We start from the raw sequence: 56,238 nt of genomic DNA, 5'->3' as shown, positions 1-56,238 counted from the left end.
CAGCGCCGCGGATGTCGACCAGCCGCGCGCCGCCATCGAGGGCGACGCGCGCGTCGCGCGGGGACAGGGTGGGGAGCATCAATCAACGTCCTTGCAGTAAAGTTGGTAGAGGGTGGCGAGAAGCGTTTCGACGCGGGGATCCGCGATCGCGTACCAGAGCGTCTGGCTCTCGCGCCGGAAGGCGACGAGGCCTTCGTCCCGCATCTTCGCGAGATGCTGCGAACAGGCGGACTGCGACAGGCCGACCTCGCGGGCGAGGTTGGTGACCGTCACCTCGCCATGCTCGACCAGCTTACACAGCAGCATCAGCCGCCGGGGATTGCCGATCGCCTTCAGCGTGTCGGCAACCTGGCCGGCCTTTTCCTCGAACGTCGCCAGATCCATCGGCGGCTTCAGCATCTGCTTCTCCATTAGACGTTGCTAATTTCGTGACCGCTCATATATATGCAAGGCATGATGGAGCCGAATATGACCCAGCCTTTCATCAAGGCCTTCTTCGATGAGCCGACCAACACGATCAGCTATCTCGTCGGCCACCCTGCCACCCGCATCGCGGCGGTGATCGACCCGGTGCTCGATTTCGACCTGGCGAGCGGCGAGGTGGATAGCCGGTCCGCAGAGCGGATCCTCGCCTTTGCCGATGAGGACGGATGGCAGATCGCGATCGTGCTCGAGACCCATGCGCATGCCGATCACCTGTCGGCGGCGCCCTTCATCAAGGCGCATACGGGCGCATGGATCGGCATCGGCGCGCACATCCGCGACGTGCAGCGCATCTTTCGGCCGGTATTCGCGATGACGGACCTGAAAATCGACGGATCGGACTTCGACCGGCTGTTCGACGACGGCGAGCGGTTCCAGATCGGCGATCTTGCCGTCGAGGTGCTGCACGTGCCCGGCCATACGCCAGCCGATGTCGCCTATCTGATCGGTGATGCCGCGTTCGTCGGCGATACCCTGTTCATGCCCGATTATGGCACCGCGCGTGCCGACTTCCCGGGTGGCGACGCCCGCACTTTATATCGCTCGATCCGCCGGCTGCTGTCGCTGCCTGGCGAGACGCGCCTGTTCCTGTGCCATGACTATAAGGCGCCCGGTCGCGACGAATATCGCTGGGAAACGACCGTGGACGAGCAGCGTCGATCGAGCGTGCATGTTCATGACGCGGTCAGCGAGGACGCGTTCGTCGCCATGCGCGAGCAGCGCGACGCCGGCCTCGCCGTGCCGCGGCTGTTGTTGCCGTCGATCCAGGTCAACATCCGCGCCGGCCGCTTCCACGAGGCGGCGGACAATGGCGTCACCTATCTGCGCATTCCCGTGAAGCCCCGGGAACGCGCAGAGTAAGGAGGGAAGGGCGCCGATGGTCAGCCGGCGACGAGCAGGCCGTGGTGCTTCTTGCCGGCGGAGATGCGGACCGGCTCGCCGCCCGCGGTGACAGTGGCGGCTTCGTCGGAGACCTTCTCGCCGGCGACGCGTGCGCCGCCCTGCTTGATCAGGCGGCGGGCCTCGCCCTTCGACGCGCAGAAGCCGAGGCCGACGAGGACGTCGACCAGCGCCACCTCACCGCTGGCGGCGAAGGTGGGGAGGGCGTCCCCGCTGGCGCCTTCCTCGAAGGTCTTGCGCGCGGTCTCGGCGGCCTTTTCCGCTGCGTCGCGGCCGCGGCACATGGCGGTGGCCTCGTTGGCGAGGATCTTCTTTGCCTCGTTGATCTCCGCGCCCTCGAGCTTTTCGAGGCGGGCGATCTCGTCCTCCGGCAGATCGGTGAACAGGCGCAGGAAGCGGCCGACGTCGCGATCATCGGTGTTGCGCCAGAACTGCCAGTAATCGAAGTGGGGCAGCTGATCCTCGTGCAGCCAGACAGCGCCCGAGACGGTCTTGCCCATCTTCTGCCCGTCGGCGGTGGTGAGGAGGGGGGTGGTGACGCCGAACACTTCGGTCCCGTCCATGCGGCGGGCGAGTTCGATGCCGTTGACGATATTGCCCCATTGATCGCTGCCGCCCATCTGCAGCCGCACGCCGTGGCGCTGCGACAGCTCGCGGAAGTCGTATGCCTGCAGGATCATGTAGTTGAATTCGAGGAAGCTGAGCGACTGCTCGCGATCGAGCCGCAGCTTCACCGAATCGAACGACAGCATCCGGTTGACCGAGAAATGCTGGCCGACCTCGCGCAGGAAGGGGATGTATTCGAGCTTGTCGAGCCAGTCGGCATTGTCGACCATCACTGCATCGGTGGGCCCGTCACCGAACGTCAGGAAGCGTTCGAAGATGCGGCGGATCGAGGCGACGTTTTCCGCCACTCGCTCGTCGTTGAGCAGCTGGCGCGATTCTTCCTTGAACGACGGATCGCCGATCTTGCCGGTGCCGCCGCCCATCAGGACGATCGGCTTGTGTCCGGTCTGCTGCAGCCGGCGCAGCAGCATGATCTGGACGAGGCTGCCGACGTGGAGCGACGGCGCGGTCGGATCGAAGCCGATATAGCCCGGCACCACCTGCTTCGTCGCGAGCGCATCGAGCGCGGCCGCGTCGGTCATCTGGTGGATGTAGCCGCGGTCGGTGAGGACGCGGAGCAGATCGGACTGATGGTCGGTCATAGTGAAGCGGCACATGCCCTCACCCGGCCCCGCCCGCAAGCGGGAGGCGTGTGCCGGCTATTTCCGGGGGAGCTGAGTCGCCGGATCGACCGGGCTGCGGCCCTTGCGCAGCTCGAAATGGAGCTCGGGCTGATCGGCAAAGCCCGTGTCGCCGGACAGCGCGATCGTCTGGCCCTTCTTCACTGCCTGGCCACGCTGGACGAGCAGCTTGGAGGCGTGGCCGTAGACGCTGGTCCAATTCTCGCCGTGGCGGATGATCACCAGCCCGCCGAGCGCGGCGATGCCGTCGCCGACATAAGCGACGGTTCCGTCGGCGGCGGCGCGGACCGGCGTTTCGGTCGGCACCGCGATCTTGATGCCGTTGTTGCGCTGGCCGCTGGCGCCGGCGCCGAAGCGGCCGACGATGCGACCGTCGACCGGCCACATGAAGCGGCCCGGGCTGCTGGTGGGCGGCGCGACCGCCGCGGTGGCGGGCAGGACACGGCGCGGCGTCGCGACCGGCTTGGCCGGTGCCTGGTTCTCGGCGATCGCCGGCTCACCACCGGTGATGATGTCATCGATGTCGAGGCGGAAGGCGGCGGCACGCTCGGCGGCGCTGCGCGGGCGTGCGTCACCCGGGATCAGGATACGCTGCCCGGTGCGCAGGATATAGGGTTCGCTAAGGTCGTTGGCGGCGACGATGTGCGACCATTCGACGCCATAGGCGCGCGCGATGGCGATGCCGGTCTGGCCGGAGCGCACCAAGTGATAGCGGCCGCCGGGAATGCGCAGCCGCTGGCCGGCGTAGATGACGAACGGCGCGGACAGGCCGTTGGCGCGGGCGATCGCTTCCGATCCGGCGCCGGTCCGCTCGGCGATGGCGCGCAGCGAATCGCCGGAGCGCACGACATAGCTCTGCTCGGCGACCTGCCGCGCGTCACCGGCCACGCCGCGCTGCTCCCAGGCCGGGGGCGGGGCGGGGAGCTGCTCCACCTCATCCTGCGGACGCGCCGCGCCGCCCCGGTGCGGCGTGGGGCTGCTGCCGGGCTCAGCGGGCGCTGGCCGGATCGGGCGGTCGACCGAAGGGATGCATCCCGCCAACGCGATCGCGAGCGGCAGCGCAAGCGGGATACGGTTCGTCATTACCGCTGCATTAACCCTGTGCGTGCCGCGGCTCCAGCCGGTTCAGCCCGCCAAGGTACGGCTGAAGCACGGCGGGCACCGCGACCGAGCCGTCGGCCTGCTGGTAGTTCTCCAGGATTGCCACGATCGTCCGGCCGATCACCAGGCCTGAGCCATTGAGCGTGTGGACGAAGCGCGTGTTCTTCTCGCCATCCGGGCGGAAGCGCGCGTTCATGCGGCGTGCCTGGAAATCGGTGCAGGTGGAGCAGGACGAAATTTCGCGATAGCGATCCTGCCCCGGCAGCCAGACCTCGATGTCATAGGTGCGGGCGGCCGAGAAGCCCATGTCGCCGGTGCACAGCTTCATGCGGCGGAACGGCAGCTCCAGCCGGGTCAGCACGTCCTCCGCGGCGCCGGTCATCCGCTCGTGCTCGGCCTCCGACTGATCGGGCTCGACGATCGAGACCATCTCGGCCTTGTCGAACTGATGCTGGCGGATGAAGCCGCGCGTGTCGCGCCCCGCCGCGCCGGCCTCGGAGCGGAAGCACGGGGTGAGCGCGGCGAAGCGCAACGGCAGATCGGTGGCGGCGAGGATTTTCTCGCGCACGATGTTGGTGAGGCTGACCTCACTGGTCGGGATCAGCCAGCGACCGTCGGTGGTGCGGAACAGATCCTCGGCGAACTTGGGCAACTGGCCGGTGCCGAACATCGCCTCATCACGCACGAGGAGCGGCGGGATCACTTCCTCATAGCCATAGTCGCGCGTCAGCACGTCAAGGCCGAACTGACCGAGCGCGCGGGCGAGCTTCGCGACATGGCCGCGCACCAGCGTGAAGCGCGCGCCGGACAGCAAAGCGCCGGTCTCGAAATCGAGGCCGAGTGCGGGGCCGATCGCGTCATGCTCGCTGATCGTAAAATCGAACGCCGGGCGCTGACCGCGTTCGTGGATCAGCTGATTGTCGTTCTCGTCTGCGCCCTCGGGCACGTCGGCGAGCGGCAGATTGGGCAGGCTCGCGAGCAGGCCGTCGAGCGCGCCGCCGAGCCGCGCTTCCTCTGCCTCCAGCTCGGGCAGCCGCTGCTTGAGCGTCGCGACTTCCGCCATCAGAGCGGTGGCGGTTTCCTCGTCCTTCTTCGCCTTGGCCGCGCCGATCGCCTTTGACGCCTCGTTGCGGCGCGCCTGACCGACCTGAAGCTCCGTCACCACCTCGCGGCGGCGGCGATCGAGATCGAGGATGGTGGCGGCATCCGCCGGCTTGCCACGGCGCGCCATGGCGGCGTCGAAGGCGGCGGGATCGTCACGGATCAGGCGAATGTCGAGCATGGCGCGGGGCTATGCCGGGCAGCGATCAGTGAGGCAACCCGGCCCGGCGGCGGCGCGTTGTTTCTCATGACAAGCAAAACAGGAGACCTTGCTCATGCACGTGCCGTACAATTCCGTCGTTCTGGTCGCGGATGGCCGCAAGCTGCTCTTCCTGCGCAACGAAGGCGATGAAGTGCACCCCAATCTGACCGTCGAACATGCCGAGGAGCGGCCCAACCCGTCGGATCTCGATCAGAAGACCGACAAGGCAGGCCGGGCGTCCTCCACGCAGTCGGGCCCCGGTGCGCCCTCCATCGCGCGCAACGGTTCCAACCACGCGCAAGGTGCGGGCGCACAATTCGCCCCCTCGCGCGGCTCGCTGGGTGAAACCGACTACCATCAGCTCGAGGAGGATCGCTTTGCCGCGGACGCGGCTGAACTGCTGAAGAAGCGGGCGTTCTCCAATGAATATGATTCGCTGATCGTCATCGCGCCGCCCAAGACGCTCGGCGAACTGCGCAAACACTACCACAAGGAAGTGACCGATCGCCTGTCGGGCGAACTGGCCAAGGATCTGACCGGCCACCCGATCGCCGACATCGAAAAGGCATTGCTCGACGCCTGAGGCCAGGGCCCGGAAGAGAAGTAAGGAAAGGCGGCGTACCCACCACGGGGTACGCCGCCTTCATTGTGTCAGGGCAGGCGCGGCGGGATTGCCCCGTCAGTCCGCCGGCTGCGCTCTCTTCGCGAACCGTCGACGGGCGATCAGCGCTGCCGCCGCTGCGCCGAACAGGATCATCATCGGCGGAGCAGGAACCGGCGACGGGTTGCCGCTGCTGGTGCCGGGATGCCCGCCGTTCGAAGACCACCCCTTGGAGGACGAGCCCCAGCCCTTGGACGATGAGCCCCAGCCCTTGGACGACGAACCGTAGGAGGAGCTCGACGTCGAGCCCGAGGTGGAGGACGATGTCGAGGAGGAGGTGGACGACCCGGTAGAGGTCGATGACGAGGTGGACGAGCCGCCAGTCGAGGTGGACGTCGACGAGCCGCCCGTGGAGGTCGACGTCGAGGAGCCGCCGGTCGAGGTGGACGAGCCACCCGACGACGTGGAGGTCGATCCGCCGCTCGAACTGGACGTCGAGGAAATCACGATTCCGCTGGAGCCCGATCCGCCCGATCCGCCGAAGAACCCGCCGGCAAAGAAGCCGCCGCCGCCAAAGCCACCGCCCCAGCCACCACCGACGATCGGCGCGACCTCACCGCCGCCGGACACGACGGAAGGGGCCGGGGGCAGCGGCACCGGAACGGGCGCTGCCTGCGACGCGACCGTCACCACGGCCGGCGCGCAGGTCGGCGGCGTGGCAGCCTGAACGACTCGGCGTACGGGGGTTGTCGGCCGTGGGCGCCGGACGACCTTCTTGGGCGCCTGCTTCACGAACTTGGTATAGGAACTGCGAGCTTTCTGTGTCTGGGCGACATGCACTGCGCCTCCGCCGACGATTGCACCGCCAACGGTGCACGCGCAGAGTTTCGCCAAAGCCATCCGCACCGACATGATGTCACTTTCTCATTCTGCTGGAGGCCAGGGGCCACCTGTTCTTCAAAAGCGTTGCTGCCCTTGTGGGCTCAAGGTGCCGAACAAAGCCTTAAACACAACAGCAATGGTTCGTCCCTGTATCCAATAACCGCGAAAAACATGAGGTGCAGCGCACAATTTGGAGCCGACGTGTCACTCCGGGACATCCAGCGATCGGTTAATTCGTTCATGTCCTCGCAACCGAATATCAAATAAGCACTTTTATACGCTTGCGAGTGCTTGTCGGTTGTCTCCTCCGCGTCTATAGGCCCCTTCCGGGGCGCGGTGGTGCTACGACACCCTGACGCGGGCGGGGAGATAGGTCGATGGCGACGGCGTACAATCGCGTGGATCAGATAGACCCAGCAGACCTAGGGGCTGCAAACGACGACGGTTACCGTCCAAGCCCGGACGAACCGTTCATGAACCCTCGACAGCAGGAATATTTCCGGGCCAAGCTTCTGGCCTGGAAGGACGCGATCCTCCGGGAATCGCAGGGCACGCTGTCACAGCTTCAGGTCGACTCGCTGCGGGAGGCGGATCTCAACGATCGCGCGTCGAGCGAGACCGACTGGTCGATCGAGCTGCGTACGCGCGATCGCCAGCGCAAACTGATCGGCAAGATCGAGGCGGCGCTGCGCCGGATCGATGATGGCGAATATGGCTATTGCGAGGTGACCGGCGAGCCGATCAGCCTGGGCCGGCTTGAGGCGCGGCCGATTGCGACCATGACGGTCGAGGCGCAGGAACGGCACGAGCGCAACGAAAAGGTTTCTCGCGAGGATTGAGCCGCTGCGGTCCCGGCGGGATCATCCACCCCGCCGGTCGTGGGCTAAAGACGATGGATTGGTCCTAAATGGGACAGTCTGACGGCTGTTTGTTTGCAATTCGTAAACACATGCTGGAATAATCCTCGCCCATGGACTCCCCTTCCGCGAGCATCTTCCTCGACGATTCCCAAACGCCTGCCACTGGCGATCGTGGTCGGGACAGCCTGTTGCTGCTGGCGCGTCTGAAGGTGGAAGGAATGCCGAACGACCTGTCGGTCCGGGTTCGCAATCTTTCTGCCGGCGGCCTGATGGCGGAATTGCCCGAACCTGTGTCGCCTGAGTCTGCGGTGCAGATCGAATTGCGCGGGATTGGCCTCGTCTCCGGCCGCGTGGCGTGGCAGACCGAGGGGCGGGCAGGGATCGCCTTCGACCGGCCGATCGATCCGCAGCGCGCGCGAAAGCCGCTTGGCGCCCGCGCGTCGGACCAGGCCGAGCCGCGGACCATGCGCTTCCCGGGCTGATAGCCCCGTTCATTCCCGCGGCGACCACCGTTGCGTAGCGCCAGTGGCCAAGCCTGACGATAAAGTGGGAACGAGCCTGATCGCGGGCTGGACGGGCACGCCCAGTTCATGCCAAAGGCGCCCTCCGGACACGCGGGTGTGGCGGAATTGGTAGACGCAGCGGACTCAAAATCCGCCTCTGGCAACAGATTGTCGGTTCGAGTCCGACCACCCGTACCATAGACTGGCTCGACGCCGGCCTCCCGATCAGGCATCGCGCCGGCAATGTCTGCCATTTCCCTGCTTCGTACCGCCACCGCCGCCGCGCATGACTCGGTCGATTCGGCCTTTGCGGGCTACGACTTTGCCGATCCGTCCGAATATCGCGCGATGCTGCTGGCGCATGCCCGCGCGCTGCCGACGGCAGAGGCGCGCGCGGCGCAGATATGGCGCGCGCTTCGTCGTCGCACGCCGTTGCTCGCCGCTGACCTTGCGGCGCTGGGCGCCAGCGTCGATCTGCCGATTGAGACCGCGTCCGGCGGCGAGGCGGCGGCATGGGGCGCCCTATATGTGGTGGAGGGATCGCGGCTCGGCGGCGGTATCCTGGCGAAGCGTGTCGGCGCCGGCCTCCCGCACGCCTATCTGTCGGCGGTGCATCAGCCAGGCGAGTGGCGCACGATCCGCACCGCGATTGATACGGCCGCCGCGCGGCAGGACGAGGCGTGGCACGCCGCCATGATCGCCGGCGCGCTCGATACCTTTGCCTTGTACGAGGCGGCCGCCCGCGTCCCCGTCATCTGACACGATCGCACCACCCGGCGCGGCGCGATCGTTCGCCGTCAGTCCGTGTCGTCCTCGATCGGCGCGGTCAGGATCGCGCGCAGGCCCGGGCTGTTGTCGGCATGATCGAGCGTCCCGTTCAGCCGCCCGATCACCGCCTGCATCATCCGGCTGCCGAAGCCGACGCGGTCGCCCGTCACCCCGACGCCATGATCCGCGACGATCAGGCGGAAGCGGTTGCGATATTGCTCCAATGAGATGTCGATTGGCCCGGTGCCGCCCTCATAGGCGTATTTGGTCGCGTTGATGACCAGTTCCGACGCTACCAGCCCGACGCTGATCGCGCGATCGGTGGGGATCAGCAATGGCGTCAGGTCGATCGTCATCTGCGAGGCCCATTCCTGGCCCAGTGAACCGCGCAGATCCTGCACCAGTTCATCGAGATAGCGGGCAAGATCGACGGTCTCGATCTGGTCGTCACGGTAAAGCCGCCGGTGCACAAGCGCCACCGCCGACAGGCGCGACCGCGCCTCGATCAACTGGTCGGCGACCTGGCCTGGCCCCGCGTCGCGCGCCTGGAGCGAGAGAAAGGCGGAGACGAGCTGAAGGCTGTTCTGGACGCGGTGGTCCACCTCCTTCATCAGCACGTCCTTCTGCGCCAGCGCGTTGTCCTTGTCGGCGACGGCACGCTCCAATTCCTGGAACAACCGCTGCCGCTCGCGCGAATCGCGCGCGTCACGGAAAGCACGCCGCAGGCGATGCGTCGCCTCCACCTGCTCCAGCGTCCAGCGGCGCGAGCGTCCGCGCACCGTCTCACGCCACGATTCGAACGACGCGCGCGGCGTCAGCGTCGCCTGTGGATCATGGCCTATGCCCTTGTGCGGGTTGCCGGCCCATTCGATCTCCTCGACCTGCTCGGCGCGGAACCACAGGATGGTCGCATTCTCTTCCGGCACCGACACCGCGAGCAGTCCGCTGGCCTTGTCCGCATAGTCCTGGGCCGGCGGATACTGGCTCGGCAGCACGTGGGTGACATAGGCCTCGGTCGTGTTGCGCTCGCCGAGCCATTCGGCAATCGCCTCGATCTCGCTCTTCGACGGGCACCGGCCGTAGCAATCGACACCCTTGGGATGGACCAGCGCCACGCCGTCGGCGTCCAGCATCCGTTGCAGATCATCGTGCCGGTCGCTCACCGCGCGCGTGAGCGGCGGCTTCAGCGCGGGCACCAGCGAATCCTCCGCCGCGCGCAGCGCCAGCCGCTCGCGATAGCTTTCGGCTTCTTCCTTGGCGCGAATCTGCCGTGCGAGGCCACCCGACAGCGTCGTCGCCGCCATCCGGATATCGATCGGCATCAGCTTGGCGGTGCGGTGATGACAGGCGATCAGGCCCCACAGCACCCCATCCTTGACGATCGAGATCGACGCGGACGCGCCCACATCCATGTTGCGCAGGTAATCGACATGGATCGGCGACACGCTGCGCACCGATACGTCGCTGAGGTCGGTGCCGCTATATTGTGCCGGACGGATCGGCGCGGGCGAATAGCCGACATCGGGGATCACGCGCGCGCGGTTGCGCACGTAGAGCGCCCGCGCCTGGCGCGGAATGTCCGCTGCCGGAAAGTGATGGTGCATGAAGGTGCCGAGCGCGGGGTCCCGATCCTCGCCGACGACACGGCCCGCTTCGTCATCAAGAAAGCGGTACACCATCACCCGGTCGAAACCGGTCAGCGCGCGAAACGCAGTGGCGGCACGTGCACACAGCATCTGGAGATTGCTCGCCCGCTCGAACCCGGCAGCGATCACGTCCATCCACGACAGGATGTCTCCGGCCAGCAGCGGCTCCGTGCCGGTCGGCTCCAGTTCGACGATCACCTGGTCGGCGCCGCGATGGATCGCCACGTCATAGGCGCGATCGTCGATGATCAGCGGTGTGCCGCGGATCGTGCCTCCCGGCCCGGCGATCGGATTGTCCAGCCGCGCGGCCACGTCCTGCGCCAGCAATTGCTGGAGCGGTGCGCCCAGCCAGTCGGTGCCGAATACCTCTTCCAGCGCACCGGCCCCCGCCAGGACGCGCAGCGTTTCGGGACCAGCGATGAGCAGCAGGCCATGCGGCTGGATGGCTCCGGGAATGTGGATCGGCTCGCGATCACATTCCGTCAATTCGGGCGCGGCCCGCTCGCTTAAGCTCGCCATGACCTTCCCTTGAACCCGTAAAGGAAGGTCAAATGCCTGTTCCGAACGAACCGCGCAACTGATCGAAATCAATAACCTTTGTTACTCCGCAGCTTCCGCATAGCGGCTGATCATCGACTGCAGCCGGCCTTCGATGATCTGCTCCGCCTCTGCCACGATACGGTCGACCAGTTCCTTCACGGTGGGCACGTCGTGGATCAGGCCCTGCACCATGCCGGCCGACCAGATGCCGTCCTGCGTGTCGCCATTTTCCATCGCCGCACGGCCACGCGCGCCCGCCACCAGATGCTGGATATCCTTGAACTCGGCGCCACCCTTGCGCTCGATCGCCACGACTTCCTGGCTGACCTTGTTCTTCATCACGCGCGCGGTGTTGTGCAGCGTGCGGAAGATGAGGTCGGTCGCGCGCTCGTCATTCTCGACCATCTGCTGCTTGAAGCTGTCGGGGATCTGCGCTTCCTGCGTGACGCAGAAACGCGTGCCCATGTTGATGCCGTCGGCACCCAGCGCCAGCGCGGCGACGAGGCCGCGTCCATCGCCGAAGCCGCCCGAGGCCAGCATCGGCACCTTGATCTTGTCGGCGGCCGCCGGGATCAGGATCAGGCCGGGAATATCGTCCTCGCCCGGGTGGCCGGCGCATTCGAAACCGTCGATCGAGATCGCATCCGCGCCCATCCGCTCGGCCGACAGTGCGTGGCGGACCGCGGTGCACTTGTGGATCACCTTGATCCCGTGCGCCTTGAAATCGTCGATATGTTCCTGCGGCTTGTAGCCGGCGGTCTCGACCACCTTGATCCCGCCTTCGATGATCGCGCGGCGATATTCGGCATAGGGCGGGGGCGTGATCGTCGGCAGGATCGTCAGGTTCACGCCGAACGGCTTGTCCGTCAGATCCTTGGTCCGCTGGATTTCCTTTGCCAAATCCTCCGGCGTGGGCTGAGTCAGCGCCGTGACGAAACCGAGCGCACCGGCATTCGCGACGGCGGCGACGAGATGCGCCTTGCCGACCCACTGCATGCCGCCCTGCGCGATCGGATAGTCGACCCCGAACGCCTCGGTGAACCGCGTCTTGAGCATTTCCCTCTCCCATGGGCGCCTCGTCGGGCGCGCTAACGTAACAGATGTTATGCCGATCGCGGCGGGGCCGCAAGTCCGCTCGGCGCGCGGTTGGCCCGCCCCGCCCGCTGCCGTGCGCACCAACGCGCGGCGGCAGTGGCTAGGGCAAGCCGGCGATCAGAAGACGCTGCCGAGCGCCTGCTTCCCCGAACGCGGGCGGATCTGGCTGTTGCGATAGTCGACGTCGCTCCAGTCGAGTTCCTTGAACTCCTGTCGGCGCGGGCCGAGGTAGCCGAACAGGAAGGCTGCGACCTTGCGCATCTGGATCTCCTCCGCGCCTTCGGTGATGCGATAGCGGCGGTGATGGCGATAGATGTGCTCGAACGCCTTGTGCCGCGAATAGCCGATGCCGCCATGCACCTGCATCGCGCGGTCCGCCGCCTCGCAGCAGAGCCGATTGCCCCAGTAATTGCACATCGACACCTTGTCGGAGAGGCGCTTCTCCACCTCGTGGTGCGGCATCTGGTCCATTTCCCAGGCGGTCTTGCGGATCAGCAGGCGAAGCATCTCGGCCTGGGTGGCGAGCTCCACCAGTGGGAACTGGATCGCCTGGTTGCGGGCGAGATCCTCGCCGAACGGCTTGCGCTGCCGGGCGTAGCGGATCGATTCCTCGATGCAGTAAGTCGCTGCGCCCAGCGATGACGCGGCCTGGCGGATGCGATTCTCGTGCACGAACGCCTGGGCGACGGGGAGGCCGTTTTCCGGATCGCCGAAGATCGTCGTCTCCGGCACCCATACGTCCTTGAAGCTGACGCGCGGGTGATCGGTCGGCATGTTGAAGGTCCAGAGATATTCCTCGATCTGGACGCCCTCGTCATCGGTCGGCACCAGGAAACAGGTGATGCCCTTCGCCGCGCCGTCATCGCCGCTGGTGCGGGCGAACAGCGCGCAATGCGTCGCGACGTGCATCCCCGTCGTCCACATCTTCTCGCCGTTGATGACATAGCCCGGCACGCCGTTGCGAGATTCCGGCACCGCGCGCGTTTCCATATGGGTCGCGTCGGAGCCGTGATACGGCTCGGTCAAACCGAAGGTCACCCGGCGGGTGCCGTTCAGCGTACCGGTGATGAATTCCTCCTTCTGCTCCTCGGTGCCGAAATCGTCGAACATCTTGGCGAACGGGTTGTTCGCCACGATGCTGTGTTCGGTCTGCAGATCGTTGTGGAGGCCGAGGCCCTTGGCAGCGAGATATTCGCGGATGACGCACATCCACAGGTTCGACCCGCCCTTGCCGCCGAACTTGGGATCCATCGCGAAGCGCAAATGCCCCGCCTTGTCGGCGCGGCGCTTCGCCTCGCGCATCAGCTCTTCCCATTCGTGCCGCGGCAGGCCGCCGGCCTCGAAATCGGTCCGCGCATATTCGCGGCGGTGGTCGAAGAAGCGGACGTTATCGTCGGCATCCTCCAGCGGCTTGATCTCCGCCTCGATGAACGCATCCAGCTCCTTGAGATAGTCGAGCAGATCCTGCGGCAATCCGAAATCCATGGCCCTCTCCCGAATTAAGTCGACTCTTTTAACTTGCGTAGCGGCCTCTCACGGATTTTAAAGCCCCTAATTCAAACAAGCCGAGGGGCGATGGCGGAGAGGCTTTCGAAAGACGAGTTGGCGCGGCGACTGTCCGCGCTTGCACCGCGCATGGCCCCCGGGGCTGAGCGGGTCGAGAATCTGGTACGGCTGACCGGCGGCGCGAGCATGGAGACATGGGCGTTCGATGCGGTGGGTGAGGGCGAGGCGAAGACGCCGCTGATCCTTCGCCGCCGCACGCGGATGGTGATGAACTCCGCCGTCTCGAAACCGCCGCTGCGTCGCGAGGCGGAGGCGATCGCGCTTGCCGTTGAGGCGGGCGTTCCCGCACCGATCGTCACCTATGTCTGCGACGAGGAGGCCGACGGGCTGGACGAGGCCTATGTCATGCACCGCGTGGCCGGCGAGACGCTGGGCAAGAAGATCACCAGCGATCCCGCCTTCGAGCCGGCGCGCGGCAAGCTTGCCCGGCAATGCGGCGCGGCGCTCGCCCGCATCCACTCGGTCGCGCCGCTTGATGGCCTCGACCAGACCGACGCGGAAACCACCCTTGCCAATTACGAGGCGACGTGGCGCGCCACCGGCGCGGTACGCCCGACGATCGAGGCCGCGTTCCGCTGGCTGGAAAAGCGCCTGCCGAAGGAGAAGGTGACGTCCCGCTTCGTCCACGGCGATTTCCGCAACGGCAACATCATGGTCGATCCCGACGAGGGCCTCGTCGCGGTGCTCGACTGGGAGCTGGTGCATGTCGGCGACCCGGCCGAGGATCTGGGATGGCTGTGCACCAACAGTTGGAAGTTCGGCCGGCCCGATCGCTACGTCGGCGGTTTCGGCGACGTGCAGGACCTGCTCGATGGCTATGCCGAGGCGGGCGGCGAGCCGATCAGCGCGGCGCGAGTCGATTTCTGGTCGATGCTCGGCAGCCTCAAATGGGGCGTCATGACGATGGGCATGTACGCAAGCTTCGCCTCGGACCCGAGCGCCGGGCCGGAGCGCGGCGTGATCGGCCGGCGCCTGTCGGAAACCGAGGCGGACATCGTGGCGATCATCGAAAGGAACGCGGCATGATCACGCACCCGACCGCGCAGGAGCTGGTGGCGGGCGTTGCGCAATGGCTGCCGGTCGATGGCAGCGCCAGCGTCTTTGGCCTGCGCGTCGCACGCAACGCGCTGGAGATCGCCGCGCGCGACATGGCGCTCAGCCCGGCGGCGGACGCCCGTGCGGTGGAGCGGATGCGTGCGCTGCTGCACCGCGACGGCACCCGCGACGAGCTCGACGCCGCCTTGGTCGCCGCGATCCGCAGCGGCACGATCGCCCCCGACGATCCCGCGCTGGTCGCGCATCTGAAGGCGACGGCGCTCGATACGATCGCGATCGATCAGCCCAAATACGCCCATACGCTTGGCTGACTCGCTCCAGCCGCTATAGCCCCTCCTGACACCGCTCACTGCGGGCTGCCGGCGCGCGCTTCTCGTCACTCCAGGATTGGGGCGAAGCGCGCGGCCGGCGACCGCGATCGGGGCGGACCAGCTTTTAGGTGGAGCAGATTATGGCCGGCATGGGCGCGTTCGATTGGGCGGATCCCTTTCTCCTCGACGAACAACTGACCGAGGATGAGCGGATGGTGCGCGATACTGCGCGTGCCTATGCCGAGGAAAAGCTCGCGCCGCGCATCATCGAGGCTTTCGCCAACGAACATACCGATCCGGAAATCTTCCGCGAAATGGGGGCGCTCGGCCTGCTCGGGCCAACCGTGCCCGAGGAATATGGCGGCGTCGGCGCATCCTATGTCGCTTACGGCCTGGTCGCGCGCGAGGTGGAGCGGATCGACTCGGGCTACCGCTCGATGATGAGCGTGCAGTCCAGCCTCGTGATGTACCCGATCCATGCCTATGGCTCGGAGGAGCAGAAGCGGAAGTATCTGCCCAAGCTTGCCAGTGGTGAGTGGATCGGCTGCTTCGGCCTGACCGAGCCGGACGCCGGCTCCGACCCCGGCGGCATGAAGACCCGCGCGGTCAAGACCGACGGCGGCTATCGTATTTCCGGCAGCAAGACCTGGATCTCCAACGCACCGATCGCCGATGTGTTCGTCATCTGGGCAAAAAGCGACGCGCATGGCGGCGCGATCCGCGGCTTCGTGCTGCAAAAGGGCATGAAGGGCCTCACCGCGCCGAAGATCGAGGGCAAGCTCTCGCTGCGCGCCTCGATCACCGGCATGGTGATGATGGACGATGTCGAGGTGGGCGAAGACGCGCTGCTCCCCGACGTTCAGGGGCTGAAGGGGCCGTTCGGCTGCCTCAACCGCGCGCGCTACGGCATCAGCTGGGGCGCGATGGGCGCGGCGGAATTCTGCATGCACGCCGCGCGGCAGTACGGCCTGGACCGTCACCAGTTCGGCCGGCCCCTTGCGGCGACTCAACTCTATCAAAAGAAGCTGGCCGACATGGAGACGGAGATCGCGCTCGGCCTGCAGGCCTCCTTGCGTGTCGGCCGCCTGATGGACGAGGGCCGCTTCGCGCCGGAAATGGTCTCCATCGTGAAGCGCAACAATGTCGGCAAGGCGCTCGATATCGCCCGCGTCTCGCGCGACATGCACGGCGGCAACGGCATTTCGGGCGAGTATCAGGTGATGCGCCACGTGATGAACCTCGAAACGGTGAACACCTATGAGGGGGCGCATGACGTGCACGCGCTGATCCTGGGTCGCGCGATCACCGGCATCGCCGCCTTCTGAGCGCCGGCCCATGAAGGAAACCCCGCTCAAGGGCATCAAGGTCGTCGAGCTTGCCCGAATCCTCGCCGGCCCTTGGGCGGGGCAGATCCTGGCCGACCTCGGGGCCGAGGTGATCAAGGTGCAAAGCCCGGCGGGGGACGACACCCGCACCTGGGGCCCGCCGTTCGTGGAGCATGAGGGCGACCGCGCGGCGGCCTATTACCACGCGTGCAACCGCGGCAAGACCAGCATCGTCGCCGACTTTACGAAGTCGGAGGACGTGGCGCGGGTGAAGGCGCTGATCGCCGACGCCGATGTGGTGATCGAGAATTTCAAGGTCGGCGGCCTAGCCAAATACGGCCTCGATTACGCCAGCCTCGCGCCCGATCATCCGCGGCTCGTCTATTGCTCGATCACCGGCTTCGGCCAGACCGGGCCCTATGCCCACCGTGCCGGCTATGATTTCATCATCCAGGGCATGGGCGGGATCATGTCGCTGACCGGGGAGCCGGACGGCGCGCCGCAGAAGATCGGCGTCGCCTTTGCCGACATCATGACCGGGCTTTATGCCACGATCGGCATCCAGGCCGCGTTGATGATGCGCGCGCGCACCGGGCGTGGCCAGCAGGTCGATTGCGCGCTTCTCGACACGATGGTCGGCGTGCTCGCCAATCAGGCGGCAAACTATTTCGCCAGCGGGGAGAATCCGGCGCGGATGGGCAATGCCCATGCCAATGTCAGTCCCTATGCCGTGTTCCCGACCAGCGATGGCTGGTTCATCCTGGCGGTGGGCAATGACGCGCAATATCACCGCTTCGCCGCGATCGTCGGGATCGGGCCGGACCCGCGATGGGACACCAACGCCGGCCGGATCGAACATCGCGCGCCCTTGTTTGCGCTGATCGAGGAACGCTGCCGCGCTTTCGAACGCGACGATCTGCTCGCGAAGCTGGAGGCGGCGGGGGTGCCCGCGGGGCCGATCAATACCGTCGAGCAGGCGCTGAACGACCCGCAGGTCCAGGCACGCGGCATGGTGCTGCCCGCAAACGAGACGCGGCCGATCGCCGGCCTGCGCACGCCGATTCAGTTCTCGGACGCCGCGCTTGCGCTCGACAAGGGGGCACCAACGCTCCGCTCCTGATGGGCGCCGCTATGCCAGCATAACTTTTGTTGTGCTCGCGTCCTCGCCGCGATACCTCTCCCTGCAAATCAGACAGGAGAGAGCATCCGTGAGCACGCCACCCCTTGCCGGTATCCGTATCGTTGAATTCGCCGGGATCGGCCCGGGCCCGTTTGCCGGCATGATGCTCGCCGATCACGGCGCGGAGGTAATTCGCATCGATCGGCCGGGCAAGACGCAGGGCAATGGCGTGGCGGAAAAGGATCCGCTGCTGCGCAGCCGCAAGTCGATCGGCATGGACCTGAAGGATCCCAAGTCGATCGCGGCCGTGCGCAAGATCGTGAAGGGAGCGGACGCCATCATCGAGGGGTACCGTCCCGGCGTGATGGAGCGGCTCGGCCTCGGCCCCGATGTGCTGCTCGCCGACAATCCCAAGCTCGTCTACGGCCGCATGACCGGCTGGGGCCAGTACGGTCCGATGGCGCCCGAACCCGGCCATGACATCAATTATATCGCCATCTCCGGTGCGCTCCACGCTTTTGGGCGCAAGGGTGAGAAGCCGACGCCCCCGATCAACCTCGCGGGCGATTTCGGCGGCGGCGGCATGTTCCTCGCTTACGGCATGCTCGCCGCGCTGCTTCATGCGGCGCGCACCGGCGAGGGGCAGGTGGTCGATGCCGCGATGACCGACGGGTCGGCGGTGCTGATGACCATGATGTGGGGCTTCCGCGGCATGGGCCGGTGGAGCGACGAGCGGGGCACCAACCTGCTCGATACCGCCGCCCATTTCTACGACACCTATGAGACGAGCGACGGCAAGTTCATCTCGCTCGGCGCGATCGAGCCGCAATTCTACGCCGAGTTCCGCAAGGTAATGGGGCTCAGCGACGACAAATGGTCGGCGCAGATGGACCAGCGGCAATGGCCGGCGCTCAAGGATGAACTGACCGCCCTGTTCAAGACGAAGACGCGCGACGAATGGGTCGCAGCGTTCAAGGGCCACGATGTCTGCTTCGCCCCCGTGCTCGGATTCGATGAGGCGTATGACGATGCGCACAACAAGGCGCGCGGCACCTTTGTCGAAGCAGGCGGCATCAAGCAGCCCGCACCTGCACCGCGTTATTCCAAAAGCAGCACCGTGGCGCCCGCGCTTGGCGACGATCGGCAGGACGCGGCCGTGCTGCGTGATCTCGGCTTCTCGGCGGACGAGATTGCGGCGCTCGGCTATTGAGGGAAAGGCGCCACGCCGCGCTCCGGCACGGGGTGGCGCTTTTCGCGCAGCGTTTTCGCGCTAAGACGCGCCCATGACGAAACTGACCGTCAACAATGAAGCCGTCGAGTATCTGCTCGATCCGGCGACCCCGCTGTTGTGGGCGCTGCGCGACGCGTCCAACCTGACCGGCGCCAAATATGGCTGCGGCACGGGCGCGTGCGGGGCATGCACGGTCGATGTCGACGGCCGCGCCGTGCGGTCGTGCCAGGTGACGATCGCTGAGGTCGAGGGCAGCTTCGTCACCACGATCGAGGGCCTGTCGCGCGATCGCGCCGATCCGGTGCAACTCGCCATGCTCGACGGCAATGTCGTGCAATGCGGCTTCTGCATCCCTGGCATGGTCATGGCAGCATCGGCGTTGATCAAGGCCAGGCGTGATCCGTCCGAGGCCGATATTCGCCGGGCCATCACCAATCTGTGCCGCTGCGGCATCTACCCGCGTCTCGTGGAGGCCATCCAAAAGGCGGCGCGCGTGGCGCGGGGCGACGAAACGATCGATGCCGGCACCCGCCCGGGGATCGACCCGGCGGAGGCCGCCCGCGCCGTCCCTGCGCTCAGTCCTCGTTGATCCGGCTGGTCACACGGGTGTCGCGCATCCTGAGGTAGATGATCAGGGAAACGCCAATCATTCCCGTCACATACCAATAGAATCCGCGCTCCCATCCGAGGTCCTTGAACTTCAACGCGACATATTCCGCCGTCCCACCGAACAGCGTATTGGCCAGCGCATAGGGCAGCGCCACGCCCAGCGCGCGGATGTTCGCGGGGAACAACTCCGCCTTCACCACCGCATTGATCGATGTATAACCGGTCACGATCACCAGCGCCGCCATCACCAGACCAGTAGCGACGAACGGGCTGCGCACGCTCTCCAGCGCGACGAAGATCGGATATGTGAACAGGCACCCCGCAATGCCGAACGCGATCATCAGCGGCTTGCGTCCGATCCGGTCGCTCAAGCCGCCGGCGACCGGCTGCAAACACATGAAGAAGAACAGGGTCGCGGCATTGATCCGGCTCGCAACTTCCCGGTCGAAGCCACTGGTATTGACCAGGAACTTCTGCATGTAGACCGAATAGGCGTAGAAGGCGAGCGTGCCCCCCGCCGTCAGCAGCATCACCGTCGCGGTCTCCCGCGGGTGGTGAGTCACCAGCGTCCAGAACCCCGACTTCGGGCCGCTGCTGTTCTTGAAGCTTTCCGTTTCGGCGAGCCCCCGACGGATGCGGAACACGACGATCGCGAGCACCCCGCCAATCGCAAAGGGGATCCGCCAGCCCCAGGAATCCAGGGTGCTTTCATCCATTGTGACCTGCAGGACCAGCAGCACCATGAGTGCCGTGAGCTGCCCGGCGATCAGTGTGACATACTGAAAACTGGAGTAAAAACCGCGCCGGTCACGCCCTGCCATCTCCGACAAATAGGTCGCGCTGGCGCCATATTCGCCGCCAACCGACAGCCCCTGCATCAACCGCGCGAGCACCAGCAGGCCGGGCGCCAAGACGCCGATCGTCTCATAGCCGGGCGTGATGGCGATCAGCAGCGATCCGGCGCACATCAAGGTGACCGACAGCGTCAGCCCCGCCTTGCGGCCGCGACGATCGGCATAGACCCCCATGATCCACGCACCGATCGGCCGCATGACAAAGCCGACCGCAAATACCGCCGCCGCACTCAGCAATTGCGCGGTCTGATCCTCCGCCGGAAAGAAATGAGGCGCAAAATAGAGCGAGAAGGCCGCATAGGCATACCAATCATACCATTCGACGAGATTGCCCGTCGATCCGCCGATGATTGATTTCAGCCTGGGGTTCATGCCTTCAACCTGTCCTGACATCGAACGCGGGGTTCGACCTTCTGCTGCCCCTTACACGTCAGGACAGCCGAGGCGAAAAGAGGTTGATGCTTCGGCATGACGACGTGAAAGAAGGCTGAAAGGGAGAGGCACGATAAAAAGCCTGTTGATCGCTAACCGCGGCGAGATCGCGATTCGTGTCGCACGCACGGCTGCTGCCATGGGAATCGAGACGGTCGCGGTTCATTCCGCCGATGACGCGAGCGCGCCGCATGTGCGCGCCGCTGACCGCGCAATCGGACTGAGCGGCGAAGGTCCGGCGGCCTATCTTTCCCTTGATGCGATGATCGCCGCGGCGCGCGAGGCAGGCTGCGATGCGGTTCATCCCGGCTACGGCTTCCTCAGCGAGAATGCGGCTTTTGCCGAGGCTTGTGCCAAGGCCGGGCTGTTGTTCGTCGGCCCGGAGGCGAGGCTGCTGGCGCTGTTCGGCGACAAGGCGGTCGCCAAGCGCCATGCGCAGGCGGTGGGCGTGCCGGTGCTGGCCGAGGGGGCCGAGGCAAGGGGACCGGTGGTGGTGAAGGCACTGGCCGGCGGCGGTGGCCGCGGCATCCGCGTCGTGCACGACCCGGCGACGCTGGCGGCGCAGATCGAGGCGGCGGGCGCGGAGGCGCTGGCGGCGTTCGGATCGGCCGAGGTGATGGTCGAACGCTATATCCCTGCGGCGCGGCATATCGAGGTGCAGCTTGCGGCCGATGCTGCCGACCGGGTGATCGCGCTCGGTACCCGGGATTGCACGGTGCAGCGGCGGCACCAGAAGCTGATCGAGATTGCGCCGGCGCAAACGCTCGACCCGGCGCTTGCCGCGCGGATCGAGCGGGCCGCGGAACGCCTGCTGGAAGACACCGGCTATGTCGGGCTGGCGACGGCGGAGTTCCTGGTCGACAAGGAGCGCGCCGCTGATGATCCGGAGGCGTTCGCTTTCCTCGAGGTGAACCCGCGTCTTCAGGTGGAGCATACGGTGACCGAGGAGGTGACCGGGCTGGACCTTGTGGCCCTCCAGCTTAGTCTCGCCGAGGGCGGCAGCGTGCCGGCGGAGCGGCCGGGAACGCGCGGGGTGGCGATCCAGCTGCGCATCAATGCCGAGACGATCGGTGCCGACGGCATGCCGCGTGCGTCGGGCGGCACCATTAGCAATGTCGAGGTGCCCGGCGGGCCGGGTATCCGCATCGACGGCGCGTTGAAGGCGGGCATGGCAGCCAACCCACGGTTCGATTCGCTGCTCGCCAAGCTGATCGTCCATGCGCCGGACTGGGAATCGGCGCTGGCGCGGGCACGGCGCGCGGTGGCGGAATTCGAGATCGGGGGTGTTGCGACGAACCTGCCGCTGCATGCGGCGCTGCTCGCGCGCGCCGAGGTGGCGGCGGGCGACGTAGACACCGGCTGGTTCGATCGCAGCGTCGGCGATTTTGCCGTGGCTGCCGCAGCACCCGCCGCGCCCGTCGACGCGCAGGCGATCGTCGCGCCGCTCGCTGGCGTGGTGGTGGCGATCGGGGTGCAGCCGGGGGACCGGGTGATGCGCGGTGCCGAAGTGGGGACGATCGAAGCGCTGAAGATGCAGCATGCCGTGATCGCGACGCACGGGGGCGTGGTACGCGCGGTCGTGGCCGAGTCCGGGCGGGTGATCGACGAGGGCGCGGTGTTCGTTTCGATCGAGCCAGCCGGCGGTGACGAGGATGTGGCGGCCGAAGCCGCGGCGCTCGACCTCGACCTGATTCGCGACGACTTGGCCGAGGTGCGCGCACGCCATGCGCTGGGGCTCGACGCCAATCGCCCGGCGGCAGTGGAGCGGCGGCGGCGCACCAACCAGCGCACGGCGCGCGAGAATATCGACGACCTGTTCGATCCGGGCAGCTTCATCGAATATGGCGCGCTGACGATCGCGGCGCAGCGACGGCGCCGGACCCTCGACGATCTGATGCGCAACACCCCCGCCGACGGCCTGATCGGCGGGATCGGCACGGTGAATGCCGCGGATCATGGCGAGGAAGCCGCCAAGTGCCTTGGCCTCGCCTATGACTATACCGTGCTGGCGGGCACGCAGGGCCATATGAACCACCGCAAGACCGATCGGCTGCTCGGTATTGCGGGCGAGCTGAAGCTGCCGATCGTCTTCTATACCGAGGGCGGCGGGGGACGGCCGGGGGACGTCGATTCGGTCGGCGCGACGGGGCTCGACGTGCCGACGTTCAGCCGCTTTGCCGCGCTGTCCGGTGTTGCGCCGAGGATCGGCATCACGTCGGGCTATTCCTTTGCGGGCAATGCCGTGCTGTTCGGCAGCTGCGACATCACGATCGCCACGCGCGACGCGCATATCGGCGTCGGTGGCCCGGCAATGATCGAGGGCGGTGGGCTCGGCGTCTATTCGCCCAAGGAAGTCGGGCCGGTCGAGGTGCATTGGAACAGCGGTGCGATCGACGTGCTGGCAGAGGATGAGGCGGAGGCGACCGATCTCGCGCGGCGGCTGCTGTCGTTTTTCCAGGGGCGGGTGGCGGGCGGAGATGCGCCGGACCAGCGGCTGTTGCGGCACGTGGTGCCAGAGAATCGGCTGCGCGTGTTCGACATCCGCCGCGCGATCGACGGGCTGTTCGACACTGGTTCCTTCATCGAGCTGCGCGGTGGCTGGGCGAAGGGGATGATCACCGGGCTGGCGCGGCTGGACGGCCGTGCCGTGGGCGTGATTGCCAATAATTGCCGCTACTTGTCGGGCGCAATTGACGCGGAAGGTGCGGACAAGGCGGCGCGCTTCTTTCAGCTGTGCGACGCGTTCGGCGTGCCGATCGTCTCGCTGTGCGACACGCCTGGCTTCATGGTCGGGCCGGAGGCGGAGAAGACCGCGCCGATCCGCCGTGCCTCGCGCATGTTCGTGGTCGGGGCGGCGCTGTCTGTCCCGATCTTCACGGTCGTGGTGCGCAAGGCATACGGGCTTGGCGCGCAGGGGATGGCGGGCGGATCGCTCCATGCCGGGCCGTTCACCGTCGCGTGGCCGACCGGTGAGTTCGGGGGCATGGGGCTCGAAGGGGCGGTTCGACTCGGCTACCGGAAGGAGCTTGAGGCAATCCAGGATGCCGAGGCACGAGAGGCGCGATATCAAGAACTTGTCGCGCATTCATACGAGCGCGGCAAAGCTGTGTCAGTGGCTCAGTTCCTTGAGATCGACGCGGTGATCGACCCGGCGGACACGCGGGCCTGGCTGCTGCGCGGGCTCGCCTCGACGCCGGCGCGCCGGTCTGGCCGCTATATCGATACCTGGTGATTTGGGGGACACGATGATCGAACTGTATCACTGCGCGGATGCGCGATCCTTTCGGGCGCTGTGGGCGCTGGAGGAACTGGGGCTCGACTATAAGCTCCACCTGCTGCCGTTCCCGCCGCGGGTGCGCGAGCCGTCTTACCTCGACGTCAATCCGCTCGGCACGATCCCGCTGCTGGTGGAAGGCGAGACGCGGATGACGGAATCGGCCGCGATCGTTCAGTATCTCGCGACGCGTGCGGGCCCGAATGATCTGGTGGTGGAGCCTGGCTCGCCCGACTATGGCGTGTGGCTGAACTGGCTGCATTTCGGCGAGGCGACGCTGACCTTCCCGCAGACGTTGGTGCTGCGATATCGCATGCTGGAGCCGCCGGAGCGGCGCCTGCCGCAGGCGGCGGATGATTATGCGCAGTGGTTCCACTCACGGCTGCGGCATGTGGAGCGGGCGCTGGGGGACCGCGAATACCTGGTCGGCGGACGCTTCACGGCGGCCGAAATTTCCGTGGGTTACGCACTGCTCCTCGCCAAGAGCCTGAAGATCGACAATGGCTTTCCGCCGCAAGTCGCCGCTTATTGGGAGCGGCTGAAGGCACGCGACGGGTTTTCGCGCGCGAAGGAGGCGCAGAAGGCCGTGGCGGCGCCATTCTGAGCCCATGCCCCTAAGCGGATCGAGCCAAGATGGCGGCTAGCGCGCGGCCAGTTTCCGCAGCGCGCGCTCGATGCGATCGGGTTCCTGGGCGCCGTTGATGACGAATTCGCGGTCGATCACCATGGTAGGGACGGAGGCGATGCCTTCGGACCGCCATTCGATCTCGTCATCGGCCACCTCGGCCGCAAAATCGCCCCGGGCGAGGATCTGGAGCGCCATTTCCCTGTCCAAACCTGCACCAGCGGCGGCATCGGCCAGCACGTGATGGTCGGAGATTGCACGCCCCTGGTCGAAATATGCACGCAGAAGCGCATGTTTGAGCGCCAATTGCCGCCCTTGGTGCCCCGCCCAATGAAGCAGGCGATGCGCGTCGAACGTGTCGTAGAGCCGATCCGGTCGGCCAGCCATCGATACGCCGGCGGCCTCCGCCGCCGCCCGCACGCCGCCGCCGCGGCGGCGCGCCTGATCGGGCGTGATGCCATATTTGCGGGCGATATTGTCGGCCGCCAGTTCGCCTTCCGGCGGGAGGCCGGGGTTTAGCTGGAGCGGGTGGAAGACGAGTTCCACCGGTACCTCGTCGCCAAGGTTGGCGAGCGCGCGTTCGAGGTTGGCGAGGCCGATCAGGCACCAGGGACAGACGACGTCGGAGACGAAATCGATGCGGAGCGTGCGGCCGCTCACCGCGCGACGCTTTCGATCGCGTCGACGATCTCGGGGATGACCTCAACGGGCACGTTGTGGCCCATGCCGCGAACCTCCACCAGCCGCGCGCCCGGGATGCTGGCGGCGGTATCGCGGCCGCCGTCGATCGGCACCAGCGTGTCGTCGGTGCCGTGGATGACGACCGCGGGCGCCTTGATCGTCTTCAGCCGCTCGCGCCGATCGCCGTCGGCGACGATCGCGGCCACTTGCCGCGCGAAGCCATCGGGATAGTTCGAACGCTGGATCGTTTCGCGTACGCGCGCTTCCAGCACCTCGGGCTCCACCGGAAAGGCGGGGCCGGCAAGCACCTTGGACGCGCGGACGCCATGGGCGACGAGCGCCTCGAAGTCGTCCGTTTTGGGGCGGTTGACGAGGACATCCATCGCTTCGCGCGAGGCGCGCGACAGCCGGGGATTGCCGGTGGTGGACATGATCGAGGTGAGCGACAGCGTGCGATCGGGATAGGTGGCAGCGAAGACCTGCGCGATCATCCCGCCCATCGAGGCGCCGACAATATGCGCCTTTTCGATCCCCAGCGCGTCCAGCAGGCCGGCGGCGTCGGCTGCCATGTCGCCGATCGTATACGGTACACGCGGGCGCAGGCGTAGCAGGCGCTGGAGTACCAACATGCCGATGCGGGGCGGGCGGGCGTGATCGAGCTTGGTCGACAGGCCGACGTCGCGATTGTCATAGCGGACGACGTGAAAGCCGCGTTCGACCAGCGCCTCGACGAACGGGAGCGACCAGAGCGTCAGCTGTGCGCCCAGGCCCATGATGAGGAGGATAGTGGGATCGGCGGGGTTGCCGAACGATTCATATTCCAGCTCCATGCCGTTCGCGCGCGCCTTCATGGCCTCTCCCTCACCCTGTAATTATCGTGCCAGCCTCCACCGTAAGGGGCCACCGCGTCAAGGTGGTGCCGGGGCAGGGGCCACCGGCGCACGCGCCGCTCTCGATATCGAACAGCGCGCCGTGCCAGCTGCATGCGATGCGATCCGCAGCGACATAATCGTCGAGCTTCTGTGCGAGCGGCAGGCCCATGTGCGGACAGCGATCGACATAGCCGAACACCTGGTCGCCGCGGCGGACGGCGAAACCGTGGAAGCGGCCGGCGCGCATTTCGATGACGAAGCTGCGCGCGGCGCCGTCCGCGATCTGATCGAGCGGGCCGAGCGCGATGCCGGCCGGCGTGGCGGTAAGACGCTCGGTCAGGGGAGCTTCGCCTTGGGGAAATCGGCCCAGCAGGCGTCGTAATCAGGCTGGGCGTGCTCGAGCGCGAAGGCGGTTGGGCGATAGGGCCAGCAGCTTTCCAGCATGAAGGCCATGGTGCCGCCGATCTTGTGCGGCTTCAGATCGGCGTTGGATGCGGCATCCCACGTCGCCTTGTCCGGCCCATGGCCGCTCAGCAGATTGTGGAGCGAGAGGCCGCCGGGGCGAAAGCCCTCCGCCTTGGCGTCATAGGCGCCGGTGATGAGGCCCATGGCCTCGGACATGATGTTGCGGTGGAACCAGGGTGGGCGGAACGTGTCCTCCGCCACCATCCAGCGCGGCGGGAAGATCACGAAATCGGCATTGGCGCGGCCGGGCACGTCGCTGGGCGAGGTCAGCACGGTGAAGATCGACGGATCGGGATGGTCGAAGCTGACGGTGTTGATGGTGTTAAAATGCGCCAGATCGTAGCGCCACGGCGCGAGATTGCCATGCCAGGCGACCACATCGAGCGGGGAGTGATGAAGCTCGGTATGCCACAGGTTGCCGAAATACTTCTGGATCACCTCGAAACGCTCGTCGCGATCCTCGAACCAGGCGTTCGGCGTCTCGAAATCGCGCGGGTTGGCGAGGCCATTGGCGCCGATCGGCCCGAGATCGGGCAGGCGGAACATCGCGCCGTGATTTTCCAGCGCATAACCGCGGGCTGAGCCGTCCGGCAGCAGCGCGCGGAAGCGGACGCCGCGGGGAACCAGCGCGATCTGCCCAGGCGCGATGTCGATCCGGCCAAGCTCCGTCAGCAGCGCCAGCCGGCCTTCCTGCGGCACGAACAGCAATTCGCCGTCCGCGTCGACGAAGACGCGGTTCTCCATGTCGCGATCGGCGGCGTAGAGGTGGATCGCGACGCCTTCGAGGTCGGCGGGATCACGATTGGCGAGCATCGTCGTCATGCCGTCGATCAGATCGACGCCAGTGTCACCGCCTACGGGATCCCAGCGAAGGCGATTGGGGGCGAGCGGTTCCTTGACCGTGCCCGGCGCGAACCGCACGGCGCTTTCGTAGCGGGTGAACGGCGGGTGCTCGGCCGAGGGGCGCAGGCGATAGAGCCACGAGCGGCGGTTCTCGTGGCGCGGCGCGGTGAAGGCGGTGCCGGAGAGCTGCTCCGCGTAAAGGCCGAAGGGCGGCTTTTGCGGCGAGTTGCGGCCGATGGGGAGGGCGCCTCGCACCGCCTCGGTCGCGACATGATTGCCGAAGCCGGGGGTGTAGTGGGCGGTGGTGTCGTTAGGCATCCTCACCTCGGGCGGGTTTTGTTTTTGATTACGGGTGTCGGTTGGTGGGGCTCGCCGGCGCGTCAGACGCGGCAAAGCCGCGCCTTGTGCGCCGGCTTTGCCGCGCTGGCCGGTCGATGGCGGCGCCGGAGCGCCGCACCTCGATCGAGGCAGACGCCTCGATCATCGGTCAGGCATCGACCTTAATCACGCCCCGACGGATCTGATCCAGCTCGATGCTTTCGAACAGCGCCTGGAAGTTGCCGTTGCCGAAGCCTTCGTTGCCCTTGCGCTGGATGATCTCGAAGAAGATCGGGCCGAACATGTTTTCGGTGAAGATCTGGAGCAGGATGCCCTCGTCATTCTCGACCGAGCCGTCGATCAGGATGCGGTTCTTGCGCAGCCGCTCGAGATCCTCGCCGTGGCCGGGGACGCGCTTGTCGACCAGCTCGTAATAAGTCTCGATCGTGTCCTGCAGCTTGACGCCGCGCGCGCGCAGCCGCTCGACCGTGTCGTAGATGTCGTCGGTGGTCAGTGCGAGGTGCTGGATGCCTTCGCCCTGATATTCGCGGATGAATTCCTCGATCTGCGAATTGTCGTCCTGGCTTTCGTTCAGCGGGATCCGGATTGCCTTGTCGGGCGCGATCATCGCCTGGCTGAACAGGCCGGTCGCCTTGCCCTTGATGTCGAAATACTTCTGCTCCTCGAAGTTGAAGAGCGTGCGGTAGAACTGGCTCCACACCTGCATCTGGCCGCGGCGGACATTGTGGGTGAGGTGATCGAGCAGATCGAGCCCGACGTTGTTCTTCGCCTCCGCCTCGCGCCAGCCGTCGAACTCGGCCCAGTTCTCATACAGGTCGATGCCGTCCTGGATGAAATAGAGGTACGAGCCGCCAATCCCCATGATGACGGTGTCGTCTTCCTCGGTCGGCTTGCCACCGTTGGCGAGCGCCCATTCCAGCGCCTTCTTCGGATCGGCGACGCGGAACGCCATCGCGCTGGCCGAGGCGCCGTGTTCGTTGCGGAACTGCTTCACCCGCCCTGCCTCGTCGCGGTTCAGCATCAGGTTGATGCGGCCCTGCTTGTAGCGGGTGATGTTTTTCGTCGGGTGACGGTGCGTTGGCACGAAGCCCAGCTGCTCGAACTGCTTCGCCATCGCCTCTGGGTCGGGCGAGGTAAATTCCACAAATTCAAAGCCGTTGAGGCCGAGTGGGTTGTCGGCAGACATTGGCGCATCCTCAATTGGTAACATTTGTGACTATGATCGCGGCTTGAGCGATCCGTGTCAAATGCTACCGGTTGCTTCATGACCAACCAGCTCGTGCTTGACCGGTTCCTGCCCTATCGGCTGTCGATCACCTCAAACCTGGTGAGTGACCGCATCGCCAAGGCCTATGAATCGCTGTTCGGGCTCACCATTCCCGAATGGCGGCTAGTGGCCGTGATCGCCGAGGTGGAAGCGATCACCCAGGCCGAAATTGGCGAGCGCACCCGAATGGACAAGGTGACGGTCAGCCGCGCGGCGATCGCGCTGGTCGAGCGCGGACTTCTCGCGCGCGCGCCCAATCCGGGAGACAAGAGGTCGCATCACCTGTCGCTGACGGATGAAGGGCGCGATCTTTACGCCAGCGTCGCGCCCAAGGCGCTGGAACTCGAGAGCAAGATATTCGCTCGGTTTACGCGTGCCGAGTTGGACCGGTTCGTGGCCATGCTGCGGCGGATCGATACGGCAGCGCTGGAGACCTGAGGTGGATGACGCGCCCCTGATTGCCGGCGTTGAGCTGGGCGGCACGAAATGCGTGCTGATCCTCGCGAAGGGCCCCGATGCAATCCTGGAGCGTGTCGAACTGCCGACGAGAAAGCCGGAGGAGACACTCGCCGCGATCGAGGGGGTGATCGACAGTTGGCGCGGCTTCCAGGCCTTGGGAATCGCCAGCTTCGGACCAATCTCCATCGATCGCCGTGCTGCCGATTACGGTCACATCACATCGACGCCGAAACCGGGCTGGCGCGGCACGGACGTCGCGCGGCGCCTCGGCAGTCGGTACGGCGTTCCCACCGGCTTCGACACGGATGTCGTCGGTGCGGCGCTCGGCGAGGCGCGCTGGGGCGCCGCCGCGGGGCTGAGCGACCTGGCCTATATCACGGTCGGCACCGGCGTTGGCGTTGGGCTCGTGGCGCATGGTCGCCCGGTGGATGGGCTGACGCATGGGGAACTCGGCCATGTTCGTCCGGTGCGCATGGCAGGGGACGAATGGACGGGAAGTTGCCCGTATCACGGTGCCTGTGTGGAGGGGCTGGTGTCCGGCCCGGCAATTGCCGCGCGGACGGGGATGGCGGGGGCGGATGTGCCGCCGGATCATCCGGTCTGGGCCACTGTGACGCATGCCTTGGCGCAATTGCTGCACACCATTACGCTCACCGGCGTCCCGCGCAGGATCGTGCTGGGCGGCGGGGTAATGATCGGCAATCAGTTCCTCTTTCCGCAGATCCGTGCGGCGTTGCGCCATTCACTCGGCGGCTACGTCGCCCTTCCGGAAGTGGAGGATGTCGACACCTTTGTCGTCCCGCCGTCGCTCGGCAATAATGCCGGTCCGCTGGGCGCCATCGTCCTGGGCGAGCAGGCACTCGCTCGGACCTAGTTACATCGTACCTTTGCGCATTGTGATCGTGGCCTGTCCAAATGCATCGGCTGTGATCTGACGGAGAGAGATACGACTGGCGCCACCAAAACGGATTATCCCTTAAGAGACGCTGTGTTCGCTGCTCATTAACTCATTAATGCAATGTGTTGTTAGGGGCGGGAGGTCAGTCGCGTGATGACCGGTTCAACATCGATGCGCCTGCTGATCGTCGATGATGATCCCTCCGTGCAGGAGATCTATCGCCGCAGCTTCGAAACTGATGGCGGCACGACCGGCGCGCCCGCTGAGGCCTTGCGCGCATCGCGCACGGGAAAATGGCGCATCCCGGTGTTCGAGTGCACCTTCCACAATCAGGGTCCTGATGCCGTTCATGCCGTCGAAGCTGCCCTGGACGAAGGCCGGCCCTATCCGGTCGCCTTCATCGACGTTCGGATGCCACCAGGCATTGACGGGAAGGAGACGGCTCGCCGCATACGGATGATCGATCCCAACATCCATCTGGTCATTGTCACTGGCTATTCGGACGTATCGCCGGCGGAAATCATCGAAGTGGCGGGGCCTCCCGACAAGCTGTTCTATCTGGCGAGGCCCTTTAAAGCTGCGGAGGTGGTGCAGACCGCGATCGCGCTCGGCAAGCGCTGGGACGTCGATCGCGAGCTTGCCGACCTGCGGGCCAATCTCGCGCGGCACATTGCGCTTCTTGAGCAGCAGGCAGCCGCGCTGGCGGCCAATGAGCAGCGCGCGATCCATGTCGCCAGCCATGATGCGCTGACCGACGCGCCCAACCGGCTGGCGTTTCAACATGCCCTGAACGAGCGGGTGCGCCGACCCGGCCCGTTCGCGGTCGCCATGGTCGACCTGGATCGTTTCAAGCTGGTCAACGACACGCTGGGGCACCTGGCGGGCGACGAGATGATCCGAGCCGTGTGCGCCATTCTTCAGCAGGCCGTTCCGCAGAACGCACTGGTTGCGCGGCTGGGCGGGGATGAATTCGGCCTGCTGTTCGACACTGTCGCCCCGGAAGCCGCGCTGATGGCTTGCGAGCGGATCGTCGCGGCGTGCGATGTTTCATTGAGGGTGATGGGCGATCCGGTGCACGGCTCCGTTTCGGCCGGCGTCATGGTGTCGCATGAAACGGGCGTGCGCGACCCTGTTGACCTGATGCGCAGGGCGGATCTTGCGCTCAACGAGGCGAAACGAAGCGGGCGCAATGCGGCGCGGCTGTTTGACGAAAGCCTTGATGAAGGGATCCGGCTGCGCCGCCAGATCGAGAGCAACCTCAGTCAGGCGATCGCGCGCGACGAATTGAGCATGTTGTTCCAGCCGATCGTGGCGACCGACACGTTCGAGGTCGTCGGGTTCGAAGCTTTGTTGCGCTGGCATGCGGTTGCGGTTGGGCCGATCAGCCCGGCCGCCTTCATTCCGATCGCCGAGGAATCGAACCTGATTCACGAATTGGGGAACTGGGTGCTCGCCAGGTCGCTCGCTGTGCTGAAGGACTGGCCGGGGCAATATGTCTCGGTCAATTTCTCGCCACGTCAGTTTCGGCGGCACAATTTCGTCGGCTATGTCATGGAGCAGGTGCAGCGTGCCAATGTCGCGCCGTCGCGCCTTCAGATCGAGATCACCGAAACCGCCATCTTGGACGATGCGGAGCGTGCCGCCGACACCATGTACCGGCTGCGTCAGATGGGGTTTCGCATCGCGCTCGATGATTTCGGCACCGGCTATTCCAGCCTGTACAACATCCGCAAGTTCGCGCTCGACAGCCTGAAGATCGATCGCAGCTTCATCGATGGGATGATGCGCGAGCGAGAGTCGGTCGCCATCGTCCACTCGATCATCCATCTCGGGCAGGCGCTAGGGCTTGGCGTCATTGCGGAAGGCGTCGAGACCGATGGGCAAGTGGCGATGCTGCGCGCCGCGGGGGCCAGCCACCTCCAGGGCTATCTGTTTGCCGTGCCGATCACGGCGGAGCACGCGGCTGCACTTGCGAAGTCAGGCATCACAGGCGTGTACGCCGCCGTCCCTTCAACCGTCGCGGAAAGCGGAGCCACTGGTTGAGTTCGTACGCAAATCGACAAGACATGCGACGCAGTCAGTAAGCCGCCACCTGAAGGAACTAGGTCAGTTTAGGTCAGCCCGCGGTGGGTGCAAGTGCGACCAGGTACGTCCACACTCGGCATCAGGCGCGGGCCGCATTCCGGATTATCGGGGGCGACGCGCCAACAGCAACATGCCGCTCATGACCGTGACGGCACCAACGCCAGCGGCGCCAAGTAGAATGACGTTCGCATATTCCATCAACCATCCCCTCATATTCCGGCGAGCCGGCAATTATTATGCGGGGAAGTTGCCCTGACCTTGCTAATTACGCAAGCACGTATGTCGTAACCCGATCAATTTGGCTGATCGGGTACAAGTCGGACGTCAGGCTTCGGCAGACCGGCACGGCAGGATTAGCGTAACAGTCACAATCCCAAGCGCCTCGCCCCTGACGGACAAAAGGATTGACGGGACGAGGCGCCCGGCTGGAAGCCTGGGACCCAGCGATTGCCGGTCCGTCTCGCGCATGTCGCTGAGGATGGAGCATGACGCAAGCGGATCATTTCACACCTGCATCTACATGAGCGCCGCATCTGCGAGGGAGTTCGGGTGGATGCGGCGCTCACTAGCGGCGCGCTCTGATTAGAGCCGTAGAGCCGATATGCGACTATTCACCAGATTTCTCCCAAAAGCAAGATGAGTGCCAGCCGCCGTTCAGCCTCGTGAGGCAGGGACGTTCGCCAGTGAGCTCGATCAGCCGCTATCAGCGATCCGCTGCGCCTTGGCTTGCGCCCATCAGACGCCCGCTCGTCAGCATCGCGGCAACGAGCCGGTCGCCCGCGCGTGCAGGATCGTTGCGAATGGCGGCTTCCTCATTGCCGATCGCGCGCCAGATCGTCTGTGCTACCTGGGTCGTGATCGTCCTCTGAATAGCGCTGACGTTGATTCCGGTCGCAGCGCGGATGACGGGACCGAGAACAGACTGGCTGTCGAACTGACGCAATCCGCGGCCTACCTCGGGCAGCATGGCATCGAGGATCCGATCGCCGATGGCTTGTTGAAGATAACCCGTTGCTGCGGTTGGCCCGCCGCGAACAATGCCGAGCGCGTCACTGAAGGTGAGGGACCGGATCGAGTCCAAGATCATCGGGGCCGCACGGTCGGCCGCATCCGCGGCAATGCGATTGATCGCGAGTGTGAGTTCACGCTGCACCGGTGCCGAGCGTAGCAGGGCGCCCAACACAGCGCCGGATCGATCGCCTTCCACGCCCGGAAGCGTTAGCCGGGCCGCAGGATCGTTGAGAAAGCCAGTGTCCGATACAAGACGGGTCAGCGCACGCTCGCTCGAAATTGTCAGCAGCCGTCGCAATGCCTCCGTCATGTCGCCCGACATGGCTGTCGTGGCACAGCCTGCCACCATCAGCCCCGGTAGCGCGATCCCCGCGCCGATCAGCAATGCGCGCCGCGTGAAATGGGTCATCCGTCACTCCCAACCTTGAAGCGCATCGCGATTGGGGGTGGCTTTCGGAACGCCCGCTGAACGGCGCTGGCGCTGATCGGGAGATGAGCGGCTACAATCTACTTCGGCAGAAACGCACCCGGATCATTCACTGCGGCAGTGATCAAGGCTTCTGAGCGACCGGCAGCATCCGTACCGAGTGCCGATGAGTAAAAAGGGGGCGGCCGCGGCGCCGGAGTTTCCGCCAGGGAAACACCGACAGCGCGGCCGCCTTGTTACGATTGAACGGTTATGACTTCGGAAGCTGGATTGTCGGTCCCAAGGCCGTGAGCACCTGGTTGGCGTTGAAGCTTCCCTTGCCCGTCGCTGGCCCGCGCTGCATCAGGATATCGGCCTGCGCCTCGTATTTGGTGACGGTGCTGACATCGACGGTATCTGCCCAGAACGGATCGCCCGTCCACGGATTCCAGCTGCGCCATCCGGCCGGTCCGTAATACCGCCATGCCGGGCGCCACCAGCCATAGGGCCCGGTGAACAGCGGATCAGGCGTCAATTGCGTCTCGACGTCACTTTCATTGACGTTGGTGAGGATCTTGAAGCTCTGATAGCCATTCTGCGCCGTCAGCTGCGCCGCCCGATAGAGTAGGTAATCGTCCACCGTCTTGCGCGAGGTGTAATCGTTGCCGACGAACGTGACGCGGTAACGATCAGGCGCAAGTTGCGTGTCGGAATAGCCGCCGCTGACCTTACCGGAGCCCATCGGTTGATACGGCGTTGGCGTGGTCGCGCATCCTGCGAGTCCCCCAATGGAGATCGCCAGAGCGGCTGCGATGGTGGTTTTTCTGAAGGTCGTGGGCACGGACACGTCTCCTTTCTTATGTTTTCGGAACACAGATCGCGGTTGGCGCTACGGTGAGGTCATGAACGTGCTCCTCAATGGGCCATGAACAGACTGACATTGCTGTTGGTGGAGAGGGCCTGGGTCACACCGCCGAAAATCCGCTCCTGCAGCCGCGCGTGGCCGTAGGCGCCCATGACGATGTATGATGCGTCGGCCAGTGCCGCGGCCTCGGCGAGCACGTCGCTGGTGATCCGGTCGGATCGGGCCACTTCGCGGATATCCGACCTGATCTCGTAATAGCCGAGGTATTCGGCGGCATCGGTGGGCGAAAGTGCATGGGGCTTCGCTTCCTCGATATGCACGATCGTCACGTTTTCAGCCCGCGACAGGAGCGGGACGGCCGCGCACAGCGCGCGCGCCGCTTCCGCAGAACCATTCCACGCCACCATGGCATTGCCGTAAGCGTCGAAACGCGTGCCGCCAGGAGCGATCGCGAGGACCGGCGTGTTGCTTTGCGTGGCGAGCCGCGCTGGCGGGGGCGGCCGATCGCCAAGCTCGTCCTTCTGCGGAATGCTCACGATGGTCAGGTCGACCAGCGCCATGCGATCGAGCGCGCTGCTGCGTGGATAGCGGGTGCCGGTGATCCACGTGCGCGGCGCGTCCGCGCGTTGCAGCTTGGCGTCGATCTCCTGCTTGTTCTTCGCCTCCCGCTCCCGCATGTCCTCGAGCAGATCGAACATCGGATAGACCCCACCAAAGGGATCCATCGCCACGAACGTATCCGGCGTGATCATCTGCAAGCAATGAAGATGGGCGTTGAAGGCGCCGGCGAGATTGAGCGCAGCTTCGACCCGATCGATCGTGCCGCTATCCTCATTCGCATAAAGCAGAATCGACCGCATCCTCTTCCCCGCGCCTTTGTGGGTGCCTGGATGAAGAAACTGGGCCTTTCTGCACCTGAACGGTATACGTAACGGTGCGTAAGGATGATCTAATCGAAGTCTTTAGAGCTGAACGTCACGCCATTCTGGTGATGACGGCACGGAACCGGCGCAGGGCAAAGACGAAGAATACAGCGCCAATTGCAGCAAGCGCGATCATCTGCGGCCAGACGACATCAATGCCGGCGCCGCGAAACAGGATCGCCTGACCCAGGCTGATGAAGTGCGTGGTCGGCGCCGCGAGCATCACGTTCTGAACAATTTCCGGCATGCTTTCCCGCGGCGTGATCCCGCCCGAGAGCATTTGCAGCGGCAGGAGGACAAGTACCGCAAGCATCCCGAACTGGGGCATGTTGCGCGCAACCGTCGCCATGAAGATCCCGATCGACGTGGTGGCGAACATCGCGAGCGTTGCGCCGGCGAAGAACAACGGCAGCGATCCCGCGATGGGGACATGCAGCAATCCGCGCACGACCAGCTGCGTCGACAGGAAGGATGCCACCAGGACGACCAGGCTCATCGACCACACCTTGCTCGCCATGATCTCGAACGGGGTCACGGGCATGACGAGGAGGTGCTCGATCGTGCCGTGCTCGCGCTCGCGGATCAGCGCCGCGCCGGTCAGGATGATGGCCAGCAAGGTGATCTGGTCGATCACCTGGACGAGGGCGCCGAACCAGATGGCGCTGAGCGTAGGATTGTAGCGCGCACGCACCTCCAGATCGACCGGCAGCGCGCTTTTGCCCTGTTGCCGGGCGACGAAGTTGTTCACCTCACCCAGCGCTATCTGCTGGATATAGCTGCTGCCGGTAAACGCCTGAGTCATCCGCGTGGCGTCGGTGTTCAGTTGCAGTTCCGCCGCGCGGTCGCGCAGCACGTCACGCTGGAAGTTGGTGGGAATGCGCAGCACGAACGTATAGCGTCCCGTGTCCAGACCGGGATCGATCTGGGCGCTATTGATGAGCATCGGCGGGGCGAACTGCGGGGGATAGAAGGCATCGATGATCCGCCGCGACAGCGGGGAGCGATCCTCATCGACAATCGCGATCGACGCCATGTGGAGCGTTTCCGGCATCGCCTTGGCCGAGGTGTAGATCACCCCGGTGAAGGTGAAGGCAATCAGCAGAAGCATCACGGGATCGCGCCACAGGCTCCACAGCTCCTTCATGCCGAGCCGGTATATGTTGGAGAGCGTGCGCATCGCCTCAGCGCTCCTGCTTGTGGAGCAACAGGATCGATGCTCCGGTGAAGATCGGCCACGCAAGGAGCAATGGCCATAGCGACGACCACAGGTTCTCGAAGCCCAGCCCTTTGTTGAACACGCCGCGGGTGATCGTGATCATGTGCGACGAGGGGTAGATTTCGCCAAAGATCCGCGCGCCGCCCTGCAACGAGGTCACGGGATCGATCATGCCGCCATAGGTCAGCGTCGGGATCAGCGTGCCGATCATGGCAAGGAACAGCGCGGCGATCTGGCTGCGGGTGACGGAGGAGGCGAGGAGACCGATGCCGGTGGAGACGAAGGAGAAAAGCAATGCGCCAACCGTGAGGGCCAGTAAGTTGCCGGTGATCGGAACCCCGAACACCCAGCGGCCCATGATCACCATGATCGCGAAGTTGATCATCGCCAGCGCGACATAGGGAAGCTGTTTGCCTAGCAGGAATTCGCTCGGCGTCACCGGCGTCACGTAGAAATTGATGATCGATCCGGTTTCCTTTTCCCGGACAACGGCCATCGCCGCCAGCATGGCGGGCAGCATCAGCAGCAGAAGGGGAATGACGCTTGGCACCATCGCCGGCAGGCTGCGCACGTCGGGGTTGTAGCGGTAGCGGTTCTGCACCGTGACCGATCCGTCCGCGCCCGCGCGCGCCGCACCGGTCAGGCCCGCGTCGCGCATTTCTGTCGCCAGCCAGCGTTGATGCAGGCCCTGGATGTAGCCGCGGATCGTCTCTGCGCGCAGCGGCATCGAACCGTCGAACCATGCGGCGACGGGTTGGGGCGTTCCCCGCCGCAAATCACGTCCGAATCCCGGCGGGATCTCGATGGCCAGCGAAATGTCGCCACTGCGCATCCGTCGGTCCATGTCGTCGTAGCTGGTGATCGGCGGGCGCGGGATGAAATAAGTCGAGCTTGCGATCTCCTGCTCATATTGGCGGCTGGTGGTGGTCTGGTCCCGGTCCAGAACGGCAAAGCGGATGTTGTCGACGTCCAGGCTGATCCCGAACCCGATCACCAGAAGGAGGATCACCGAACCGGCGAGCGCGAGCGCCCCGCGCACCGGATCACGCTGAAGCTCCAGCGTCTCGCGCCAAAGGTAGCTGTACATCCGCCGCGGGCTGAAGCGGCGCATCGACGATGCGGCTTCCGGCGCCGTTGCTGTGGGCATCTGGATCGGGGCGTCTGCCGTCGCCTCATCGCTGGCCTCCTCCAGATAGGAGATGAACGCTTCTTCCAGCGTCGCGGCGCTGCGCTTCTCGATCAGTCGTTCCGGCGTGTCGCTGTCGAGCACCTTGCCGGCATCCATCATCGAAATGCGGTCGCAGCGCTCGGCCTCGTTCATGAAGTGCGTCGAGATGAAGATCGTCACCTGGTCGCGGCGGGACAGGTCGATCAGCAGCCGCCAGAACGTGTCCCGCGCGATCGGGTCCACCCCCGACGTGGGTTCGTCCAGGATCAGGATTTCGGGGCGATGGACCATCGCGACGGCGAGCGAAAGGCGCTGCCGCGCGCCAAGGGGCAGGACCGGCGGCAAGTCCTCCGCCGCATTGTCGAGGCCGAAACGCCGGATCATCTCGGCGACGCGTTCCGCGATCTCCGCGGGCGGCACGGCAAACAGATGCGCATGAAGTTCCAGGTTCTGGCGCACCGTCAGCTCGCTGTAGAGCGAGAAGGCCTGGCTCATATAGCCGACCCGGCGCCGGACGTTGATGTCCTTGGGATCGATCGGCTTGCCGAACAGCTTCGCCTCGCCCTCGCTCGGCTCGAGCAGGCCGGTGAGCATCTTCATGGTCGTCGATTTGCCGCAGCCGTTCGATCCCAGGAACCCGAAGATCTCGCCGCGACCGATGCGAAAGCTGACGTGGTCCACCGCAACGAAATCGCCGAAGCGCATCGTGAGATCGTTCGCCTCGATCGCGACGCTCTGCTCATTGAATTGCTGCTGCGGCTTCGTGACCGGCGTGTGATCACGCTTCTTCTCGTCGGGCAGCAGCGCGATAAAGGCTTCGTCCAGTCCCGGCGACGATGTCTGCGCCATCAGCTCGCCCGGCGTGCCCGTCGCCAGTACGCGGCCGTCGTCCATGGCGACCAGCCAGTCGAACCGTTCCGCCTCGTCCATATAGGCGGTCGCGACGACCACGCTCATGCCCGGGTTCTGTTCGCGGATCTCGCCGATGAGAATCCAGAATTTCGCACGTGCCAGCGGGTCGACGCCGGTGGTCGGCTCGTCGAGGATCAGCAGGCTCGGCTCGTGGATCAGCGCACAGCACAGGCCCAGCTTTTGCTTCATTCCACCGGAAAGCTTGCCTGCGGGACGCGAGAGAAAGTTCTCGAGCCCGGTGCTTCGGGTCAGTTGATGGATGCGCTGGCGCCGTTCTTCCGGGGGCTGCCCGAACAGCCGCGCGAAGAACTGCAGATTCTCCTCGACCGAGAGGGTAGGGTAGAGGTTCTTGCCGAGACCCTGCGGCATATAGGCGATCCGCGGGCAGACCAGGTCGCGGTGCGCCTTGTCACTCATGTCGCCGCCAAGAACCTCGACCTTGCCCTCCTGAATGGCACGCGCGCCCGCTATCAGCGAGAACAGGCTGGACTTGCCGACGCCGTCCGGACCGATGAGGCCGACCATCTGCCTTGCCGGGAGAATGAGGTCGAGATTGTCGAGCGCGACCGTCCGGCCGTAGCGCAAGGTCACGTTTGACAGTCGCGCGACATGATCGTCGGCGGTGGTTGACACCTGGGGGGAGGCGCCCGGCGCCAGCATTGCTAATCCCTCACGACACGGGACAGGCTGGCCGGCCACGGCACGCCGGGATCGATCCTGACATAGGCTACGCCGGGGACCCCCGTTTTCACCAGGTTGACGTGGCGACGCAGAAGATCGGGATCGATGCGCGCTTTCACCCTGAACATCAGCTTCTCGCGCTCGCTGGATGTCTCCACGGTTTTGGGGGTGAATTGTGCGACGTCCGCGACAAAGCTGATCCGTGCCGGAACGTAGCGATCCGGCAGCGCGTCGAGAACGATGCGCGCCTCGTCACCCAGCGCGACCCGACCAGCGACCGTTTCGGGCAGGAAGAACACCATCGACACGTCCGATGGATCGATCATCGTCAGCACGCGGCCGCCAGCGGCCACCACTTCGCCGGGCTGCGCAATGCGGTACTGGATCCGGCCCGCGCGGGGCGCGCGCAGCACGCTGTCGTTGATGTCAGCCATGATCCGGTCGATCGTGGCGCGCGTCGCCTCGACGTTCGTGCCGGCCCCAACCACCTGGCTGCGGGCCGCGCGGATCGCAGAATCCACCGCGGCGACCTGCGCCTGAGCGGCGGCTACGGCTGCCGACGCGCCCTCGACCGCCGCCTGGTCATTGTCCCGCTCCTGCACCGGCGTCGCACCTTCCTTCGCGAGCGTGGAGGATCGTCCCAGTCGCTTGCGGGCGACGTTCAGTTCCGCCTCCCGCTGGCGAACGGTCGCCTGGGCAAAGGCCTTGTCGCTTTGCCGCTGCAGCACCTGCGCTTCGGTGATCTGGATGGCGTTCGTCGCCTCGGCAAGTTGCGCTCGCGCCTGCGCCAGTTGCGCCTGCAAGGCGTCCGTATCCATGGTGGCGACGATCTGTCCCTGACGCACGAACTGCCCCTCGCTCACGGTGATGTCGCGCAGGCGACCGGGCATCTTGGCGGCAATGTCGATCTCGACCGCTTCGATCCGGCCGTTGCCGCTGACGATGCCGGCGGGGAGGCCGGATGGACGCATGGCTAGCCACAGCAGCACCCCGACGCCGACGATGGCTAGCGCGATCAGCCCGCGCGAAATCCAGCGGTTGTCCCGCAATTTGCTCATGGTGCCGGTGTCCTCCCCGTGGCGACAGCGTCTGAATCGAACACGGGCTGCGGGGCGAAACCGCCGCCGAGCGCGGCGTAGAGCGCAACTCCACTCGCCACCTCGGCACGACGTAGCTGCACCAACAATTGCTGTGTGTCGAACAGGTCGCGCTGTGCATCGAGCACTTCGAGATAGGCCGAACGGCCATTATCGAAGCGCAAGGTCGCCAGCCGCGCACGCTCGGTCAGCGCGTCCAGCACACCGCGCGTCGTCTCGATCTGCAACGACAGCTGTCGCCGCCGCGCGAGCGCATCGGCAACATCGCGGAACGCGATCTGGATCGCGCGCTCATATTCGGCCACCGCCAAGATCTTTCTGGCCTCCGCCACGTCAAGGTTGGCCCGCAATCGGCCCGCATTGAAGATCGGCAGCGTCAGCGATGGCGCGAAGCTCCAGACCCCCGTCGGCGAACTGAACAGGTCGCCAAGGCTGGTGCTGGCGATCCCTCCTCCCGCGGTAAGCGTGATGTTGGGGAAGAACGCGGCGCGCGCAGCGCCGATGTTCGCATTGGCCGCCAGCAACTGACGCTCCGCCGCTACGATGTCCGGCCGGTTGGTGAGCAGATCGGACGGCAGCCCCGGCGGCAGCTGAAGATAGGTGGTGATCTGCGCGAAGCGCCGATCCGATGCGGTCAATGTCACCGGCTGGCCAACGAGAAGCGCGAGCGCGTTGCGATTGACCTCCTGATCCTGCTCGAGAGCCTGAAGCGCGGCGCGCGCCTGACCCAGCAACGCCTGCGCCTGTGTCATGTCGAGCTTGCTTCCCGATCCCACCTCGTAGCGTCGCCGGACGATCCGCAGCGACTCCTCGCGCGTGGAGATCGTACGGCGGGCGAGATCGGCGCGTTCCTGATACTCCCGTTCGAGCAGATAGCCGTTTGCAACCTGCGCGATCAGTTGCGTGGCAACCCCGCGGCGCGCCTCTTCCGTCGCGAGATACTGCCAGCGCGCGGCATCGCGCAGATTGCGCAGCCGGCCCCAAAAATCGATCTCCCACGCCGCATTCGCCTGAACGCCGATGGAGCGAACGTCGACCGGCGTCGATGCGCTGCCTGGCAGGTTGTACAGCGTCCGGCCCCGCGTGGCGGCGACAGCACCATCGATCTGCGGGTAGAGCGCTGCGCCCTGGATCCGCCATGCGCCCCGAGCCTCCAGAACGCGGGCAGCCGCCACGCGAATGTCGCGATTGTTGGCCAGGGCGAGTGCGATCAGGCGTTGCAGTTCCGGATCGCGAAAGAAGGCTTGCCAGCCGATCGCCGCGATGGTCGCACCGCCGGGGTTCGTCCCCGGGAAGCGCGGCGGCACTGGCGCGGCCGGGCGAACATGTTTCGGCGCAAAGGAGCAGCCGCCAAGAGTGAACAGGATGAGCGCGATCGGCACGATCCGCGACCGCGTCTTCGTCCGAGCGGTCGTGCCACAGATCGTCATTCCTGTTGCACCTGATGCGATCCCTTGGCTCGAGATGGCGCAGCGCCGCTCGCGCTCGTGCGCGACATTGCGTCTTTGGTTGGGCGCCCGGGGCGCATCCCCGATGGCCGGGCACGACCGGCGTGCGCGTCTGACGGGTGTCACCGACCCGCCCTGATCCGCCAATCAGGGGTTTTGCCTATATCGTTGGAAACAACTTGCCCGTCACTCTGCCCCGGTCACGACGGCGGTATGCTGGGCAATGAGCGGAAGAGGATCCGCTCCATCCTGGTGCGCTACCGGTAACCAACAATCGAGATTGTCTTCGAATGTACCAAAATTTATGTTAAGCAAAGAGTTGCCGCGCGCTGGGGAAATGGTGCGGCACTAGGAGAGCCGATGCACTCCATACGTGGGGCTTCATTGCGCGCGGGGCTTACTGGCTGCGGCATCGCCGTGGGGGTGGTCGGGCTGGCTGCATTGGTGCAACATGCACTCAATAAAGGGCCGCCCCCAGCGGCCCCATTTCTTCTGTTCTTCTTCGCAATTTCCGTCACCGGCATGCTGGCGGGGCCGTTCTGGGCCGGTGTGGCGGCTGCGCTCTCCGCCGCGGTGACCTCATGGATAGGATGGTTGCCGAGTACGGATGAGCTGCGGCTTCTGCTGCTGTTCGGTCTGTCGTCCGGTAGCGTCGTTGCCCTGTCCTACCTTCATTCCGCCCGCGCGGCGCGCGAACGCACGGCGGCGCATGAGCTGAACCTGCTGATCGAGGGAGCGACCGGTTACGCCATTTATATGTATGATGCGGCCGGTCGTGTTTCGGTGTGGAACGAAGGAGCGCGCCGGTTGATGGGCTGGAACGCCGACGAGGTCATCGGCAAGCATTGCTCCATCTTCTACACGCAGATGGCAGTGGCCGAGGGGGTGCCGGATCATCACCTTCGTACTGCGGCTGTGAAGGGGGCGGTCAGGGGCGAGGATTGGCATGTCCGAAAGGATGGATCGCGGTTCCTAGCATCGTTCAACCTCAAGGCGTTCTATGATCAATCGGGAACGCTGCGCGGCTATGGAAAGCTGATCCGCGACATCACGCAGCAGCGCGCCGAGCAGTTCAGGGCTGCGGCCAGCGAGAACCATTATCGCTCGATCCTGGCGACCGTGCCGGACGCAATGGTGGTGACAAATCGCGCTGGCAACATCCTGTCCTTCAGCGCGGCGGCAGAACGCCTCTTCGGGCTGTCCGAAAGCGAAGTCGTGGGCACGAGCTTCCAGCGGCTGATCGCGTCGTCCGACCCGCAGGGAAGGGTGGGGGATCTCGAATATTACCTCGCCGCAACGCGCAACAGCAGCGATGGAGTGGGCTCAACCTTGCTCGGGCGAAAGGGCGATGGGTCGACCTTTCCGTTGCAGCTGGCGGTCGGCCAGGCCGTGACCGAAGGGAAGCCGATCTTCACCGCGTTCATCCGCGATCTGACCGAGCACCGTCGCACGCAGGAGCGGCTGGAGGAACTGCGCGCCAGCCTCGTTCATGCCGCACGGGGAAGCGCGATGGGCACGATGGCCTCCACCTTGCGGCATGAGTTGAACCAGCCGATCACGGCGGTCGTCAATTACATGCGCGGCATCCGAAACCTTCTTCGGGAAGGAAATGAGGAGGATCGTGACATGATCGACGACGCACTGGCGGAGGCGATGCGCGAAGGTCTGCGGGCGGGTGATATCCTGCGGCACCTCCATGACTTCGAAAGCCGCGGCGAGATGGAGTTGACGGTCGAGGATCTGCCGCAACTGATCGAAGAGGCGGCACAGCTGGCGCTCATCGGTGCGCGTGAACGCGGCATCTGGGTCACCTTCGACATCGACGCCAATGCATCCCCCGTTCTGGTGGACCGGATTCAGATCCAGCAGGTACTGATCAACCTGATCCGGAACGCGATCGAGGCGATGGCGGAATCGCCAGAGCGCCACCTGTCGGTGTCGACGCGGGTCGAGGACGACGGATGCGTGAAAGCCACCGTTGCCGACACCGGATCGGGCATTGCCCCGCAGGTTGCGGCGACGCTGTTTCGTGCGTTCAACAGTACGAAGGCCGGCGGCATGGGACTGGGGCTGTCGATTTGCCGGACGATCGTGGAGGCGAGTGGCGGCAGGATCTGGGCCGAGCCGCGCGAGGGCGGGGGTACGGCGTTTCACTTTACCATGGTTCAGGCCGATCGGGAGTTGGCAGAATGAACGACAAACGCTTGGTGCACATCATCGATGACGAGGCGGCGGTCCGGCGATCGGCCAGCTTCATGCTCAAGACGCTCGGCTTCGCCACGCGAACGTGGGAGGGCGGGACTGCCTTTCTGAAGGAGGTGCGGCATGCGGAAAACGGCTGCATCCTCCTCGACGTCCGCATGCCGGACATCGACGGGCTGGCGGTGCAACAGCAATTGATCGAACGCGGCATCGCCATGCCGGTGATCGTGCTGACCGGTCACGGGGACATCACCATCGCGGTCAAGGCGATGAAGGCGGGCGCCGTCGATTTCATCGAAAAGCCATTTGATGGCGACGTGCTGCTTGCCGCGCTGGAGCATGCGTTCGAGCGGCTGGAGAAATCGGCAGACGCGCTGACCCGGGCGGCCAACGCTGACCTCGCACTGGGTGCCCTGTCGCCGCGCGAGCGGGAAGTGCTGGCGGAGCTTGCCGAAGGGTTTCCCAACAAGACGATCGCTTACGACCTCGGAATCTCGGTGCGCACGGTGGAGGTGCATCGCGCAAACGTAATGACCAAGCTGAAGGCGCGCAGCCTGTCCGACGCGCTGCGGATCGCATTTGCCGCCGGCCTGGGCAGCCCGCGGACCTGAAACCGGCGCGGGTCTGCCGGGCGTCACGGGCCCCTGAAGCGCACCAACGGTCGTGCGCCATCGTCGCGCGCGGCCATCCCAGATTGGGGCTTTCGCGAGCTTAGGTACTCTTCCCAATATTCCGAAAAACCCGGCATCCCTAACTGTTGATCGGCAGCAATAAAGACTGAAGTCTGCGGAGCGTATCGCGGCACGTCAGGATACGGATCACCTCCTTGCACGTGTGCACGTCGCTTCTCGTGGCCCGGTTGCCTTGCAGCCCACCTGCCCGTGTGTGAAAGCGGCTCCCCCCGGCCGCCGGCGCAGCGTCTGCATCGCCACCGGTGCACGGGCAGGTGATTTTTTCCGGCGCCCGGACCACGTGGTCCTGAACGCCGCCTTCACGATTTTCACGGCCGGAGTTCGGGACGATGAGCACGCAAGCGGATCTGCCAGCGAAGACGCGGTCGAGCGGCGAGGCGCCATTGGGTTGGCTGCGCAGCGAGATTGACCGGTTGTTCGAGAATTTCTCCTCGCCCGCGCGCAGTGCGTTCGGATCACGCCTCGGCAGCCTCGCCGCGCTCGACGGCATGTTCAGCCTGCCGGCGTTGGAGATGACGGAGAAGGACAAGGAATATCGACTCTCGGCCGAGATCCCCGGCATGTCGGAGGACCAGATTGACGTCAGCGTCGCCGACGGAATCCTGACGATATCGGGAGAGAAGCGCGATGAGGAGGATTGCAAGGACGGCGACTACATGCTGCGCGAGCGCCGCTATGGATCGTTCGTCCGCAAGATCAATCTTCCCAAGGACGTCGATCCAAATGCGGTGAGCGCGCATGTCGACAAAGGCGTGCTGATCATCACCTTGCCCAAGGACGAAAAGGCCGGCGAGCAGAAGCGCCGCATCCCGATCTCGTCGCAGAAATGAGGCTGCGACGCCCGCGCCTGGCCGAAGAAGCCGGGCGTCGCTGGCACCGGCAAAGCAGAGGAGAGTGCATGTGGCTGATCTGATTGTTGTCGGCTTTGACGATCCGCATGAGGCTGATCGCGTCCTCACCCAGTTGCAGCGGATGCAGCGGGAATATCTGATCGATCTGGAGGATGCGGTCGTCGCCATTCGGCAGCCGGACGGGAAGGTGCGGCTGAAGCAGAGCTACAACATGGTTGGCACCGGCGCTGCCTCCGTCGGGCTCTCCGGCGCCTTGTGGGGCACATTGGTGGGATTGCTGTTCCTGAACCCCTTGGCCGGGATGGCGGTGGGTGCAGCGGTCGGTGCCGGGGCGGGCGCGCTTTCCGGATCGCTGATGGACTATGGCATCGACGACAATTTCATCCGCGAGCTTTCCGATACGCTGAAGCCGGACACCTCGGCGATCTTCGTTCTGGTGCGCAAGGTTCAGGCGGAAAAGGTGCTGAGCGAATTGTCTGATGTGCGCGGGCGCGTGCTGCGCTCTTCCTTGTCGCCCGATCAGGAAAAGCGGCTGCAGGAGGCGTTGATGCAGGTGTCGAAGGACCAGGAGAGCGCCGGCAGCGCGCCGGCCAATTGACCGGGTGGGAAGCGGCCTGTCTGCGGCGCAAATTGGCCTCACCGGCAGCATGGGCGGCCTGGTCGCGGCCGATGGGCGCGCCGCTGTGGCCAGATCGCCCATCGTCGGACGCGAAGGGTTGAAGAAGCAAGCGATCTGAAGTGAACTGGACCGCGGTTCGACCGCGACCATCCGGTTCCGGATCACACGACAGGCAAAGGAAGATCAAACATGAAGCCAGGCTTGTTTCTTGCCCCCTTGCTGCTGCTGGTTGCAGGATGTGACGGCACGACGGTCACGCAGGAAGCCGAACAGATCAACGTGGGCAATTACGCCAAGGAAGTGCTGGCGCTGCCCGAAGGCGATCTGCACATCGTCCTGTTCCGGGCGATCCAGGACGCAGGGGTGCCGTGTCAGGGGGTGGTCAGTGCGGAGCAGGTCGGGACCAATCCGAACCGACCGCAGTGGCGCGCGAAATGCACCGATGGCAGCTATAACCTGGTGACCGTGGATCCGAACGGCACCGCGCTGGTGATCAGCCCCAAGTCGCCCTGACCTTCGCCAACCAGGCCGGCGGGACAGGGGCAGGGGCCGGCTTGCGCGCCAGACGATGAAGGGAATGGATCATGTCGCAGGTCGTGTTCCGCGCCGACCCCTCGCATGTCGTGTTGCGGCCGTTCACCCCGGCCGACAATCCGTTTCCCAGTCGCGACGTTCCGCAGCAGCGCACGGCATTGGTGGTCGACCGTGTCAGCGCGCTGCCGCCCGCGACGGTCAAGCTTGAGCTGAACAAGCTGAAGGCGCAGCTGGCGAAGCGGCATCGTCAGGTGGACATGCTGCTGGAGCGGCGGTTCTATGCGGCGATTTCCCCGTCGGGTAGCGATCATACGCTGAGCGATGAACAGGTGCAGCTGATCGGCGGCTACCTGCTGGAGGAATATGCCGTCGAGGCGGCGGCGCTGTTCAATCCCAGCATCACCATCCACCCCGACCAGACCGACCTGCCGGCCAAGTCGATCCGCGTGCTGCTGACGCTCCGCGCGGTCGGCGAGGGGCATGTATCCTCCATCGTGTTCCGTGTCGGCACCGTCGGCCCGGGCGGCAAGGTCTGGTTCGAGGCCCCGGCCGAGCAGCTGGTGTCGGCCAAGTCGAGCCCGATCCCCGGGGGTGGGCGCGACGATCCGGCGATCCGGTTCGAGTGCGGGCCAGACCCTGACCTCTCGCGCTTCGTCCTGTTTCCCGTCGCCCCCGGGCATCGCCGGGGGCTGGAGGATCTCCGACTGACGCGCTTCATCGAGGACGATGGCAGCGTCGTTTATTATGGCACCTATACCGGCGTGGCGCCGGACGCGATCCGGCAGGAATTGATGCGCACGGTCGATTTTCGCACCTTCGATCTTGTGCCGCTGGAGGGCCGCTATGCGCACACCAAGGGCATGGCGCTCTTTCCCCGGCGGGTAGGCGGCTATTTTGCCATGCTGGGCCGGCAGGACCATGAGAATATCTGGCTGTTGACCTCCAACGACCTGTACCGATGGAACCGCGGCGAGGTGATCATCAAGCCGCGCTGGCCGTGGGAGTTCATCCAGATCGGCGTGTGCGGGCCACCGATCGAGATCGATGAGGGATGGCTGGTCATCACCCATGGGGTGGGCACGATCCGTAGCTACAGCCTGGGCGCCTGCCTGCTCGACAAGGACGATCCCAGCAAGGTGCTGGCGCGAACCGAGGAACCGATCCTGACGCCGATGGAGGGCGAGCGCGACGGCTATGTCCCGAACGTCATCTACAGCTGCGGGGCGCTGGTCCACGACGGCTGGCTGATCCTGCCGCATGGCGTGGCGGACACTTATGCCACGGTGACGACGATGAAGGTCGCGGACCTGCTCGCCCGCATGCGCTGACCGGCCACGTGTTATTGCGGATGTCGGTTGCCGGCAGGGTGAGCCAGCATGTGGCAATGACCGACATGATCGATGGTGTCGCGCGCGACCAAGCGAGCCAGCCTGCAAGGCTGGTCGTCGCGCTGGATGAACTGCGCGCGACCGACGTGCCGCTGGTGGGCGGCAAGAATGCATCGCTGGGCGAGATGCTGCACGAGCTGAAAAGCCAGGGCATCCGCGTGCCCGACGGTTTTGCGACGACGGCCGACGCCTATCGCTATCTCCTGTCCGCGGCGGACCTCGGCGGCCAGATTGCGGAGGCGATCGGGGCGATGCGCGGCGGGCGCGCCACGCTGGCCGATACGGGCGAAGCGATCCGGATGCATTTGCTGGAAGCGGACCTGCCGGGGCCGCTCGCCGATGCGATCGTCGGCGCCTATCGCGACCTGGGTCGCCGCCACGGGATCGCGCGGCCATCGGTGGCGGTGCGTTCAAGCGCGACGGCCGAGGACCTGCCCGATGCAAGCTTTGCCGGGCAGCAGGAGACATTCCTGAACGTGCGCGGCGAGCGGGCGCTGCTGGAGGCGTGCCGGCGCTGCTACGCCTCGTTGTTCACCAATCGCGCGATCAGTTATCGTGAGACCAAAGGCTTCGACCATCAGTCCGTCGCCTTGTCGATCGGCGTCCAGTTGATGGTGCGATCCGACCTTGCAGGATCGGGCGTGATGTTCACCCTCGACCCCGAGACCGGCTTTCCCAATGTGGCGGTGGTCAGCGCTGCCTGGGGACTTGGCGAAACGGTGGTGCAGGGGAGTGTCGATCCCGACATCTTCACCGTGTTCAAGCCGCTGGCGAACGATTCCCGTTTCGTCCCGATTGTCGAGCACAAGCTGGGCGCGAAGGCGCAGAAGATGATTTTCCACCAGGGCGGCAGCGCGCGCACCAAGACGGTGGATACATCGCGGACCGAGCGGGCGACCTTCGTCCTGAGCGATGCCGAGGTGCTGCAGCTGACCCGCTGGGCCGTGCTGATCGAGCAGCATTACGGCCGACCGATGGACATCGAATGGGCCAAGGATGGCGAGACCCAGGAACTGTTCATCGTCCAAGCTCGTCCGGAAACGGTGCAATCCGCGCGGCGGGGCGAGGTGGTGCGGACGTGGCATTTGAAGGAAAAGGGCCCTGTGCTGACCACCGGCGCGGCGGTCGGCGACATGATCTGTTCGGGCGAGGCGTGCATCATCCGCTCGCCCGCCGATATCGGATCGTTCCGCGACGGATCGATCCTGGTGGCGGAAACGACCGATCCCGACTGGGTGCCGATCATGCGCCGGGCGGCGGGGATCATCACCGATCATGGCGGGACCACAAGCCATGCGGCGATCGTCAGCCGCGAACTGGGCGTGCCGGCGGTGGTGGGCACCGGGGACGCCACCTCGCTGATCGCGGATGGCGCCGAGATCACGCTGTCGTGCGGCGAAGGCGACATCGGCAAGGTCTATGCCGGCGAGCTTGCCTATACGATCGACGAGATTGCCGTCGCCGACTTGCCGCACGTGCACACCGAACTGATGATCAACTCGGGTGACCCGGCGCAGGCATTCCGCTGGTGGCGGTTGCCGATCCAGGGCGTCGGCCTTGCGCGGATGGAGTTCATCGTCTCCACGTTGATCAAGGTGCATCCAATGGCGCTGATCCACCCGGATCAGGTGACCGACGAGAACGATCGCCGCGCCATTGACCGGCTGATCGCCGGGCATAGCAGCGGGGCGGATTTCTTCGTCGAAACGCTGGCGAGCGGGATCGCCAAGATCGCGGCGGGGCAGATGCCCAAGCCGGTGATCGTCAGGCTCAGCGACTTCAAGACCAACGAATATCGCCACTTGCTGGGCGGGGCGGCGTTCGAGCCGGTCGAGGCCAACCCGATGCTCGGGTTCCGCGGTGCATCGCGCTACGCCCATCCGCGCTACCGCGACGGGTTCGCGCTGGAATGCCGGGCGCTGCGGCGCGCGCGCGAGAAGCTGGGCATGACCAACATCATCGTCATGGTGCCGTTCTGCCGCACGATCATGGAAGCGGAGGCGGTGCTGGCGGAAATGTCCCGCCACGGGCTGGAGCGGTCCGACGGGGGGCTGCAAATCTACATGATGTGCGAAATACCGTCGAACGTCGTCCTGGCGGAGGAATTCAGCCAGCGGTTCGATGGCTTCTCGATCGGGAGCAATGATTTGACGCAGCTGGTGCTTGGCGCGGATCGAGATTCCGATCTGCTCTCCACCCTGTTCGATGAACGCGATCCCGCGGTGCTTCGCACGATCAGCGACTTCATCCGTCGCGCCCATGCCGCGGGCCGGAAGGTCGGCATCTGCGGCCAGGCGCCGAGCGACCATCCGGAATTCGCCGCCTTTCTGGTCGGCGAGAAGATCGATTCCATCTCGCTCAATCCGGATTCGTTCGTGCGGACCCTGGGGCATGTCGCGAAGGCGGAAGCGACCTTTGCCGGGGCATGATGGCAAAGGTCGTCACGCTTACGCTCAACCCCTCGCTTGACGTCAGCACCTCCACTCGGGAGGTCCGGCCGACCGACAAGCTGCGCTGTGCGGAGCCAGCCTATTACCCGGGGGGCGGCGGGATCAACGTCGCTAACCTGATCCACGCGCTGGGCGGCGACGTGCTGGCGGTGGTGACCGCCGGCGGCCCGTTTCGGGCCCGCTTCGAGGACCTGCTGCTGCGCACGGGTACGCCCTTCGCCTTCATTCCCATCGCCGGGGACACGCGCGCGAACCTGACCGTCGCCGAGGGGCAGAGCGGCAACGAATACCGCTTCGTCATGCCGGGCCCAGTGCTCAGCGCCGCGGAACAGCAAAGCTGCATCGACCGGGTGAAAGGGGTGCGGCCGCCGCCCGAGTTCGTGGTGATCAGCGGCAGCCCGCCGCCCGGGGTAGGACCGGAGCTGATCGAGCAGCTGGGGGAGTGGTGCAACATGGTGGCCGCGCGGCTGATCCTGGACCTGCCGGGCGATCATCTGCGCACCAGCGGCGCGCGCCGACCGTTTCTGATCAAGCCCAATCTGCGCGAGCTGGAACTGCTGGTCGGCCGCAAGCTGATTGGCGAGGCGGAGGAGGCGGCGGCAGCGGCGGCGCTGGTCGAGACGGGGTTTGCCGAGGTCGTGCTGGTATCGCTCGGGCCGCGCGGGGCGCTGCTGGTGAGCCGGGAGGGCGTCGAGCGGATCGTGGCGCCGGCGGTCAAGGTGCGCAGCGCCGTCGGCGCGGGCGATGCGATGGTTGGCGGCACGACATGGGGGCTGTCGCAGGGTTGCTCGCTGGGTGAGGCGGCCCGCTTCGGAGTCGCCGCCGGCTCCGCCACGCTCCTTACCAGTGGCACGCAGGTTGCGGCGCCAGAGGCGATATACGGCCTGTTCGAAGGGCTCCGGCCCGAGCGATCGGTGCTGGCGACGCGCTCACGGCCCGCCCGATCGTCGGTCGATCGGGACTCTACGTAATTCCTTTTCGCCGTACGGCCGTAAGATCGGATTCGGTTTTAGTTCAGAGGATCCGATGCGCAGCGACGTCGAATATGCCATCTTCCGCGCCCGTGCCGAACTGACGATGGTGCGTCGGGCACGCAGCACCGAGGCGCGCACCGCGCATCTGGAACTGGCGCGCCGCTATCTCGCGCGATGCCCCGGAGAGGGGCCTTCACGCGAGCTGCGCTGATCGGCTGCGCTGAATAAGGGCGAGCGGCGTCACGCTGTGCGTCGCCGGCTGCCCTTGCTGCTACCCTCGTGCTGTCGCTTTCCCGTGGTCGCTTGCTCCCGTCGGTTGACCGTTCCGGTTGCCGCCTCGGCTGGCTGCCCTCCTTTGCCGAGGCGGCAATTGCCATCTAGGCGATGCGTCGTCCCCGATGCACTACGTAAATCACCCTAAAGATGAACGGGTGGTGTGACCCCGCGGTTCGGGAATTTTTGCGCGCTGTGGGGGGGGGGAGAAAGATGCGAAGGTTGCGGCCGGTTAGCGAGCGGACGCGTGCTTTTTCTGCGACATCACGGCCGTCGACTTGCGCGATCATTTGGGTAACTTCGGCTGAGCCATCGCTGGCGGACTTTCATGCGTACCCTCCACACGAAGGGCACGCTGTGCTGCGGTGAAAAGCCTTGTCGATTGTTCGTTTACCATTGACGGTGCGAAGCTGTTTTAAGCACGACCGTCATTCACGCAGCGGCATCGTCCTCCTTCTGGTTCACGTCGCCGTCGTCCTTGCGAATGAAGCTGATCTTGCCCTGGGTTTCCAGGATCGCCCATGCGACATCCTTCATGCGCGCGATGCCGGCGAGGCGCATTTCCGCCTCGACCTCGCCACGCGTGATGCGGTCGCGGCGCAGGTTCGCCTCGATCAGCTCGCCGTCGCGGATGATCACCTGCGGCTGGCCATCGAGCAGCTTCTCCAGCCGCGGCGAGAGATAGGTCGCCCAGCTCATCACCAGCGCCCAGAAGGCAAAGGTCGCGATGGCGAGGATCGAGCCGGTGAGGCTGAAATCGTTGTGCGTCACCCCCTGCTGCACCAGATCGCCCATCACCACGATCACGACCAGTTCGAAGGGGGTGAGCTGGCCGATCTCACGTTTTCCCAGCAGGCGGAGCAGCAGGTATAGCGCGGCGAAGGTGATGCTCGCCCGAAAGACGATATCCATCAGGGCAGCACCGGGATGGAGAGAGCGACCGCGCTCAGCCGGGTGTCGCCGTCGAGCAGGGTGATGGTTCCGGCAAGCCGGCCGACGAGCGGCGGATTGGTCTGGCCGTCGATCTTGATCTCCAGCGTGTCGCCAGCCTTCAGCGCGGGATAGTCGAAGCGATATTGCCCGTCGGCGAAGCTTTCATCGCTGGGCGCCGGAATCTGGCTGTTGATCGTCAGGTCACGCCACAATGCGGCATCGATGCCGATCACCGGCTTGGCGATGTCCTGCCGCGCGACCACCCGGATATGCGTTTCGAAGAACAGGCCGCTGCGCAGCGGGCGGGCAACCTTGACCTCCATGACCGCTGCCGGCGCATTGATCGTGGTGACGGGCGCCGGCGCGCCGCCCAGCGCACCGGTCATCGCCGTCGCGACGATCGCACCCAGGATGATGAAGGCGAGGGGGCTGGCGTGGGCGCGCAGCCCGCTGACCGGTTCGGCATGGCTGGGATCAAGCCCGTCCGGAAAAGCCGCGTCATCCTGCCTGGCTGTCGCCATATCTGCTCCCTGCTGGCGCCCTCTGAGCGAGGCGCCCGGGGCATGAACACCCGGATCTGGCCGGCGGTTTCGTGCGGTGTCCCCGGGCTGACCTGCGCGCACCGCCAGCATCATCAGCGCGCCCGTGACGATCATGAGCCGCGACGCGCCGGCCATGCCGTAATCGGCAGATGGCGCGTGACATCCATTATGGTTGCAATCGTGCGACCGTGAGCGGCCAACGTGTTTAGACATGCCGGCAATGCCGCACGTGTTCGACCGGGCGAACAATGAGCGGAGACCTGAAGAAGAGGATTGTCCGTGGCCGTATTGCTGCACAAGATCGCCGACGTGGGCGCGACCGCACTCGGCGGCATTGCTGCCCCGGCATTACGCTTCATGGGAAAGCATCATAACCGGATGACGCGGTTCCAGGCGTTGCAGGATCGTGCCGGATTTCAGGTGCGGACCACGCATTACTACGAGCCGACATATGCGGAGCATGATCTCCCCGCAGACACGCAGAAGCCCCGTTTCCTGCCCGGCTTCGACATGAACGAGGGCGAACAGCTCGCGCTGCTGCGGTCGTTCCACTTTGCCGAGGAGCTGCGTGCGTTTCCGGACGCAAAGCCGCGCGAGGACGAATACGGATACGACAACCGCATGTATTCCTATGGCGATGCGGAGATCCTCTACAACATGATCCGCCTGAAGAAGCCGGCGCGGATCATCGAGATCGGATCGGGCCAGTCGACGCTCATGGCCCGCGCCGCCATCGCGGCGAACAGGCGGGACGACGAGGGCTATACGTGCGCCCACATCTGTATCGAGCCGTATGAGATGCCCTGGCTGGAGCGAACGGGCGTCGCGGTGGTCCGGGAGCGGGTGGAGGACCTGGATCTCGCCTTCTTCGATGCGCTCGACGCCAACGACATCCTGTTCATCGACAGCTCGCACGTCATCCGCCCCTGGGGCGACGTGCTGCGCGAATTCCACCAGATCGTGCCGAGCGTGAAGAGCGGCGTCATCGTGCATGTGCACGACATCTTCACGCCCTATGACTATCCGGAGACGTGGCTGCGCCAGGATCGCCGGCTGTGGAACGAGCAGTATCTGATGGAATCGTTCCTCTGCTACAATTCCCAGTTCAAGGTCATCTGCGCGAACCATTGGCTGAAGCAGGAACGGTTCGATAAATTCGTCGCTGCCTGTCCGATGACGGCGGAGCATCCTGATGCGAAGCCGGGCGGATTCTGGTTTCAGCGTATCTGACGCGCGATCGGCGATGGGGGCGCGCGCTCATTCGCCGGCCCTGACTGCGGCAGCCTGGAGGCGCGTCATCTAGCGGTCGCCCGTCACTCCAGCCGTATCAGATCTGCGGGGTACGGAGCGCCAAGAGGTGGCGGCTAGCAAGTCCGACAGAAGATAGTGGTTCCGTCATTTATCCACATCTGGTGTTGAGGCTGCGCACGGATCACCAGATATTGCATTTTAGTTATTGGCGACTCACCCAAATCACCTTAGCTGTTCAGTGATTGTTCCTGAAACGACGAAACCCCGGCGCGTTGCAGGCACCGGGGCTCTGATCGGGGGCAACTCTCGCGTACCCCAGTCCGGCGCGCGAGAGCGGGTTCATCCCCGGTGATGACGGAAACGTCTACACGTCGGGATGGCTCCGTCAAGCCGGTCGTTTGCCATTATGGAGGATCCCTTGGCAAACATCCCTGCGCGGCCGCGACGCCGCACTCGCTACCCGCTGTCCGATGCGGCTATCTCTGACATTTGGATGCGCCTGCGTGCGGGCGACATGCAACATGACATTGCCGCCGACTACGGCGTTAATCCCGGCCGTGTGTCCGAGATCAACACCGGATTGCGTGGCAATCACGTAACTGGATTGCCACCGCGGTAAGCGGAAGACCGGAACGGGGGAGTCGCCGGCCGACCGGCGGCTTCCCTTCCCGCTGCCTTTGTGGCCTAGATAGAACCGGCCCAACTCTTGTGAATTCATCAGGCGCGCCGGCAGAGCCGTCTGCTGGACGCGCCGCGGCACCCTAGATCGCGCGGAACGTCTCGCCGGTGTTGTCCGCGGCCTACTGCGTCGACCTGGTGGCGGCGAAGTGGAATGCTACCGCCATATTTAGCAAACCGTTGATTACCAGCGCGTGGAAGATCGCCTCAAACAGCGTCGCGTCCCAAAGCGCTGCAGGAAACGCGACAGCCGCAGGATACGACTCCTTAAGATCATGGCGCGCCCGGCAGGAATCGAACCTGCGGCCCCAAGCTTAGAAGGCTCGTGCTCTATCCAACTGAGCTACGGGCGCGCACGCGATGTGCGTTAGCGTGGATTGCCGACGCGGGAAACCGTTGCCATGATCTTTCAATGGACGAGGCAACGCCGCATCGCGTGGCAGCATCTGCGCTGCACGGCAAGAACCTGCGCTATTATGACTTTGTCATGGCGGCGTTCGTCGCCATCCTGTTGCTGTCCAATGTGCTAGGCGCGGGCAAGGTGGCGCAGATCTGGCTGCCCGGCGTCGGCTATTGGCCGTTCGGCGCGGGCATTTTGTTCTTTCCGGTCAGCTATGTGATCGGCGACGTGCTGACCGAAGTCTATGGCTATGCCCGCGCGCGGCGCGTGATCTGGGCGGGGTTCGCGGCGACGATCTTCATGGCGGTCATGGCCTGGGTGGTGGTCGAGCTGCCGCCGGCGCCCGACTGGACCAACCAGGCGGCTTATGAGGCGGTGTTCGGGCAGGTGCCGCGGATCGTGGTCGCCAGCATGTGCGCCTTCTGGGCGGGCGAGTTCGTCAATTCCTACGTGCTGGCGCGGATGAAGGTGGCGACCGGCGGC

At 65.3% G+C, this 56,238-nt stretch carries 53 protein-coding genes and 2 tRNA genes (2 of these 55 running past the window's edge); 31 read left to right on the top strand and 24 right to left on the bottom strand.

Annotated features, from left to right (window positions below):
- Together XM50_RS15570 and XM50_RS15565 are read right to left on the bottom strand one after the other, a co-directional pair.
- Window positions 1–82, bottom strand: the 5' end (the start) of a protein-coding gene (locus XM50_RS15570) for a rhodanese-like domain-containing protein (protein ID WP_046410754.1). It extends 437 nt beyond the left edge of the window; the window shows 82 of its 519 coding nt (coding positions 1–82); it begins with the start codon at window positions 80–82; the stop codon falls past the left edge of the window.
- Entirely contained in the window at window positions 79–399 is a 321-nt protein-coding gene (locus XM50_RS15565) for an ArsR/SmtB family transcription factor (RefSeq protein WP_197075566.1), read from the bottom strand. The genes XM50_RS15570 and XM50_RS15565 overlap by 4 nt, the downstream gene beginning before the upstream one ends.
- 69 nt (window positions 400–468) lie before the next feature.
- Between XM50_RS15565 and XM50_RS15560 the strand changes: the two genes are divergently transcribed.
- Window positions 469–1,344 carry an MBL fold metallo-hydrolase gene (locus tag XM50_RS15560; protein ID WP_046411776.1) on the top strand — a complete coding sequence of 292 codons (876 nt, stop codon included), beginning with the start codon at window positions 469–471 and terminating at the stop codon, window positions 1,342–1,344.
- A gap of 20 nt (window positions 1,345–1,364) precedes the next feature.
- Here XM50_RS15560 and tyrS read toward each other — a convergent pair whose 3' ends face one another.
- Genes tyrS through serS form a run of 3 tightly spaced genes read right to left on the bottom strand, consistent with a single transcriptional unit; the run spans window position 1,365 to window position 5,013 of the window.
- Window positions 1,365–2,591, bottom strand: a complete 1,227-nt coding sequence (gene tyrS, locus XM50_RS15555; RefSeq protein WP_046410752.1) for a tyrosine--tRNA ligase — start codon at window positions 2,589–2,591, stop codon at window positions 1,365–1,367.
- Between the two features lie 57 nt (window positions 2,592–2,648).
- Window positions 2,649–3,713 carry a peptidoglycan DD-metalloendopeptidase family protein gene (locus XM50_RS15550; protein WP_046410751.1) on the bottom strand — a complete coding sequence of 355 codons (1,065 nt, stop codon included), beginning with the start codon at window positions 3,711–3,713 and terminating at the stop codon, window positions 2,649–2,651.
- 10 nt (window positions 3,714–3,723) lie between these two features.
- Complete coding sequence (gene serS, locus XM50_RS15545; protein WP_046410750.1) at window positions 3,724–5,013, bottom strand: serine--tRNA ligase; 1,290 nt, start codon at window positions 5,011–5,013, stop codon at window positions 3,724–3,726.
- A 94-nt stretch (window positions 5,014–5,107) separates the two neighbouring features.
- Between serS and XM50_RS15540 the strand changes: the two genes are divergently transcribed.
- The 6 genes from XM50_RS15540 to XM50_RS15515 all read left to right on the top strand — a co-directional run bounded on the left by XM50_RS15540 (window position 5,108) and on the right by XM50_RS15515 (window position 8,639).
- Window positions 5,108–5,617, top strand: coding sequence for a host attachment family protein (locus XM50_RS15540; RefSeq protein ID WP_046410749.1), 510 nt, complete (start codon window positions 5,108–5,110; stop codon window positions 5,615–5,617).
- A gap of 331 nt (window positions 5,618–5,948) precedes the next feature.
- Window positions 5,949–6,362, top strand: a complete 414-nt coding sequence (locus XM50_RS15535) for a hypothetical protein (RefSeq protein WP_197075565.1) — start codon at window positions 5,949–5,951, stop codon at window positions 6,360–6,362.
- A 532-nt stretch (window positions 6,363–6,894) separates the two neighbouring features.
- Complete coding sequence (gene dksA, locus XM50_RS15530; protein WP_046410748.1) at window positions 6,895–7,356, top strand: RNA polymerase-binding protein DksA; 462 nt, start codon at window positions 6,895–6,897, stop codon at window positions 7,354–7,356.
- A 131-nt stretch (window positions 7,357–7,487) separates the two neighbouring features.
- Entirely contained in the window at window positions 7,488–7,859 is a 372-nt protein-coding gene (locus tag XM50_RS15525) for a PilZ domain-containing protein (protein ID WP_046410746.1), read from the top strand.
- A gap of 132 nt (window positions 7,860–7,991) precedes the next feature.
- A tRNA-Leu gene (locus XM50_RS15520) sits at window positions 7,992–8,078 on the top strand.
- Between the two features lie 45 nt (window positions 8,079–8,123).
- On the top strand, window positions 8,124–8,639 hold the full coding sequence (locus tag XM50_RS15515; RefSeq protein WP_046410745.1) for a biliverdin-producing heme oxygenase: 516 nt from the start codon (window positions 8,124–8,126) through the stop codon (window positions 8,637–8,639).
- Window positions 8,640–8,677: 38 nt separating this feature from the next.
- Here XM50_RS15515 and XM50_RS15510 read toward each other — a convergent pair whose 3' ends face one another.
- From XM50_RS15510 to XM50_RS15500, 3 genes are all read right to left on the bottom strand, one after another.
- On the bottom strand, window positions 8,678–10,813 hold the full coding sequence (locus XM50_RS15510; protein ID WP_046410744.1) for a histidine kinase dimerization/phosphoacceptor domain -containing protein: 2,136 nt from the start codon (window positions 10,811–10,813) through the stop codon (window positions 8,678–8,680).
- 81 nt (window positions 10,814–10,894) lie between these two features.
- A complete protein-coding gene (locus XM50_RS15505; protein ID WP_046410742.1) occupies window positions 10,895–11,890 on the bottom strand; it encodes an NAD(P)H-dependent flavin oxidoreductase in 996 nt (331 codons plus the stop codon).
- Between the two features lie 156 nt (window positions 11,891–12,046).
- Window positions 12,047–13,414 carry an acyl-CoA dehydrogenase family protein gene (locus tag XM50_RS15500; RefSeq protein ID WP_046410740.1) on the bottom strand — a complete coding sequence of 456 codons (1,368 nt, stop codon included), beginning with the start codon at window positions 13,412–13,414 and terminating at the stop codon, window positions 12,047–12,049.
- A 90-nt stretch (window positions 13,415–13,504) separates the two neighbouring features.
- Here XM50_RS15500 and XM50_RS15495 point away from each other — a divergent pair, with 90 nt between their 5' ends.
- From XM50_RS15495 to XM50_RS15470, 6 genes are all read left to right on the top strand, one after another.
- Window positions 13,505–14,521, top strand: coding sequence for a phosphotransferase family protein (locus XM50_RS15495; protein WP_046410739.1), 1,017 nt, complete (start codon window positions 13,505–13,507; stop codon window positions 14,519–14,521).
- Window positions 14,518–14,862, top strand: coding sequence for a DUF6285 domain-containing protein (locus XM50_RS15490; protein WP_052742602.1), 345 nt, complete (start codon window positions 14,518–14,520; stop codon window positions 14,860–14,862). Before XM50_RS15495 ends, XM50_RS15490 begins: the two co-directional genes overlap by 4 nt.
- Window positions 14,863–15,002: 140 nt before the next feature.
- Entirely contained in the window at window positions 15,003–16,187 is a 1,185-nt protein-coding gene (locus XM50_RS15485) for an acyl-CoA dehydrogenase (protein ID WP_046410737.1), read from the top strand.
- A gap of 10 nt (window positions 16,188–16,197) precedes the next feature.
- Window positions 16,198–17,307 (top strand): CaiB/BaiF CoA transferase family protein, encoded by a 1,110-nt coding sequence (locus tag XM50_RS15480; RefSeq protein ID WP_046410736.1) that lies wholly within the window; start codon window positions 16,198–16,200, stop codon window positions 17,305–17,307.
- 88 nt (window positions 17,308–17,395) lie between these two features.
- Window positions 17,396–18,517: a CaiB/BaiF CoA transferase family protein gene (locus tag XM50_RS15475; RefSeq protein ID WP_046410734.1), complete on the top strand. Its 1,122-nt coding sequence runs from the start codon at window positions 17,396–17,398 to the stop codon at window positions 18,515–18,517.
- Window positions 18,518–18,590: 73 nt separating this feature from the next.
- Complete coding sequence (locus XM50_RS15470) at window positions 18,591–19,127, top strand: (2Fe-2S)-binding protein (RefSeq protein WP_046410733.1); 537 nt, start codon at window positions 18,591–18,593, stop codon at window positions 19,125–19,127.
- Here XM50_RS15470 and XM50_RS15465 read toward each other — a convergent pair.
- Window positions 19,114–20,373, bottom strand: coding sequence for an MFS transporter (locus tag XM50_RS15465; protein WP_145119217.1), 1,260 nt, complete (start codon window positions 20,371–20,373; stop codon window positions 19,114–19,116). The two genes, XM50_RS15470 and XM50_RS15465, sit on opposite strands and share 14 nt — an antisense overlap.
- 145 nt (window positions 20,374–20,518) lie before the next feature.
- On the opposite strand from XM50_RS15465, the gene XM50_RS15460 reads away from it, so the two are divergent.
- Window positions 20,519–23,665: an acetyl-CoA carboxylase family protein gene (locus XM50_RS15460; protein ID WP_197075564.1), complete on the top strand. Its 3,147-nt coding sequence runs from the start codon at window positions 20,519–20,521 to the stop codon at window positions 23,663–23,665.
- Between the two features lie 13 nt (window positions 23,666–23,678).
- Window positions 23,679–24,311 (top strand): glutathione S-transferase family protein, encoded by a 633-nt coding sequence (locus tag XM50_RS15455; RefSeq protein WP_046410728.1) that lies wholly within the window; start codon window positions 23,679–23,681, stop codon window positions 24,309–24,311.
- A 36-nt stretch (window positions 24,312–24,347) separates the two neighbouring features.
- Here XM50_RS15455 and XM50_RS15450 read toward each other — a convergent pair whose 3' ends face one another.
- From XM50_RS15450 to hppD, 5 genes are all read right to left on the bottom strand, one after another.
- Window positions 24,348–24,992, bottom strand: a complete 645-nt coding sequence (locus XM50_RS15450; RefSeq protein WP_046410726.1) for a DsbA family oxidoreductase — start codon at window positions 24,990–24,992, stop codon at window positions 24,348–24,350.
- Entirely contained in the window at window positions 24,989–25,864 is an 876-nt protein-coding gene (locus XM50_RS15445) for an alpha/beta fold hydrolase (RefSeq protein ID WP_046410725.1), read from the bottom strand. The genes XM50_RS15450 and XM50_RS15445 overlap by 4 nt, the downstream gene beginning before the upstream one ends.
- 10 nt (window positions 25,865–25,874) lie before the next feature.
- Window positions 25,875–26,225, bottom strand: coding sequence for a Rieske (2Fe-2S) protein (locus tag XM50_RS15440; RefSeq protein WP_046410724.1), 351 nt, complete (start codon window positions 26,223–26,225; stop codon window positions 25,875–25,877).
- A complete protein-coding gene (hmgA, locus tag XM50_RS15435; protein WP_046410722.1) occupies window positions 26,222–27,511 on the bottom strand; it encodes a homogentisate 1,2-dioxygenase in 1,290 nt (429 codons plus the stop codon). The genes XM50_RS15440 and hmgA overlap by 4 nt, the downstream gene beginning before the upstream one ends.
- A gap of 169 nt (window positions 27,512–27,680) precedes the next feature.
- A complete protein-coding gene (gene hppD / locus XM50_RS15430; RefSeq protein WP_046410721.1) occupies window positions 27,681–28,718 on the bottom strand; it encodes a 4-hydroxyphenylpyruvate dioxygenase in 1,038 nt (345 codons plus the stop codon).
- A 78-nt stretch (window positions 28,719–28,796) separates the two neighbouring features.
- Between hppD and XM50_RS15425 the strand changes: the two genes are divergently transcribed.
- The 3 genes from XM50_RS15425 to XM50_RS15415 all read left to right on the top strand — a co-directional run bounded on the left by XM50_RS15425 (window position 28,797) and on the right by XM50_RS15415 (window position 32,199).
- Window positions 28,797–29,237 (top strand): MarR family winged helix-turn-helix transcriptional regulator, encoded by a 441-nt coding sequence (locus XM50_RS15425; protein WP_046410719.1) that lies wholly within the window; start codon window positions 28,797–28,799, stop codon window positions 29,235–29,237.
- A gap of 1 nt (window position 29,238) precedes the next feature.
- Complete coding sequence (locus XM50_RS15420) at window positions 29,239–30,132, top strand: ROK family protein (RefSeq protein WP_046410717.1); 894 nt, start codon at window positions 29,239–29,241, stop codon at window positions 30,130–30,132.
- A 177-nt stretch (window positions 30,133–30,309) separates the two neighbouring features.
- Window positions 30,310–32,199, top strand: coding sequence for a two-component system response regulator (locus XM50_RS15415; protein ID WP_052742601.1), 1,890 nt, complete (start codon window positions 30,310–30,312; stop codon window positions 32,197–32,199).
- 745 nt (window positions 32,200–32,944) lie between these two features.
- On the opposite strand, the gene XM50_RS15410 is transcribed toward XM50_RS15415, so the two are convergent.
- From XM50_RS15410 to XM50_RS15400, 3 genes are all read right to left on the bottom strand, one after another.
- Complete coding sequence (locus tag XM50_RS15410) at window positions 32,945–33,637, bottom strand: DUF4197 domain-containing protein (protein ID WP_197075563.1); 693 nt, start codon at window positions 33,635–33,637, stop codon at window positions 32,945–32,947.
- Between the two features lie 292 nt (window positions 33,638–33,929).
- Complete coding sequence (locus XM50_RS15405) at window positions 33,930–34,499, bottom strand: CC0125/CC1285 family lipoprotein (protein WP_082103248.1); 570 nt, start codon at window positions 34,497–34,499, stop codon at window positions 33,930–33,932.
- 74 nt (window positions 34,500–34,573) lie between these two features.
- On the bottom strand, window positions 34,574–35,221 hold the full coding sequence (locus tag XM50_RS15400) for a universal stress protein (RefSeq protein ID WP_197075562.1): 648 nt from the start codon (window positions 35,219–35,221) through the stop codon (window positions 34,574–34,576).
- Window positions 35,222–35,284: 63 nt separating this feature from the next.
- Between XM50_RS15400 and XM50_RS20560 the strand changes: the two genes are divergently transcribed.
- Window positions 35,285–35,455, top strand: coding sequence for a hypothetical protein (locus XM50_RS20560; RefSeq protein WP_164518887.1), 171 nt, complete (start codon window positions 35,285–35,287; stop codon window positions 35,453–35,455).
- A gap of 43 nt (window positions 35,456–35,498) precedes the next feature.
- Here XM50_RS20560 and XM50_RS15395 read toward each other — a convergent pair whose 3' ends face one another.
- From XM50_RS15395 to XM50_RS15380, 4 genes are read right to left on the bottom strand one after another with little or no spacing between them, the layout of a single operon-like run.
- The gene (locus XM50_RS15395; RefSeq protein ID WP_046410711.1) at window positions 35,499–36,623 is read right to left on the bottom strand and encodes an ABC transporter permease; all 1,125 of its coding nucleotides are present in this window, start codon (window positions 36,621–36,623) and stop codon (window positions 35,499–35,501) included.
- Between the two features lie 4 nt (window positions 36,624–36,627).
- Window positions 36,628–39,402 (bottom strand): ribosome-associated ATPase/putative transporter RbbA, encoded by a 2,775-nt coding sequence (rbbA, locus tag XM50_RS15390; protein ID WP_046410710.1) that lies wholly within the window; start codon window positions 39,400–39,402, stop codon window positions 36,628–36,630.
- 2 nt (window positions 39,403–39,404) lie between these two features.
- A complete protein-coding gene (locus XM50_RS15385; RefSeq protein WP_046410709.1) occupies window positions 39,405–40,481 on the bottom strand; it encodes an HlyD family secretion protein in 1,077 nt (358 codons plus the stop codon).
- On the bottom strand, window positions 40,478–41,902 hold the full coding sequence (locus XM50_RS15380) for an efflux transporter outer membrane subunit (RefSeq protein ID WP_231622000.1): 1,425 nt from the start codon (window positions 41,900–41,902) through the stop codon (window positions 40,478–40,480). The genes XM50_RS15385 and XM50_RS15380 overlap by 4 nt, the downstream gene beginning before the upstream one ends.
- Between XM50_RS15380 and XM50_RS20555 the strand changes: the two genes are divergently transcribed.
- The 10 genes from XM50_RS20555 (at window position 41,886) to XM50_RS20180 (ending at window position 51,889) form a co-directional block, all read left to right on the top strand.
- Window positions 41,886–42,107, top strand: a complete 222-nt coding sequence (locus XM50_RS20555; protein ID WP_168770682.1) for a hypothetical protein — start codon at window positions 41,886–41,888, stop codon at window positions 42,105–42,107. The genes XM50_RS15380 and XM50_RS20555 overlap by 17 nt on opposite strands.
- Window positions 42,108–42,562: 455 nt before the next feature.
- Window positions 42,563–44,161, top strand: a complete 1,599-nt coding sequence (locus XM50_RS15375) for a PAS domain-containing sensor histidine kinase (RefSeq protein WP_231621999.1) — start codon at window positions 42,563–42,565, stop codon at window positions 44,159–44,161.
- Entirely contained in the window at window positions 44,158–44,781 is a 624-nt protein-coding gene (locus XM50_RS15370; RefSeq protein WP_046410705.1) for a response regulator transcription factor, read from the top strand. Before XM50_RS15375 ends, XM50_RS15370 begins: the two co-directional genes overlap by 4 nt.
- 410 nt (window positions 44,782–45,191) lie before the next feature.
- Window positions 45,192–45,692: an Hsp20/alpha crystallin family protein gene (locus tag XM50_RS15365; RefSeq protein ID WP_046410704.1), complete on the top strand. Its 501-nt coding sequence runs from the start codon at window positions 45,192–45,194 to the stop codon at window positions 45,690–45,692.
- Between the two features lie 70 nt (window positions 45,693–45,762).
- Window positions 45,763–46,311 carry a DUF1269 domain-containing protein gene (locus XM50_RS15360; protein ID WP_046411769.1) on the top strand — a complete coding sequence of 183 codons (549 nt, stop codon included), beginning with the start codon at window positions 45,763–45,765 and terminating at the stop codon, window positions 46,309–46,311.
- Between the two features lie 210 nt (window positions 46,312–46,521).
- Complete coding sequence (locus XM50_RS15355) at window positions 46,522–46,845, top strand: hypothetical protein (RefSeq protein ID WP_046410702.1); 324 nt, start codon at window positions 46,522–46,524, stop codon at window positions 46,843–46,845.
- A 71-nt stretch (window positions 46,846–46,916) separates the two neighbouring features.
- The gene (locus tag XM50_RS15350; protein WP_046410700.1) at window positions 46,917–48,194 is read left to right on the top strand and encodes a glycoside hydrolase family 130 protein; all 1,278 of its coding nucleotides are present in this window, start codon (window positions 46,917–46,919) and stop codon (window positions 48,192–48,194) included.
- 65 nt (window positions 48,195–48,259) lie between these two features.
- Window positions 48,260–50,683, top strand: a complete 2,424-nt coding sequence (gene ppsA / locus XM50_RS15345; protein WP_046411767.1) for a phosphoenolpyruvate synthase — start codon at window positions 48,260–48,262, stop codon at window positions 50,681–50,683.
- Window positions 50,683–51,675 carry a 1-phosphofructokinase family hexose kinase gene (locus XM50_RS15340; RefSeq protein ID WP_052742598.1) on the top strand — a complete coding sequence of 331 codons (993 nt, stop codon included), beginning with the start codon at window positions 50,683–50,685 and terminating at the stop codon, window positions 51,673–51,675. Before ppsA ends, XM50_RS15340 begins: the two co-directional genes overlap by 1 nt.
- Before the next feature lie 55 nt (window positions 51,676–51,730).
- A complete protein-coding gene (locus tag XM50_RS20180; RefSeq protein WP_156167275.1) occupies window positions 51,731–51,889 on the top strand; it encodes a hypothetical protein in 159 nt (52 codons plus the stop codon).
- A 494-nt stretch (window positions 51,890–52,383) separates the two neighbouring features.
- Here the strand turns inward: XM50_RS20180 and XM50_RS15335 are convergent, their stop codons facing one another.
- Window positions 52,384–52,863, bottom strand: coding sequence for a DUF421 domain-containing protein (locus tag XM50_RS15335; RefSeq protein WP_046410699.1), 480 nt, complete (start codon window positions 52,861–52,863; stop codon window positions 52,384–52,386).
- Window positions 52,863–53,405 (bottom strand): hypothetical protein, encoded by a 543-nt coding sequence (locus XM50_RS15330; RefSeq protein ID WP_136451228.1) that lies wholly within the window; start codon window positions 53,403–53,405, stop codon window positions 52,863–52,865. The genes XM50_RS15335 and XM50_RS15330 overlap by 1 nt, the downstream gene beginning before the upstream one ends.
- Before the next feature lie 300 nt (window positions 53,406–53,705).
- Between XM50_RS15330 and XM50_RS15325 the strand changes: the two genes are divergently transcribed.
- The gene (locus XM50_RS15325) at window positions 53,706–54,656 is read left to right on the top strand and encodes a class I SAM-dependent methyltransferase (protein ID WP_156167274.1); all 951 of its coding nucleotides are present in this window, start codon (window positions 53,706–53,708) and stop codon (window positions 54,654–54,656) included.
- Window positions 54,657–55,631: 975 nt separating this feature from the next.
- Here the strand turns inward: XM50_RS15325 and XM50_RS15320 are convergent.
- Window positions 55,632–55,708: transfer RNA gene (locus tag XM50_RS15320), tRNA-Arg, on the bottom strand.
- 59 nt (window positions 55,709–55,767) lie between these two features.
- Here XM50_RS15320 and XM50_RS15315 point away from each other — a divergent pair.
- Window positions 55,768–56,238: the 5' portion of a queuosine precursor transporter gene (locus XM50_RS15315; RefSeq protein WP_046410693.1), read on the top strand. It continues 270 nt past the right edge of the window; 471 of the gene's 741 nt are visible here — the first part of the coding sequence; it begins with the start codon at window positions 55,768–55,770; the stop codon falls past the right edge of the window.

The organism is Sphingomonas sp. Ag1 (assembly GCF_000980895.1).
GTDB classification, from domain to species: domain Bacteria; phylum Pseudomonadota; class Alphaproteobacteria; order Sphingomonadales; family Sphingomonadaceae; genus Sphingomonas; species Sphingomonas panaciterrae.
This window is presented reverse-complemented; position numbering and strand designations above follow the sequence as displayed.

What these genes read in the sequence shown, in the direction of transcription:
- hppD (WP_046410721.1), bottom strand. Translation starts at nt 28,718, where the DNA reads ATGTCTGCCGACAACCCACTCGGCCTCAACGGCTTTGAATTTGTGGAA.
- ppsA (WP_046411767.1), top strand. Translation starts at nt 48,260, where the DNA reads ATGATCGATGGTGTCGCGCGCGACCAAGCGAGCCAGCCTGCAAGGCTG.
- XM50_RS20180 (WP_156167275.1), top strand. Translation starts at nt 51,731, where the DNA reads ATGCGCAGCGACGTCGAATATGCCATCTTCCGCGCCCGTGCCGAACTG.
- XM50_RS15365 (WP_046410704.1), top strand. Translation starts at nt 45,192, where the DNA reads ATGAGCACGCAAGCGGATCTGCCAGCGAAGACGCGGTCGAGCGGCGAG.
- XM50_RS15470 (WP_046410733.1), top strand. Translation starts at nt 18,591, where the DNA reads ATGACGAAACTGACCGTCAACAATGAAGCCGTCGAGTATCTGCTCGAT.
- XM50_RS15355 (WP_046410702.1), top strand. Translation starts at nt 46,522, where the DNA reads ATGAAGCCAGGCTTGTTTCTTGCCCCCTTGCTGCTGCTGGTTGCAGGA.
- XM50_RS15505 (WP_046410742.1), bottom strand. Translation starts at nt 11,890, where the DNA reads ATGCTCAAGACGCGGTTCACCGAGGCGTTCGGGGTCGACTATCCGATC.
- dksA (WP_046410748.1), top strand. Translation starts at nt 6,895, where the DNA reads ATGGCGACGGCGTACAATCGCGTGGATCAGATAGACCCAGCAGACCTA.
- XM50_RS15370 (WP_046410705.1), top strand. Translation starts at nt 44,158, where the DNA reads ATGAACGACAAACGCTTGGTGCACATCATCGATGACGAGGCGGCGGTC.
- XM50_RS15455 (WP_046410728.1), top strand. Translation starts at nt 23,679, where the DNA reads ATGATCGAACTGTATCACTGCGCGGATGCGCGATCCTTTCGGGCGCTG.
- XM50_RS15490 (WP_052742602.1), top strand. Translation starts at nt 14,518, where the DNA reads ATGATCACGCACCCGACCGCGCAGGAGCTGGTGGCGGGCGTTGCGCAA.
- XM50_RS15415 (WP_052742601.1), top strand. Translation starts at nt 30,310, where the DNA reads ATGACCGGTTCAACATCGATGCGCCTGCTGATCGTCGATGATGATCCC.
- XM50_RS15560 (WP_046411776.1), top strand. Translation starts at nt 469, where the DNA reads ATGACCCAGCCTTTCATCAAGGCCTTCTTCGATGAGCCGACCAACACG.
- XM50_RS15510 (WP_046410744.1), bottom strand. Translation starts at nt 10,813, where the DNA reads ATGGCGAGCTTAAGCGAGCGGGCCGCGCCCGAATTGACGGAATGTGAT.
- XM50_RS15395 (WP_046410711.1), bottom strand. Translation starts at nt 36,623, where the DNA reads ATGCGCACGCTCTCCAACATATACCGGCTCGGCATGAAGGAGCTGTGG.
- XM50_RS15425 (WP_046410719.1), top strand. Translation starts at nt 28,797, where the DNA reads ATGACCAACCAGCTCGTGCTTGACCGGTTCCTGCCCTATCGGCTGTCG.
- XM50_RS15445 (WP_046410725.1), bottom strand. Translation starts at nt 25,864, where the DNA reads ATGAAGGCGCGCGCGAACGGCATGGAGCTGGAATATGAATCGTTCGGC.
- XM50_RS15525 (WP_046410746.1), top strand. Translation starts at nt 7,488, where the DNA reads ATGGACTCCCCTTCCGCGAGCATCTTCCTCGACGATTCCCAAACGCCT.
- XM50_RS15480 (WP_046410736.1), top strand. Translation starts at nt 16,198, where the DNA reads ATGAAGGAAACCCCGCTCAAGGGCATCAAGGTCGTCGAGCTTGCCCGA.
- XM50_RS15540 (WP_046410749.1), top strand. Translation starts at nt 5,108, where the DNA reads ATGCACGTGCCGTACAATTCCGTCGTTCTGGTCGCGGATGGCCGCAAG.
- XM50_RS15500 (WP_046410740.1), bottom strand. Translation starts at nt 13,414, where the DNA reads ATGGATTTCGGATTGCCGCAGGATCTGCTCGACTATCTCAAGGAGCTG.
- XM50_RS15550 (WP_046410751.1), bottom strand. Translation starts at nt 3,713, where the DNA reads ATGACGAACCGTATCCCGCTTGCGCTGCCGCTCGCGATCGCGTTGGCG.
- XM50_RS15350 (WP_046410700.1), top strand. Translation starts at nt 46,917, where the DNA reads ATGTCGCAGGTCGTGTTCCGCGCCGACCCCTCGCATGTCGTGTTGCGG.
- XM50_RS15340 (WP_052742598.1), top strand. Translation starts at nt 50,683, where the DNA reads ATGGCAAAGGTCGTCACGCTTACGCTCAACCCCTCGCTTGACGTCAGC.
- XM50_RS15400 (WP_197075562.1), bottom strand. Translation starts at nt 35,221, where the DNA reads ATGTTCGATCTGCTCGAGGACATGCGGGAGCGGGAGGCGAAGAACAAG.
- XM50_RS20555 (WP_168770682.1), top strand. Translation starts at nt 41,886, where the DNA reads ATGAGCGCGATCGGCACGATCCGCGACCGCGTCTTCGTCCGAGCGGTC.
- XM50_RS15485 (WP_046410737.1), top strand. Translation starts at nt 15,003, where the DNA reads ATGGCCGGCATGGGCGCGTTCGATTGGGCGGATCCCTTTCTCCTCGAC.
- XM50_RS15465 (WP_145119217.1), bottom strand. Translation starts at nt 20,373, where the DNA reads ATGAACCCCAGGCTGAAATCAATCATCGGCGGATCGACGGGCAATCTC.
- XM50_RS15335 (WP_046410699.1), bottom strand. Translation starts at nt 52,863, where the DNA reads ATGGATATCGTCTTTCGGGCGAGCATCACCTTCGCCGCGCTATACCTG.
- serS (WP_046410750.1), bottom strand. Translation starts at nt 5,013, where the DNA reads ATGCTCGACATTCGCCTGATCCGTGACGATCCCGCCGCCTTCGACGCC.
- hmgA (WP_046410722.1), bottom strand. Translation starts at nt 27,511, where the DNA reads ATGCCTAACGACACCACCGCCCACTACACCCCCGGCTTCGGCAATCAT.
- XM50_RS15515 (WP_046410745.1), top strand. Translation starts at nt 8,124, where the DNA reads ATGTCTGCCATTTCCCTGCTTCGTACCGCCACCGCCGCCGCGCATGAC.
- XM50_RS15330 (WP_136451228.1), bottom strand. Translation starts at nt 53,405, where the DNA reads ATGGCGACAGCCAGGCAGGATGACGCGGCTTTTCCGGACGGGCTTGAT.
- tyrS (WP_046410752.1), bottom strand. Translation starts at nt 2,591, where the DNA reads ATGACCGACCATCAGTCCGATCTGCTCCGCGTCCTCACCGACCGCGGC.
- XM50_RS15565 (WP_197075566.1), bottom strand. Translation starts at nt 399, where the DNA reads ATGCTGAAGCCGCCGATGGATCTGGCGACGTTCGAGGAAAAGGCCGGC.
- XM50_RS15495 (WP_046410739.1), top strand. Translation starts at nt 13,505, where the DNA reads ATGGCGGAGAGGCTTTCGAAAGACGAGTTGGCGCGGCGACTGTCCGCG.
- XM50_RS15385 (WP_046410709.1), bottom strand. Translation starts at nt 40,481, where the DNA reads ATGAGCAAATTGCGGGACAACCGCTGGATTTCGCGCGGGCTGATCGCG.
- XM50_RS20560 (WP_164518887.1), top strand. Translation starts at nt 35,285, where the DNA reads ATGAAGATGGGCGTTGAAGGCGCCGGCGAGATTGAGCGCAGCTTCGAC.
- rbbA (WP_046410710.1), bottom strand. Translation starts at nt 39,402, where the DNA reads ATGCTGGCGCCGGGCGCCTCCCCCCAGGTGTCAACCACCGCCGACGAT.